35 protein-coding genes (2 of these 35 only partly in view) are annotated in these 57,671 nt (G+C 61.0%); 21 read left to right on the top strand and 14 right to left on the bottom strand.

Going from position 1 to position 57,671, the window contains the following annotated elements:
* Positions 1-67 carry the start of a GNAT family N-acetyltransferase gene (locus BLQ09_RS16735; RefSeq protein WP_092357867.1) on the bottom strand. It extends 599 nt beyond the left edge of the window, so only the first 67 of its 666 coding nucleotides appear in the window; its start codon is at positions 65-67; its stop codon lies off the left edge, out of view.
* A 56-nt stretch (positions 68-123) separates the two neighbouring features.
* Positions 124-1,008, bottom strand: a complete 885-nt coding sequence (locus BLQ09_RS16730) for a LysR family transcriptional regulator (protein WP_092357865.1) — start codon at positions 1,006-1,008, stop codon at positions 124-126.
* Between the two features lie 113 nt (positions 1,009-1,121).
* Here BLQ09_RS16730 and BLQ09_RS16725 point away from each other — a divergent pair, with 113 nt between their 5' ends.
* The 3 genes from BLQ09_RS16725 (at position 1,122) to BLQ09_RS16715 (ending at position 5,621) form a co-directional block, all read left to right on the top strand.
* Complete coding sequence (locus BLQ09_RS16725; protein ID WP_027606379.1) at positions 1,122-2,330, top strand: MFS transporter; 1,209 nt, start codon at positions 1,122-1,124, stop codon at positions 2,328-2,330.
* Positions 2,331-2,411: 81 nt separating this feature from the next.
* The gene (locus BLQ09_RS16720) at positions 2,412-3,263 is read left to right on the top strand and encodes a CAP domain-containing protein (protein ID WP_027606380.1); all 852 of its coding nucleotides are present in this window, start codon (positions 2,412-2,414) and stop codon (positions 3,261-3,263) included.
* Positions 3,264-3,434: 171 nt separating this feature from the next.
* Positions 3,435-5,621: a hybrid sensor histidine kinase/response regulator gene (locus BLQ09_RS16715; RefSeq protein WP_092357863.1), complete on the top strand. Its 2,187-nt coding sequence runs from the start codon at positions 3,435-3,437 to the stop codon at positions 5,619-5,621.
* An 8-nt stretch (positions 5,622-5,629) separates the two neighbouring features.
* On the opposite strand, the gene BLQ09_RS16710 is transcribed toward BLQ09_RS16715, so the two are convergent.
* From BLQ09_RS16710 to BLQ09_RS16695, 4 genes are all read right to left on the bottom strand, one after another.
* Positions 5,630-6,796, bottom strand: a complete 1,167-nt coding sequence (locus BLQ09_RS16710; protein WP_027606382.1) for a GGDEF domain-containing protein — start codon at positions 6,794-6,796, stop codon at positions 5,630-5,632.
* 51 nt (positions 6,797-6,847) lie between these two features.
* Entirely contained in the window at positions 6,848-9,085 is a 2,238-nt protein-coding gene (gene glgB, locus BLQ09_RS16705; protein WP_092357861.1) for a 1,4-alpha-glucan branching protein GlgB, read from the bottom strand.
* Positions 9,082-12,429, bottom strand: coding sequence for a maltose alpha-D-glucosyltransferase (gene treS, locus BLQ09_RS16700; protein ID WP_027606384.1), 3,348 nt, complete (start codon positions 12,427-12,429; stop codon positions 9,082-9,084). The genes glgB and treS overlap by 4 nt, the downstream gene beginning before the upstream one ends.
* 96 nt (positions 12,430-12,525) lie before the next feature.
* On the bottom strand, positions 12,526-14,514 hold the full coding sequence (locus BLQ09_RS16695; RefSeq protein WP_027606385.1) for an alpha-1,4-glucan--maltose-1-phosphate maltosyltransferase: 1,989 nt from the start codon (positions 14,512-14,514) through the stop codon (positions 12,526-12,528).
* Between the two features lie 204 nt (positions 14,515-14,718).
* Between BLQ09_RS16695 and BLQ09_RS31310 the strand changes: the two genes are divergently transcribed.
* Together BLQ09_RS31310 and BLQ09_RS31080 are read left to right on the top strand one after the other, a co-directional pair.
* Complete coding sequence (locus BLQ09_RS31310; RefSeq protein ID WP_166655319.1) at positions 14,719-14,877, top strand: hypothetical protein; 159 nt, start codon at positions 14,719-14,721, stop codon at positions 14,875-14,877.
* Positions 14,878-15,086: 209 nt separating this feature from the next.
* On the top strand, positions 15,087-15,779 hold the full coding sequence (locus BLQ09_RS31080; RefSeq protein WP_133822140.1) for a hypothetical protein: 693 nt from the start codon (positions 15,087-15,089) through the stop codon (positions 15,777-15,779).
* Here BLQ09_RS31080 and BLQ09_RS16685 read toward each other — a convergent pair whose 3' ends face one another.
* The gene (locus tag BLQ09_RS16685) at positions 15,780-16,277 is read right to left on the bottom strand and encodes an MgtC/SapB family protein (RefSeq protein WP_027606387.1); all 498 of its coding nucleotides are present in this window, start codon (positions 16,275-16,277) and stop codon (positions 15,780-15,782) included.
* Positions 16,278-16,395: 118 nt separating this feature from the next.
* Between BLQ09_RS16685 and BLQ09_RS16680 the strand changes: the two genes are divergently transcribed.
* The 3 genes from BLQ09_RS16680 (at position 16,396) to mapR (ending at position 19,715) form a co-directional block, all read left to right on the top strand.
* Positions 16,396-16,635 (top strand): DUF3203 family protein, encoded by a 240-nt coding sequence (locus BLQ09_RS16680; RefSeq protein WP_027606388.1) that lies wholly within the window; start codon positions 16,396-16,398, stop codon positions 16,633-16,635.
* Positions 16,636-16,819: 184 nt separating this feature from the next.
* Positions 16,820-18,229: a cytochrome c oxidase accessory protein CcoG gene (gene ccoG, locus BLQ09_RS16675; RefSeq protein ID WP_092357859.1), complete on the top strand. Its 1,410-nt coding sequence runs from the start codon at positions 16,820-16,822 to the stop codon at positions 18,227-18,229.
* A gap of 76 nt (positions 18,230-18,305) precedes the next feature.
* A complete protein-coding gene (gene mapR / locus BLQ09_RS16670; protein ID WP_027606390.1) occupies positions 18,306-19,715 on the top strand; it encodes a GntR family transcriptional regulator MpaR in 1,410 nt (469 codons plus the stop codon).
* A 121-nt stretch (positions 19,716-19,836) separates the two neighbouring features.
* Here mapR and BLQ09_RS16665 read toward each other — a convergent pair whose 3' ends face one another.
* The 7 genes from BLQ09_RS16665 to tpx all read right to left on the bottom strand — a co-directional run bounded on the left by BLQ09_RS16665 (position 19,837) and on the right by tpx (position 32,615).
* Positions 19,837-20,583 carry an SDR family oxidoreductase gene (locus tag BLQ09_RS16665; RefSeq protein ID WP_027606391.1) on the bottom strand — a complete coding sequence of 249 codons (747 nt, stop codon included), beginning with the start codon at positions 20,581-20,583 and terminating at the stop codon, positions 19,837-19,839.
* Between the two features lie 54 nt (positions 20,584-20,637).
* Positions 20,638-22,734, bottom strand: coding sequence for a putative bifunctional diguanylate cyclase/phosphodiesterase (locus BLQ09_RS16660; RefSeq protein WP_027606392.1), 2,097 nt, complete (start codon positions 22,732-22,734; stop codon positions 20,638-20,640).
* 181 nt (positions 22,735-22,915) lie between these two features.
* The gene (locus BLQ09_RS16655; protein WP_027606393.1) at positions 22,916-24,385 is read right to left on the bottom strand and encodes an efflux transporter outer membrane subunit; all 1,470 of its coding nucleotides are present in this window, start codon (positions 24,383-24,385) and stop codon (positions 22,916-22,918) included.
* A complete protein-coding gene (locus BLQ09_RS16650) occupies positions 24,382-27,489 on the bottom strand; it encodes an efflux RND transporter permease subunit (RefSeq protein ID WP_027606394.1) in 3,108 nt (1,035 codons plus the stop codon). Before BLQ09_RS16650 ends, BLQ09_RS16655 begins: the two co-directional genes overlap by 4 nt.
* A complete protein-coding gene (locus BLQ09_RS16645) occupies positions 27,486-30,587 on the bottom strand; it encodes an MdtB/MuxB family multidrug efflux RND transporter permease subunit (protein ID WP_092357857.1) in 3,102 nt (1,033 codons plus the stop codon). The genes BLQ09_RS16650 and BLQ09_RS16645 overlap by 4 nt, the downstream gene beginning before the upstream one ends.
* A complete protein-coding gene (locus BLQ09_RS16640; RefSeq protein WP_092357855.1) occupies positions 30,584-31,882 on the bottom strand; it encodes an MdtA/MuxA family multidrug efflux RND transporter periplasmic adaptor subunit in 1,299 nt (432 codons plus the stop codon). Before BLQ09_RS16640 ends, BLQ09_RS16645 begins: the two co-directional genes overlap by 4 nt.
* Before the next feature lie 232 nt (positions 31,883-32,114).
* On the bottom strand, positions 32,115-32,615 hold the full coding sequence (gene tpx, locus BLQ09_RS16635; RefSeq protein WP_027606397.1) for a thiol peroxidase: 501 nt from the start codon (positions 32,613-32,615) through the stop codon (positions 32,115-32,117).
* Between the two features lie 159 nt (positions 32,616-32,774).
* Between tpx and BLQ09_RS16630 the strand changes: the two genes are divergently transcribed.
* From BLQ09_RS16630 to BLQ09_RS16570, 13 genes are all read left to right on the top strand, one after another.
* Positions 32,775-34,064, top strand: a complete 1,290-nt coding sequence (locus tag BLQ09_RS16630; protein ID WP_027606398.1) for a glycosyltransferase — start codon at positions 32,775-32,777, stop codon at positions 34,062-34,064.
* A gap of 72 nt (positions 34,065-34,136) precedes the next feature.
* A complete protein-coding gene (locus BLQ09_RS16625; RefSeq protein WP_027606399.1) occupies positions 34,137-35,042 on the top strand; it encodes an AraC family transcriptional regulator in 906 nt (301 codons plus the stop codon).
* 153 nt (positions 35,043-35,195) lie between these two features.
* Positions 35,196-41,753: a hypothetical protein gene (locus BLQ09_RS16620; RefSeq protein WP_139202119.1), complete on the top strand. Its 6,558-nt coding sequence runs from the start codon at positions 35,196-35,198 to the stop codon at positions 41,751-41,753.
* 207 nt (positions 41,754-41,960) lie between these two features.
* Complete coding sequence (locus tag BLQ09_RS16615; protein ID WP_092357853.1) at positions 41,961-47,714, top strand: hypothetical protein; 5,754 nt, start codon at positions 41,961-41,963, stop codon at positions 47,712-47,714.
* A 575-nt stretch (positions 47,715-48,289) separates the two neighbouring features.
* Complete coding sequence (locus BLQ09_RS16610; protein WP_027606400.1) at positions 48,290-48,769, top strand: hypothetical protein; 480 nt, start codon at positions 48,290-48,292, stop codon at positions 48,767-48,769.
* 287 nt (positions 48,770-49,056) lie between these two features.
* On the top strand, positions 49,057-50,367 hold the full coding sequence (locus tag BLQ09_RS16605; RefSeq protein WP_027606401.1) for an ABC transporter substrate-binding protein: 1,311 nt from the start codon (positions 49,057-49,059) through the stop codon (positions 50,365-50,367).
* A gap of 155 nt (positions 50,368-50,522) precedes the next feature.
* Positions 50,523-51,413, top strand: coding sequence for a carbohydrate ABC transporter permease (locus BLQ09_RS16600; RefSeq protein ID WP_051429369.1), 891 nt, complete (start codon positions 50,523-50,525; stop codon positions 51,411-51,413).
* Positions 51,414-51,423: 10 nt separating this feature from the next.
* Entirely contained in the window at positions 51,424-52,254 is an 831-nt protein-coding gene (locus tag BLQ09_RS16595; RefSeq protein WP_027606403.1) for a carbohydrate ABC transporter permease, read from the top strand.
* Positions 52,255-52,277: 23 nt separating this feature from the next.
* Entirely contained in the window at positions 52,278-53,381 is a 1,104-nt protein-coding gene (locus tag BLQ09_RS16590) for an ABC transporter ATP-binding protein (protein WP_092357851.1), read from the top strand.
* A gap of 15 nt (positions 53,382-53,396) precedes the next feature.
* Positions 53,397-54,878, top strand: coding sequence for a mannitol dehydrogenase family protein (locus BLQ09_RS16585; RefSeq protein WP_092357849.1), 1,482 nt, complete (start codon positions 53,397-53,399; stop codon positions 54,876-54,878).
* A 78-nt stretch (positions 54,879-54,956) separates the two neighbouring features.
* Complete coding sequence (xylB, locus tag BLQ09_RS16580) at positions 54,957-56,438, top strand: xylulokinase (RefSeq protein ID WP_092357847.1); 1,482 nt, start codon at positions 54,957-54,959, stop codon at positions 56,436-56,438.
* A gap of 12 nt (positions 56,439-56,450) precedes the next feature.
* Positions 56,451-57,389, top strand: a complete 939-nt coding sequence (locus BLQ09_RS16575; RefSeq protein ID WP_092357845.1) for a carbohydrate kinase family protein — start codon at positions 56,451-56,453, stop codon at positions 57,387-57,389.
* A gap of 84 nt (positions 57,390-57,473) precedes the next feature.
* On the top strand, positions 57,474-57,671 hold the 5' portion of the coding sequence (locus tag BLQ09_RS16570; protein WP_092357843.1) for a DUF2790 domain-containing protein. It continues 72 nt past the right edge of the window; the window shows 198 of its 270 coding nt (coding positions 1-198); the start codon lies at positions 57,474-57,476; the stop codon falls past the right edge of the window.

Below are 57,671 nucleotides of genomic sequence, written 5' to 3'. Positions count from 1 at the left end.
CCATCTGCAGGATCTGGGCATTGATGGGCTCGGGGCACGGTGTGGTATAGCGGGTAAGGCTGAACATGCAGATTCCTGGGGTTTCGCGTCAAGGCAGCGGCGATTGTACCTGTTGCAGGCCGTTCAGTGCCCGCACACCTCACGCACGCACCCGCGCAACCAGCGGTGGGCCAGGTCGGCATCCAGCCGCGGATGCCAGAGCATCGCCACGGTGAACGGTGCCAGCGTCAACGGCAACGCAAAGCTGTAAAGGCCTTCGCGCTGATGGGCAGTGTAGCGTTCGGGCACGCTGGCAATCAGGTCGGTGTCGCGGGCCAGGGCGATGGCCGTGGCGAACCCGGCGACGACGGTGCCGATCTGCCGCGTCAAGCCCAGGGCTTCAAGCCCATCGTCGATCTGGCCGCGCTCCTGCCCGCGCCGCGAGACATAGACGTGCCGCCCCAGGGCAAACCGCTCGGCACTGATGTCGCCCTGGCTCAGGGGATGGCCGCTGCGCACCACGCCAATCAAACGGTCGCGAAACAGCGCCTGGGTCAGCACTTCGGGGCTGGCGTCGGGGTCGACCACACCGGTCTCCAGGTCGACGCTGCCTTCGCGCAGCAACGTGCTGTCCTTGTCGGTCTTGCTGACGAAACGCAGGCGTACACCAGGCGCCTCCCGTGCGATGCGCGCCAGCAACGCAGGACCGAAGTTTTCGACGAACTCTTCACTGGTGCGCAAGGTGAACGTGCGCTCCACCTGGGCCAGGTCCAGGGCGTGTGCCGGGCGCAGCACTGCGTGGGCGTCCTGCACCAGGCGGCTGACCTGCTCACGCAATGCCTGCGCCCGCGGCGTCGGCACCAGCCCGCGCCCGGCGCGGACCAACAGCGGATCGCCGGTGGTCTCACGCAAGCGCGCCAGCGCCCGGCTCATGGCCGAGGGGCTCAACTGCAAGCGCTTGGCCGCTCGGGCGACACTGCCTTCGGCCAGCAAGACATCCAGGGTGATCAGCAGATTAAAGTCGGGCATGGGCGCTCCTTAGCAGGCGTTTGACGCAGGTATTAACTGCAAACCCTGCGTCTTCCGCCATGTTAGGCGAGGTCGTAGATTTGTGACAGTTGCGTCCACCCAAGGAATCTTCCATGCATACGTCTTCACGGGGCGGCCTTGCCAGCCTGTCGCTGTCCATGTTGCTCGCCGCCCTCGGCACCAGCATCGCCAATGTCGGCCTGCCCAGCCTGGTACAGGCATTCGATGCGTCGTTTCATGCCGTGCAGTGGGTGGTGCTCGCCTACCTGATGGCGATCACGGCGGTGATTGTCATGGCCGGCCGAATGGGCGATCGCCTGGGCCGTCGCCGGCTGTTGCTCGCCGGGCTGCTGCTGTTTGCGCTGGGCAGTGGGCTGTGTGCAGGCGCGCCCTCGCTGGGCTGGCTGATTGCCGCACGCCTCCTGCAGGGCTTGGGCGCGGCGAGCATGATGGCCATGGCGCTGGGGATGGTCGGCGACACGGTGCCCAAGGAACGCACCGGCCGGGTGATGGGCCTGCTGGGCACAATGTCAGCCGTCGGTACCGCCATGGGCCCCGCCGCTGGCGGGTTATTGCTCAGTGTGTGGGGCTGGCGCGCGCTGTTTCTGGTGGGCATGCCCTTGGGGTTACTCACGGCCAGCCTCGCGTGGCGCTACTTGCCGGTTGATCGACGCCAAGCAGGCTCACCTTCCAGCGTCTGGTCACCGTTGAAGGAAGCATCATTGCGCACGAGTCTCGCGATGAGTGCGTTAGTAGCGGCGGTGATCATGGCAACCTTTGTGGTCGGCCCTTTCTACCTGTCCAAGGGGCTGGGGCTGGACCCGCAATGGATGGGCCTGGCCATGGCCGTCGGGCCCTGTGTCGCGGCGCTCAGCGGTGTACCGGCGGGGCGCCTCACCGACCGCCACGGCTGGCGCCTTATGACTTTCGCCGGGTTGGGCATCCTGGTTTGCGGCGCATTACTATTGTCGTTGGCCTCGGGATTGATCGCCTACCTTGGGGGGCTGGTGATTCTGACGACGGGCTATAGCCTGTTCCAGGCCGCCAACAATACTGCGGTGATGTGCGATGTAGACGGTGCGCGCCGAGGTACGGTCGCAGGCTTGCTCAACCTGTCACGCAATATCGGGCTGATCTTCGGTACCTCGGCTCTGGGGGCGGTGTTCGCCTGGGCGACCCCGGATGTCACCCGCGCCACCGCGCAATCCGTGACCAGTGGCCTGCATGCGACTTTCACCGTCGCCGTGGGCTTGATCCTGCTGGCCACCGCGATGACAGCGGGCCGCATCCGCGCCGTGAATGCCCCACAGAATGCCCGTTGAGGCAAAAAAACAAAAAAGGCGTTGCGCCAGACGGGGTTACATCGCGCATCATGGGCACTTTCAAGCTCAAGGGTAACGTCCATGCGCGTTCTGTCATTGATGATGGGTCTTACGACGCTGGCCGCCAGTACGGTGTTCTGCGCCAGCGCGATGGCGAATGAAGAAAGTCAGTTGGTGCAACAGATCAACGAGTACCGCAGCCAGGTGCAGCGCTGCGGCGACCAGGGTTCCCAGGAACTGCCACCGTTGGCCAACGATACACGGCTGGTGCTGCCGGCCAATAACGTCGGCGACCTGCAGCAGGCCCTGGCCCGGGCCGCGTACCCGATGGTCAATGTGCAGGCCATCAGCCTGTCCGGGCCCAAGGACGCCCAGGCAGCCATGAAAGCCGTGCGCGAGAGTTTCTGCCGGGTGGTGCTGGACCCGCAATTCGTCGACATCGGCGTGAGCAACAGCGGCCAGGACTGGCGCATCGTGCTGGCCCGCCCGTTGCTGTCCAGCGGCCTGGGCGATTGGCAAACCGAAGGCCGCAAGCTGCTCGACCTGATCAATGCCGCCCGCACGCAACCGCGCCAATGCGGCACCCAGGCGTTTACCGCGACCACGCCATTGTCGTGGAACGAGGCGTTGGCCGGGGCCGCCAACAGCCACACGCGCAACATGGCCAACGGCAATTTCTTCGACCACCTGGACCACGACGGCCGCACGCCTGGCGACCGCGCGGAACTGGCCGGGTATATCGCGAAAAACATCGGCGAAAACATCGCCGCCGGCCTGGACACCCCGCGCAAGGTGGTCGACGGCTGGCTCGCCAGCCCGGGTCATTGCGCCAACCTGATGAACCCGCAGTTTCGCGAATTGGGCGCAGCCTATGCCATGGACCCGAAGAGTGACGCGGGCATCTACTGGACCGCTTTATTCGGCACGCAATAAGGGTTGGGCAATCGCCCACCCCCCGGCCCTTCGCTCTTTCAAACGAATACAGCATCAAAATGCCATCTAGCGGATAATCGTGCTGAACTGGCAGCGACCAGACAGGTCTGTAGCTTTACGCCACATCCTTGCGGGCGCGTTGAAGATTCCGGAATACAAGGTGTTCTCCCAATGATGAATTGGCTGCAAAGCAGCAGCGACATGGCTGAGCAAGTACGTCAGCATGATTGGGCCAGTACGCCCCTAGGACCGCTGGAACAGTGGCCGGACGTGTTAAAGACCACCGTGGCGCTGTGCTTCGCCTCCAGCTTTCCCCAGGCGATTGTCTGGGGCCCGCAACTGATCACGCTCTACAACGATGCGTTTATCCCGATCCTGGGCAGCAAGCCCTACGCGTTGGGGCGCCCGTTCAACGAAGTGTGGGCCGAGGTGTGGGATGACGTCAGCCACATCGCCAACGCCGCCTTCGAGGGCCACGCCACCTATATCGAAAACTTCCCCCTGGTGATTGAACGCGGCCCGAGGCGGGAGCAGGCGTACTTCACCTTCTGCTACAGCCCGATCCGCGATCCCCAAGGCAAGGTGGTCGGCATGCTCGACACCGTCACCGAGACCACCTCCACGGTGTTCCTGGCACGCCGCCTGGCGGTGCTGGACGCCATCGGCAACGCGGTGGTCAACGCCGTCGATGCCGAAGCCATCATGACCAGCACCACCCGGTTGCTGGCCGAGCACCTGCAGGTGAGCAATTGCGCCTACGCCGACATGGACGCCGATGAAGACGGCTTTACCATTCGAGACAATTGGACCGCGCCCGGCTCGCCCAGCATCATTGGCCGCTACAGCCTGGCGGCGTTCGGCGAGATGGCCGTCAAATGCCTGCGCGCCGGCGCCCCCCTGGTGATCCACGACAATCTGCGCGAGTTGCCGCCCGCAGAGTCCGCCACCTTCCAGGCCCTGGGGGTGACGGCGACGATCTGCATGCCGCTGATCAAGAACGGTCGCCTGACCGCCCTGATGGCCGTCCATGACAAAAGCCCACGCCCCTGGTCACCCTACGACCTGGCCCTGTTGCGGGAAGTCACCGAGCGCTCCTGGGCGCATATCGAGCGCGTGCGTGCCGATGCCGATGTGCGCAAGGGCCTGGCGGCCTATGCCGAACTGAACACCACTCTCGAACAGCGCGTCGAAGAACGCACCCTGGCGCTGGCCAAGGCCGAAGCCGCGCTGCGCCAGTCGCAGAAACTCGAAGCCATCGGCCAACTCACCGGCGGCGTGGCCCATGACTTCAACAACCTGCTGACGATCATCCGCTCATCGGTGGACTTCCTGCGTCAGCCAGACCTGTCGGAGCAGCGTCGCCAGCGCTATATGGGCGCAGTGGCGGATACCGTAGAGCGGGCCAGCAAGTTGACCAGCCAATTGCTCGCCTTTGCCCGCCGCCAACCGCTGAACCCGGAAGTCTTCGACGTGGGCCAGCGCGTTCAGAACATCGGCGAGATGCTGGAGAGCGTCACAGGCGCGCGCATTCATGTACGTGTCGAGATGCCTTCGCAGCCGTGTTTTGCGCGGATCGATGCCAGCCAGTTTGAAACCGCACTGATCAACATCGCCCTCAATGCACGGGACGCAATGGAGGGCCAGGGCACCCTGACCCTGAAAGTCCTCGGGGCACAGCCGTTGCCCCATATTCGCGGCGACGCCGGGTCGGGTAAGGCGTATGTCGCCATTTCGCTCGCCGATACCGGCCCCGGCATTCCCGAAGACACCGTCGAACGCATTTTCGAGCCGTTCTTCACCACCAAGGCGGTGGGTAAAGGCACCGGCCTGGGCCTGTCGCAGGTCTTCGGCTTCGCCAAGCAGTCGGGGGGCAATATCGATGTGACCAGCACGCCCGGCCAAGGCAGCGTATTCACCTTGTATCTGCCCCAGGTCGAAGCCGAAGCAGCACTGCCACTCCCCTGCGAGGAAGCGCCGGCTTCGTCCCACGACACATCACAGTGCCGGGTGCTGATTGTGGAGGACAATCTGGAGATCGGGCGGTTTGCCAGCCAGATTCTTCAAGACCTGGGCTACCAGGCCACCTGGGTGACCGATGCCGAACAGGCCCTGACCCTTGCCGGGCACGATGGGAGGGCCTTCGATGTGATCTTCTCCGACGTGGTCATGCCCGGTATCACCGGGGTCGCCATGGCCAAGCTGTTGCGCCAGCGTCGAGCGGACCTGCCGGTGATACTGACCTCGGGCTACAGCGAAGAGCTGGCAGACAATGGCTATGACGGCTTCGAGTTCCTGCCCAAGCCTTACTCTGCCGAGCAGGTTTCGCGGGTATTGATCAAGGCCATGCACAAGGACTGAGCCGCGCCCTACTCCGCCACGGCCACCTGGTTGCGGCCCAATGCCTTGGCCCGGTACAGCGCTTTGTCGGCGCTGTTCATCAGGCCGTGCAGGTCCTCGTCCACGGCATGGGTGAACGCCACCCCAAGGCTGGCTGACAGCCCCTTGACCGGCTCGGCGGCCAAACCGGCGATAGCCTTGATCAGGTCCTCGGCAATAGTGCGCGCGGTGTCCAACGACGTATTGGGCAACAACACGGCAAACTCTTCGCCGCCCAAGCGACCATACACATCGGCCTTGCGGAACGACGCACTGATCACCCCGCCAATCTGGCGCAAGACCTGATCGCCGGCCTGGTGCCCATAGGTGTCGTTGATTTGCTTGAAGTGGTCCATGTCCATCATCAGCACGCACAGCGGCTGCTGGTTATGACGGCATTGCGCATACAGCAATTGCGCATGTTCGAAAAACGCCCGGCGGTTCATCAGGCCGGTCAGCTCATCGGTCTGTGCGGCACGGGTCGAGATGTTATGGGCCCGTTCCATTTGCCGGGTCAGGCGAAAGGCTTTCTCCAGTGCATCGGACAATTTGCGCGTGGCACTGGCCACAAACGTGGAAAACACCAGGACCGCGATGCCGATGCCCACTTGCATCGATGTGGGCTGGAACAACAGCCACAGGGTGCACGGCAGCAACACCAGGCCGATGGACACCAGGGTCATATAGCGATAGGCCGAATAACACGACACCGCACTGACCGACATCCCCACGGTGAACAGCATCACCAGCGCCTGGGACAACCGATCATCGGGGGGCATCAGCGCGAGTGCCCCAGCCCCCCAAATGCCCGCGGACAGTACCAGCGTGACCCAGTAGCGGCGCTCCCAGCGGTCCGGGGTGCGTTCGCTGTTGGGGCAGCGGAACCAGTCCAGGAACATCTTGACCCGCAGCAGCGACGACGCGCCCAACACCACCAGCCACACCAGCATCAACGTGTGATCGAAGCGCTCCCAGCACAGCCAGCAGAGCATGGCGGCTGCCATGTAGCTGCCGAAAATGGCTGCAAATGACTGGCGAAACAACTGGTGCAAACGGTCGGTTCGCACCTGTGCCTCTATAAAGCAATCCTGGTCCCGCCCATGCCCAAGGCCATTCATGAAATTCGCCTGATTCGACTGCCATGACAAAGGCGCCATTGTGGCACCCTGCCACCAGCGTGGACAACTGAATCCAGCAGGGTAGAGCCTTTAACTCCCGTCAGGCCGCAAAATCAGCACCCCCAACGGCGGCAGGTTCAACGACAGTGACACCGGTTGCCCATGGCGTGGCTCATCCTCGGTGAACACGCCACCGCCATTGCCGTAATTGGAACCCGCGTAGGTATCGGCGTCACTGTTGATCACCTCGCTCCAACGCCCACCAAACGGTACGCCCACCTTGTAGGCCTCACGGGGCACCGGGGTGAAATTGGCCACCACCAGCACCGGCTTGCCGTCCTTGCTCCAGCGCAGCCAGGCGTAGACGCTGTTGATCGCGTCGTCGCCGATCAGCCACTGGAAACCCTGAGGCGCATCATCCTGCTCGTGCAGGGCCGGCTCTTCGCGATACAGGCGATTCAAGTCACCCACCAGCTTTTGCACGCCTTTGTGCTCGGCGTACTGCAGCAAGTACCAGTCCAGTTGCTGGTCGTGGTTCCACTCGCGCCACTGGCCGAATTCGCAGCCCATGAACAGCAGCTTCTTGCCCGGATGCATCCACATGAACGCCAGGTAGGCGCGCAGGTTGGCAAACTTCTGCCAACGGTCGCCGGGCATCTTGTCGATCAGCGAGTGCTTGCCGTGCACCACTTCATCGTGGGAAATCGGCAGGATGAAGCGCTCGGACCACGCATACACCAGGCCGAAGCTCAACTCGTTATGGTGATGGGCGCGATAGACCGGATCCTGCTGGATGTAATGCAAAGAATCGTGCATCCAGCCCATGTTCCACTTGTAGTTGAAGCCCAGGCCGCCCTGTTGGGTGGGCTGGCTGACGCCGGGCCAGGCGGTGGACTCTTCGGCGATCACCAGGGCGCCGGGCGCTTCCAGTGCAACCACGTCGTTCAAATGGCGCAGGAAGTCGATGGCTTCCAGGTTCTCGCGCCCGCCATGGCGGTTGGGCACCCATTCGCCGGCCTTGCGCGAATAGTCGCGGTACAGCATCGACGCCACCGCATCCACCCGCAGCCCGTCAATGTGGAAGTGTTTGAGCCAATGCAGCGCCGAGGCCAGCATGAAGCCGTGGACCTCAGTGCGGCCCAGGTTGTAGATCAGCGTGTCCCAGTCCTGGTGGAAGCCTTCCAGCGGGTTGGCGTATTCATACAACGCAGTGCCGTCGAATTGCGCCAGGCCATGGGTGTCGGTAGGGAAATGCGCCGGCACCCAGTCGAGGATCACGCCGATATCGGCCTGATGGAGCGCGTTGATAAAATAGGCGAAGTCCTCCGGCGAGCCAAAACGCGCCGTCGGTGCGAACTGTGAAAGCGCCTGGTAACCCCACGAACCGCCGAACGGGTGTTCCATGATCGGCATCAATTCAACATGGGTGAAGCCCAGTTGCTGCACATACGGCACCAACCGCTCGGCCAGCTCGCGCCAGGTGTATTGGCGCGCCACTTCGCCGGCCTCGTCCAGCTCGCACTGCCAGGAGCCCACATGCAGCTCGTAGATCGACAGCGGCGCCGTGGCCTTCTGGCGCTCGACCCGCGCTTGCATCCACTCGTGGTCCTGCCAGTCCACCTGCAACGGCGCGGCGACTTTCGAGGCGGTATCGGGTGGCAACTGGGTCGCCAGCGCCATCGGGTCGGCCTTGAGCGGCAGAATCCCGTGGGCACCGAGGATTTCGTACTTGTAGGCGGCGCCAGGTTGCAGGCGTGGAATGAAGATCTCCCACACGCCCGACGGATGCCGCAGGCGCATCGGGTGGCGGCGGCCGTCCCAGATATTGAAGTCTCCCACCACCGAAACCCGCCGCGCATTCGGTGCCCACACGGCAAAACGCACGCCGTCTACGCCATCGACGCTGGTCACCTGGGCCCCCAGGCAACTGCTGAGGTCACGGTGGTTGCCTTCGGCGAACAGGTACAGGTCCATCTCCCCCAGCAACAGTTGCTGGAAGCTGTAAGGGTCTTCGGTGATCTGCTCGCCACCGGCCCACTGGATTTTCAGCAAGTACGCCTGGCGGGTGTTGAACTGCCCGACGAACAGGCCCGGCACCTGGGTCGCATCCAGGCTGCCGATCTGTTCACCGCCATCGCGGCTCAGCACCTGGACACTCAAGGCTTCCGGCAGGAACGCGCGGATAAATTGGCCGCCCTGCTCGTCATCGTGTGGCCCGAGAATGGAAAACGGGTCGTGGTGCTCGGCGCGCACCAGCGCTTCGACGTCCTTGGACGCCGGCATGGCTGTCAACTTCGGTTGCAGCGGTTCTTTACTCGTAAAGCTCATGACGTCTCCCCACCGCGTGCAGTGTTCGATTTAGATGTAATCCCGCTCAACAACCCGTGCAAGCCCTGCAGGGGCACCGGCAACCAGGTCGGGCGGTTTTCCGCTTCGTACGCTACCTCATACGCGGCCTTCTCCAGGCTGAACAACGTCAGCGCGGCGTCCTGGCCCTTGGCATCCTGCCAGTCATGCGCCAGTGTAGACGCAGCGGCCTGATAAGCCTGGATAAATGCCTGGCGGGCCTCTTTCAGGTAGCGATCGGTCACGCGCCTGCGCGCCTGGTCCGCTGCGGGCGAGTGATCCACCCCTTGTACGTTCAAGGCCATGGCCGCCGCGTAGTCAAAGGAGCGCAACACGCCGCTCACATCTTTATACGGGCTGTGCTTGCCGCGCCGTTCATGCAGCGGCCGCGCCGGTTCGCCTTCAAAGTCGATCAGGTAGGCATCGCCCTTCACCACCAGCACCTGGCCCAGGTGCAAGTCACCGTGGACGCGAATGCGCAGCCCGCCCAAGGTGGCTTTCGCCAGCGCCTGGACATGCGCGCCGATGGCTTTTTTCTGCGCCAGCAATTCACTGACCAGCGCCTGATCGGCAGGGTTCAATTGGCTTTGATGCAGCTTGAGCAATTGCAATGCACGGTCGATCTGCGCACCAACGTCCTTGGCCCAGGCTTGGGTATCCTTGGCGCTGGTCGGTTCGGGCTTGAAGTCCTTATTGGTCGTTTTGGCCCCCAGCACCCCGTGCATTTCACCCAGGCGCTGGCCGAGCAGCCCGGCGAAGTCCGCCAGCTCGCCCAGTGCGTTGTAATGCTGTTCCTGTTCGGAGATGGCCTCGGCCAGTTCATCGCGAATGGCACGTTCCAGGTTGTTCTGGGTCCAGCTCCATGCGTCACCCTGGTTGCTCAAGTAGCCCTGAGCGATCATCAGCAGGTTGTCCTGGCCGGCGCCATCATGGCGAATCACCGAGCCCATCAGCGGCGAGATATTCGGATAACCCGCCTGCGTCAGGTAGGCGCTCATTTCCAGCTCGGGGTGCACCCCGGCGCTGACTTTGCGGATCAGCTTGAGCACCAGGCTCTCGCCCACCACCACCGAGCTGTTGGACTGCTCGGCAGACAAGTAACGCACCGGCGACTCGTCCGTCAGTTGCAGCGTGTCCAAGTGTGGCGTGGCTTCAAAACGCAGGTCGCCGTCGCTGCCGTTCAACACGGTACCGGCCTGCAGACCTTGGATCACCGCGCGGATAAAGTGCTCCAGGCTGAAGGCGTCCGTCACCAGGCCGACCTGACGCACTCGCCGGACGCGGGCCAGGGCCAACTGTTGCGGCAAGGCGCTGGTGAACTGGTCTTCGCCAAGAAAACCGAACGGCAGCTGATACCGACTGACCTGGCCACCGGCGGTCACTTCCAGCTCGCTGAGCAAGACCGGGTGCTGCGGGTCGCCAAAGCGCACACCGTAGGCGATGCGTACGCTGTCGATGGCGGTGTCCTTGCCGGCAAACCAACGGCGCTTGGGCAGCCAGGCGGGCAGCGAGGTCTGTTCGAGGGTGGTGCGGCACGGTTCGTCGAGCAGCTCTTCCATGCGTTTTTTCAGCACCAGGGTGGTGAAGTCCGGCATGCTTTGCGCCGGCTCCACGTGCCAGCTGGGCATCTGGTTTTCCGCCGCCAGCACGAACCAATAGAAGCCATACGGCGCCAGGGTCAGCAGGAAATTCAGTTGGCCGATGGGCGGGAACGCATTGCCGCCGAGCATCTCCACCGGAACCATGCCGGCAAAAGCCGACAGGTCCAGCTCGGCCGCCTGGGCGCTGCGCGAGACGTTGGCCACACACAGGATGATCTCGGTGCGCCCGTCTTCGCCGGTGAATTCGCGGGTATACGCCAGGATGCGGCGATTGCTTGGGGAGAGCATCTTCAGGCTGCCACGCCCAAACGCCTTGGACTGCTTGCGCACCGCCAGCATGCGGCGGGTCCAGTTCAACAGTGAGTGCGGGTCCTGGGCCTGGGTTTCGACGTTGACCGACAGGTAGCCATATTGCGGATCCATGATCGGTGGCAGCACCAGGCTGGCCGGGTCGGCGCGGGAGAAACCGCCGTTGCGGTCGATGGACCATTGCATCGGCGTGCGCACGCCATCGCGGTCGCCGAGGTAGATATTGTCGCCCATGCCGATTTCGTCGCCGTAATACAGGGTCGGGGTGCCGGGCATCGACAGCAGCAGGCTGTTGAGCAACTCCACACGGCGGCGGTCGCGCTCCATCAGGGGCGCCAGGCGCCGGCGAATGCCCAGGTTGATGCGTGCGCGACGGTCAGCGGCGTAGTAGTTCCACAGGTAGTCGCGCTCTTTATCGGTGACCATTTCCAGGGTCAGCTCATCGTGGTTGCGCAGGAAGATCGCCCATTGGCAATTGGCGGGGATCTCCGGGGTCTGGCGCAGGATATCGGTGATCGGGAAGCGATCCTCCTGGGCCAGCGCCATGTACATGCGCGGCATCAGCGGGAAGTGGAACGCCATGTGGCATTCATCGCCGTCATCGCCCTTGCGGTCGCCGAAATACAGCTGCGTGTCTTCCGGCCACTGGTTGGCCTCGGCGAGCAGCATGCGGTCGGGGTAATGGGCGTCGATCTCGGCGCGGATCTGCTTGAGGACGTCGTGGGTTTCCGGCAGGTTTTCGTTGTTGGTGCCATCGCGCTCGATCAGGTAGGGGATGGCGTCCAGGCGCAGGCCGTCGATGCCCATGTCCAGCCAGTAGCGCATCACCGACAGCACGGCTTTCATCACCTGCGGGTTGTCGAAATTGAGGTCCGGCTGGTGGGAATAGAAGCGGTGCCAGAAGTACTGGCCGGCGACCGGGTCCCAGGTCCAGTTGGACTTTTCGGTGTCGAGGAAAATGATGCGGGTGCCGTCGTATTTCTGATCGTCATCGGACCACACGTAGAAGTCCCGCGCCGCCGAGCCCGGCTTGGCCTTGCGTGCCCTCTGGAACCACGGGTGCTGATCGGAGGTGTGGTTGATCACCAGCTCAGTGATGACCCGCAACCCGCGCTTGTGGGCTTCGGCGATAAAGCGCCGGGCATCGGCCATGGTTCCGTAGTCGCTGTGCACGCCCCGGTATTCGGCAATGTCATAGCCGTCATCGCGGCGTGGCGAGGGGTAGAACGGCAGCAGCCAGATGGTGTTGACACCCAGGTCGGCGATGTAGTCGAGCTTGGCGATCAGGCCGGGAAAGTCACCGATGCCGTCGTTGTTGGAGTCGAAATAGGATTTGACGTGAACCTGGTAGATCACCGCGTCCTTGTACCAGAGCGGGTCTTTGATGAAGGTGGCAGCCTTGGGTTTCTTCGCCATTGGAAACTCCTGAAATACTCGAAAAATCGTGCAGACTGAACCTGGTCAATGTGGTAGGGGGCTTGCCCCCCTCCCACATGTTGCTCCTCACCAGGCTCAAGAGGTGCTGATGCGCCAGATCCCGAACGGCATCTGCGGCTCCAGCCGCGTCCACTGGGTCTTGCCATACCAGGTCCAGCGATGGCCGTTCATCAGGTCTTCACCCTGGGTGTGCGCATCGTCCGGCAGGCCCAATTCCCACAACGGCAACTCGAAGTGGGCCTCCTGGGCATTGAACGGATCGAGGTTGACCGCTACGAGAATGAAGTTGCTGCCATCCTCGCTGCGCTTGCCGAAGTACAGGATATTGTCGTTCCAGGCGTTGTAGAGCTTCAGCCCCAGGTGGGTCTGCAAGGCCGGGTTTTGGCGGCGGATGCGGTTGAGCTGGGCGATCTCGGCGATGATATTGCCGGGTGCGGTGAAGTCCCGAGGACGAATCTCGTATTTCTCCGAGTCCAGGTATTCCTCTTTGCCCGGCACCGGTGCCGCTTCACACAGCTCAAACCCCGAATACATGCCCCACAGGCCCGAACCCATGGTGGCCAGCGCGGCGCGGATCAAAAAGCCCGGACGCCCGGATTCATGCAGGAAACCTGGATTGATATCCGGTGTGTTGACGAAAAAATTCGGCCGGTAGCATTCGCGCCACGGCGACTCGTTCAATTGCGCCAGGTATTCGGCCAGTTCGGCCTTGGTATTGCGCCAAGTGAAGTAGGTATAGCTCTGGGAGTAACCGACCTTGCCCAGGCGCGCCATCATCGCCGGGGTGGTGAAGGCTTCGGCGAGGAAGATCACCTCGGGATACTTTGCCCGTACATCGGCGATCAGCCACTGCCAAAAGGGCAGCGGCTTGGTGTGGGGATTGTCGACGCGAAAGGTCTTCACGCCCTCTTCCACCCAGCCCACCACGATGTCACGCAGCTCGGTCCACAGGCCCGGGATCGCATCCGCGGCATAGAAGTCGACGTTGACGATGTCCTGGTACTTCTTCGGCGGGTTCTCGGCATATTTGATCGTGCCGTCCGGGCGCCAGTTGAACCAGCCCGGGTGCTCTTTGAGCCACGGGTGGTCCTGGGAGCACTGGATGGCGAAATCCAGGGCGATCTCCAGGCCATGCTCGGCGGCGGCCTTGACCAGGCGCCGGAAGTCATCACGGCTGCCCAACTGCGGGTGGATGGCCTCGTGGCCGCCCTCCTCGCTGCCGATGGCATAGGGGCTGCCCGGATCGTCGGGGCCTGCGGTCAGGGAATTGTTCTTGCCTTTGCGGTGGCTGCGCCCGATCGGGTGGATCGGCGGGAAGTACAGCACGTCGAACCCCATGTCATGGATCATCGACAAGCGCGAGTGCACGTCGTTGAAGGTACCGTGGCGGGCCGGATCGTCGGTGATCGAACGGGGAAACAGCTCGTACCAACTGGCAAACTGCGCCGCCTCGCGCTCCACATCAATCGGGTAGACGGTGCTGATGCTCAAGTAGGCGCGGTGGTCGGCCTGGGTCATCAGGTGTGCACTGTCTTCGTGCAAAAACAGCGCGACCTGCTCGGTTTCCAGCAAACCGGAGAGTTCGTGGTGCAACAGCATCAGGCGGTCGCGTAGTTCGTTGTCGCTGCGCTCCGCGGCCTGCAGCACCAGGCTGCGGCCTTCCTGCAACTCCAGGCTGACCGGCACGCCGGCTTCATGTTTTTTGCGCAGTTCATAGCAGAAGCTGGCGAAGGTATCGATCCAGGCCTCGATGCAGTATTCGTGAGGGCCCTGGACGGTGACGGTAAACGCCCCTTCCCAGCCATTGTTGCCCACGTCGTTCATGACCACGCTGTGCCAGCTTTCGTCATGCAGCGGGCGCCAACGGATCAATACGGCCAGCTTGTCGTGGCCATCGGCGAATACCTTGCTGGTGACGTTGACCCGCTGGCCCACCACGGCCTTCACGGCAAATTCGCCGCCGTCGATCACGGGTGAAGTGCTTTCAATCGCGATCCTGGGCAGCAACAGCGCCTGGGACAGCGGCAATATGGAGTCTTCTGGAGCCAGTGTTTCAGCAGTCATCGAGCATCTTCCCCTTACGCCCTGTGGACGCTCTTTGCTTGATCCGAATTCCGATACGGCAGCGCTCTCCCTGAGCAGGGCCGCTATAGGTCCGAGCCTGGGCCAAGGTTAAAAGTTCAGCTGGATGTTCCGCCATTGGGCGGGGAATCAATTGGCCCCGGTGGATGTCCACCGCTAGAGCAAAGCACAAAGGAGGCCACACCGATGAATATCCCGATCCCGGCTGAAACCCCGGACCCGAATATCGACAACCCGACCCTGCCGCCTACAGAACCGCAACCCATTCCCGAGAAGGAACCGCCGGAAAATGAACCGCCCCCCGTGGAAGAACCGCCGACGACCATGCCACCGGTAATTGTCTGAAAGACTCGATGAGGCTTGAGGTTCGCTCGACAAAAAAAGCTGTCCCCCCGCGAGCGGACCACAAACAAAACAGAAGCTTCCTGCACAATCTGGAAACTACGGCTGAAAGAACGTTACTCCATTGGTTTTTATACTCACCTCGCGTAAACGCTTCGTCCGATATCCAGGGACGTAGCGTTACGACAATTCATCTGATCGCGAGGATACTTATGTCAATCATCTCCCCCCAGCACACTTCGCCTCTTTCTCAACTTCCTCAACCAGACCGCGCCCCACAAGCGTCGTCTTACCCGGCAAGTGCATCCACCCCCCTGGCACCCTCACTGGACGCAACACAGGCGCACAGCAGCCTGAACGACGTTAACGCCTTACTGACCCCCACCAACCTCAATCGGATCATGCGCAACCCCCACTCTAAGGAATCCCGTGAAATTATTGATCTGACCCGTTCGACATTGAGCCCAGCCAATCTCCGCTCAATGTTGCAGGGCGCTAACGCTCAAGCTAACGCACAAGTCCTTGAAACCATCGGGCATAAACTCGGAAAAGACCAACTTGCCCCAAGCCTGAGCTCGGCCAAGAACGCGGTAACAAAGCACCAGATAAATCTATTGGAACTGCAGGCCCTGAATAATTTGACAAGATTAATTGACGCCGATGGAAGCGATGGTGTGCTGAACACCCTCCTCGCAAACGACATCGCCCTGGACAACCTCCAGCAAAAGTTTTCCAACATTGACTCAACAGCCAAGTCCTTCTCTGATCTCGGCGGCTTGTTGACGAAGAATAACCTCGACGCCCTACGTTCGCCCTCAGGCATTGGTCACGCCTCCCGGGGACCTGACACCGCCAATCCCAACGCGGGTAATTCGTCCACTCAAGTAGCGAAGATTTCCTTTTAATCAGGGCTCCTTTTCCAATGATTTGACAATCCTGGGCATCACGCTGAACACCGCCAATGCCAACAGCGTACTCAACACCGCCGTCGACTCGCGGCCCATTCCCGCCGCCACCCCAATGGCGGCGGTCATCCATAACCCGGCAGCGGTGGTCAGGCCTTTGACGTGCTGGCCCTCTTCGTCTTCCTTGCCCTTGAGGATCGTCCCTGCGCCGAGGAAACCAATCCCCGCGATCACCCCCTGGACCACACGACTCATGGCATCCGCCTGATTGCCAGACATCTGCGGTACCAGCACAAACAATGCGGCGCCCATTGCCACCAGCATATGGGTGCGCACACCGGCAGCCTTGCCCTTGTGCTCGCGCTCAAACCCGAGGATGCCGCCCAACAGCGCTGCGATCAGCAGGCGAACAGTGATTTGAGTGAGCTGTTTCGCGTCGCCAAGGTCGGCGAATTCGGCCTGCAGGGTTTGCCACACTTCGTGCCACCAGGCGTCCATGGATGCTGTCCTTTATTTATGGATAAAGGATGGACAGCGGCGACCGCCAGTCAGTTGCCTTGAACCCACACACCTTGCTGCCCCCTAACCTTCATACCCCATGAAAAAGGAGACCGGCATGCCCCTGCGTATCGAAAACCAACTGTGCTACTTCATGCTCGATGACAATGGCCAGGAACAGAGCGTGCCGGCGACCCGCGTCCATATCGTTACCGACACCGACAAATCCATGTCGTACGTGGAACTGGCGGCCGAGCGGATCTATATCACCGAGGCCGAGGCCGACGCCCTGACGGTGGCAGGTGCCCATGATGGGCGCCAACATGTAAAGGCTGAAGAACCTGGTTCGCTGATTTAATTGATCTGTATCAGCACGCGTCAGTTTTGCCTGCACCTCACGCGCCATGGGGTGCAGCACATTGACGCAGGCCCCTGGCCAGAGCCCATCTGATCCGCTTTTTATCGCCATACCTGAGTCTGTTACGCAAACAGACCGGCGCGCATAGTTCATCGGCCTGATGGAGGCTGATGAGCGAACGACCATGAGCGAACGAATCCCAACCGTGGAAACCTTTGAGCCGATGCACCCAAAGAAGGTGAAGGCCAAATCCAGCGATAACCTGATCCATACCCGCAGTTTCACCGGCCTGTTCCGCACCTTGCGCGTGGTTGGCGCGGGCTTTCTGTTCCTGGCGTTCTTCGGCACGGTGTGGCTGAACTGGGGTGGGCGGCAAGCCGTGCTGTGGGACTTGGCCGAAAGCAAATTCCATATTTTCGGCGCCACCTTCTGGCCCCAGGATTTCATCCTGTTATCGGCTTTGCTGATCATCTGTGCCTTCGGCCTGTTTGCGATTACGGTGTTCGCCGGCCGCGTGTGGTGTGGCTACACCTGTCCGCAAAGCTCGTTTACCTGGCTGTTCATGTGGTGCGAAAAGGTCACCGAGGGCGAGCGCAACCAGCGTATCAAGCTGCAAGCGGCGCCCTGGAGCCTGAACAAACTCGCGCGACGCTCGGCCAAACACACGTTGTGGCTGGGCATCAGCGTGCTCACCGGGCTGACCTTTGTCGGCTACTTCACGCCGATCCGCCCCCTGGCCGCCGAACTGCTGACCTGGCAAATGGGCGGCGTGAGTCTGTTCTGGGTGCTGTTTTTTACCGCAGCCACCTACATCAACGCCGGCTGGCTGCGTGAAGCGGTGTGCATGCACATGTGTCCGTATGCGCGGTTCCAGAGCGTGATGTTCGATAAAGACACCCTGACCATTTCCTACGATAGCGCCCGTGGCGAGCATCGCGGCCCGCGTAAACGCGAGGTCACGCCGGCCGCTGTCGGCCTGGGCGACTGTATTGACTGCCAGCTGTGCGTGCAGGTCTGCCCCACCGGCATCGACATCCGCGACGGCCTGCAAATGGAATGCATCGGCTGTGCGGCGTGCATCGACGCCTGCGATTCGATCATGGACAAGATGGGCTATGCGCGGGGCTTGGTGAGCTACACCTCCGAGCATCAACTGCAAGGCGGCAAGACCCACCTGCTCAGGCCGCGCCTGATCGGCTACAGTGCGGTGCTGCTGGTGATGATTGCGGCGTTGGTGGTGGCACTGCTGGAGCGGCCGATGGTATCGCTGGACGTGACCAAGGACCGTGGCATGTTCCGCGAGAACGCCCAGGGCCAGATCGAAAACATCTACAGCCTCAAGGTCATCAACAAGACACAGCAGCGCCAGGAATATCGGGTGGAGCTGCTGGATGCGCAGGGTTTCCAACTGCAAGGCAAGACCGAGATCAGCCTGGCACCGGGGGAAATCGTCGATGTGCCGGTGTCGGTGGCGTTGCTGGCCGACAAGCCGGCGAGCAGCTCGCAGACAGTGCGCTTCAAGGTTTCGGATGTGGACGAGCCGTGGATCTACAGCGCCGCCGACAGTCGCTTTGTGGCACCACTGAACCGCTGAGACCTCGCTGTCGAAAATGATGCAGATCAAATGTGAGAGGGGCTGCACTCATATTACCTATTTGTTTAAGGCCAACATGAAACGCTACGAAAAATTCGCCGACGACATCGCAGAACTGATCCGCTCCGGCGTGCTCGGCCCCGGCCAGCGTGTGCCGTCGGTGCGCTATGCCAGCCAGACCTATGGCGTCAGCCCGTCCACGGTGTTCCAGGCCTACTACCTGTTGGAGCGTCGCGGGCTGATCCGGGCACGGCCGCGCTCCGGCTATTTCGTCAACACCCATGCACCCAGCCCGTTCTCCGAACCGGTGGTGAGCGAGCAGGTGCATGAGTCCACCGAAGTCGATGTCAGCGAACTGGTGTTCTCGGTACTCGATTCGATCAAAGACCCCAACACCGTGCCCTTCGGCTCGGCCTTCCCCAGCCCCATGCTGTTCCCGCTGCCGCGCCTGGCCCGCTCCCTGGCCAGCGCCAGCCGCGAGATGGACCCGCGCCTGGTGGTCACCGACATGTCGCCGGGCAACCCGCAACTGCGTCGGCAGATTGCCCTGCGCTATATGGTCGGCGGCCTGATGCTGCCCATGGAGGAGCTGCTGATCACCAACGGCGCCCTGGAAGCGTTGAACCTGTGCCTGCAGGCGGTCACCGAACCGGGCGACCTGGTGGCGATCGAGGCCCCGGCGTTCTACGCCTGCCTGCAAGTGCTGGAACGCCTGAAGCTCAAGGCGGTGGAAATCCCCGTGCACCCGCGCGACGGCATCGACCTGGGTGCCCTGGCGCAAACCCTGGAGCGCTACCCGATCAAGGCCTGCTGGACCATGACCAGCTTCCAGAACCCCATGGGCGCGACATTGCCGGAAGCAAAGAAGCAGGCGCTGGTCGAGTTATTGCGCAGCCATCAGGTGCCGTTGATCGAGGACGACGTGTACGCCGAGTTGTACTACGGGCAGCAGGCACCCAAGCCGGCCAAGGCCTTCGACACCGAAGGCCTGGTGATGCACTGCGGCTCCTTCGCCAAGAGCCTGGCGCCGGGCTATCGCGTCGGCTGGGTGGCGGCCGGGCGCTACGCCCAGAAGGTCGAGCGCTTGAAGCTGATGACCTCGCTGTGCCCCTCGATGCCGGCGCAAGCGGCGATTGCCGACTACCTGCAACACGGCGGCTATGACCGGCATTTACGCAAACTGCGTTATGCCCTGGAAGAACAGCAAAGCGCCATGCTGGCGGCGATCGCCCGCTACTTCCCGGCGCAGACACGGGTGAGCCAGCCGGCCGGCGGGTATTTCCTGTGGTTGGAATTGCCGGAGCAGACCGATTCGTTGAAGTTGTTCCAGATGGCCCTGGCGCAAGGCATCAGCATTGCGCCGGGGCCGATCTTTTCGGCGACCCAGCGCTTTCGCAACTGTATTCGCCTGAACTACGGCAGCCCGTGGACCGAGGCCTCGGAGAAGGCGATGGAGACGTTGGGGCGGATTGTGCGGTCGTTTTGAGTGATGGCGTTGCGCTTTCTGACGCCATCGGGGGCAAGCCCACTCCCACATTTTGGGCTGTGAATACGCTCAGTGTGGGAGGGGGCTTACCCCCGATGGCGCCGGTGCAGGCACTGCATCACTAGCGACCGCCACCCAAATCCAGAAAAGTCCCCGTGGCATACGAAGCCTTGTCCGACAGCAGCCAGATAATCGCTTCCGCCACTTCATCCGGCCGCCCGCCACGGGCCATGGGAATACCGGATTCGAGCTTGCTGACCCGGTCCGGGTCGCCGCTCAGGGCATGGAAGTCGGTGAAGATGTAGCCGGGGCGCACCGCATTGACGCGGATGCCCTCGCCCGCCACTTCTTTGGACAGGCCCAGGGTGAAGGTGTCGAGTGCGCCCTTGGATGCGGCGTAGTCGACGTATTCACCCGGCGAACCCAGGCGTGCGGCCACCGACGACACGTTGACGATACTGCCTCCCTGCCCGCCATGCTTGGGCGACATCCGCAGCACCGCGTGCTTGGCACACAGGATCGGACCGAGCACATTGGTCTTGAGAATGTTCAGGATGCGGAACTCGGACATCTCATCCACCCGCGACTTGTGACCCACGGTGCCGGCATTGTTCACCAACGCGGTGACCCGGCCCAGTTCGGCGTCCACACGATGAAACAGCGCAATCACTTCATCTTCGATACTGACATCCGCGCGCACCGCAATCGCCTGGGCACCGAGGCCGCGAACCTGCTCGAGCACGCTGTGGGCGGCTTTTTCATCGGAGTGATAGTTGATGCAGAGGCGATAGCCCTCGCGGGCAGCCAGCAATGCCGTCTCGGCGCCGATACCACGGCTGCCCCCGGTGATGATGAGGACTTTGTCCATGCGTGCGGTCTCCTGATCCAACCTGGTGTTTAGGGTTGGATCCGATACTAACCGTCACGCACGGCTTTTGTCAGGCGCCGCTGCGTCTTCACCGCGCTGGATATGGTCCATGAAACCGTCCGCCGGCAACGGGTGGCCGAGCAGGTAGCCTTGCAGGGAGTTGCACCCCAACCGTGTGAGAAAACTCTGCTGCACATCGGTTTCCACACCTTCGGCGACGATTCGCAGCCCCAGCGCCTGGCCCAAGGCAACAATGGCAGACACGATGGCGGCGTCGTCGCTGTCATGCTCCAGGTCACGCACAAAACCACGGTCGATCTTCAACTCGTTGGCCGGCAGGCGCTTGAGGTACATCAGGCTGGAGTAGCCCGTGCCGAAATCGTCGATGGACAGGTCCACGCCCATGTCCGACAGCTGCTGCAACACCGTCATGCTCGCATCGGCATCGCTCATCGCGGTGGTTTCGGTGATTTCCAGGGTCAGGCTGTTGGCCGGCAACCGGTGCCGCGCCAGGGCGCCGGCCACGCTGTTGACCAGCCCGGCGTGGCAAAACTGCAACGCCGACAAGTTCACCGCAATGCGCCAGTGCTCATAACCCTGGGCGTACCACAGGCTCATTTGGCGACAGGCTTCATTGAGCACCCATTCGCCGATGGGGATGATCAGGCCGGTTTTTTCCGCCAGTTCGATAAAGGTCGCCGGCAACAACAAGCCTTGTTGCGGATGCTCCCAGCGCACCAGCGCTTCGGCGCCCACCGGGATCCCACTGATCGCATCAAACTTGGGCTGGTAATACAGCCGGAACTGCTCGTGCTCAAGGGCATTGCGCAGGTCTTGCAGCAGCTGCAATTGCTTGCGCGCATTGGTGTTCATCGACACATCAAAGAAGCTGTAGCCGTTCTTGCCCATGCCCTTGGCATGGTACATGGCGGCGTCGGCGTTCATCAGCAGTTCCTGGGGGGTGTTGCCATTGCCCGGGAACATGGCGATGCCGACGCTGGCGGAAATCTTCAGCTCATGCTCGGCCACCTGGAACGCGCGGTTGATCAGCACCACCTGGCGTTCGGCAAGGCCGAGGGCATCGTCGGGCTGGGTCAACTGCACCAGCAATACAAACTCATCGCCGCCGATGCGCGCCAGGGTGTCGTGACTGCGCAGGTCTTCGCGCAGGCGCAGGCCGACTTCGCGCAACAACTGGTCGCCCATGTGATGGCCAAAAGCATCGTTGACCGGCTTGAAGCCATCCAGGTCGATGAACATCAGGGCAAAGCAACCGCCCTGCTCCTTTACCGCCTCGATGGCCTGTTGAATACGATCGGCCAGCAAGGTGCGATTGGGCAGGCCGGTGAGCATATCGTGCAGGGCCAGGTGGGTCAGTTCCTGGTTGGCTTGGGTCAGTGAGTCGGCGAGCACCGCAGTGCGGGCTTCCAGGCGCGCGTCGAGCAACGACGTCAGCAACGCGATGGCCAGTACCGCCAGGGTCGTCACCAACACCAGGTTATCCAGGCCCTTGCCACTCAAACCGTCCAGCACGGCGGCGCAGTAGCTTTCATCGGCAAAGCGTGCGGCCGCCATGCCGGTGTAATGCATGCCGACGATTGCAAAGCCCATCACCACCGCCGCACCACCACGGGCCAGGCGTACGTAAGGCGTGTTGCGGCGCAGGTTGAACGCAATCAACAGCGCGGCGCCGGACGCCACCACCGCGATCAGCAACGATAGGCCAAATAGCGTGGGGTCATAGTCGATGCCCGGCGTCATGCGCATCGCGGCCATGCCGGTGTAGTGCATGGTGGCAATACCGCTGCCCATGACCAGCGCGCCAAACGCCAGTTGCCAGGCAGGCAAACGCGCTTGGCTGACCAGCCATAATGCAAAGCCGCAGGACAATACCGCGATCAACAACGACAGCGCGGTGATACCGATATCAAAGCCCAAGGCAAACGGCAGGCGCAACGCCAGCAAGCCGATAAAGTGCATGGACCAGACGCCTACCCCCATCGCCATGGCCCCGCCGGCTATCCATAAATACACAGCGCGCCCCTTGGCGGTCGCGATGCGGCCGGTAAGGTCCAGGGCGGTGTAGGAAGCGAGGATCGCGACAAACAGCGAGATCGCGACCAGCGAAGGGGAATAGCTACCGATAAGCATGGGACTTCTCGTGGGCAACGGACCCGAAACGCCCGTGCCAAGTGGCAAAGCGGGCGATTGTAGCGAGAATAATTCTTGGACAGTTGATTAATTATCAGAGGGCCATTAGTGGCAATTTGACGCCAATCTACTGACTGAAATTACCCGCACACTGCGTTCCCACGCACATGGTAACGATCGATCAATCCTTCTCGGCAATCGGCGTCTGCCCATCCCAGCCACCGCCCAGCGCGGCGATCAATTGCACGCTGGCCACCAGGCGGCTCTGCAACAGGGTCAACACGGTGCGCTCGTTGCTCAGCGCCGTGGCCTGGACAGTCACCACATCCAGATAGGCAATCAGCCCGGCCTTGTACTGGTTCTGGGTCAAGCGCAGCGATTCTCGGGCGGCCTCGAGGGCTTCGTTGCTGACCACCGCCTCGTCTTCCAGCAGCTTGAGCTGGACCATGTAGTTTTCCACTTCACGGAAGCCGTCGAGCACGGTCTGGCGGTACTTGGCCACGGTTTCGTCGTAGGACGCCACGGTGCGGTCGACTTCCGCCGAGCGCTGGCCGCCGTCGAACAGGGTCATGGCCAGTTTCGGCCCGACCGACCAGAAGCGGTTCGGCAGGCTGATCCAGTCGGCATAGGTGCTGCTGGAATAGCCGCCGGCCAGGCTCAGCGTCAGGTCCGGGTAATAGGCGGCCTTGGCTACGCCGATATTGGCGTTGGCGGCGATCACCGAGCGTTCGGCCGAGGCGATGTCCGGGCGCCGTTCAAGCAATTGCGACGGCAGGCTGACCGGAATCTGCGGCAGGGCCGGGATGTCCTTGCTCACCGCCAGGTTGAAGTTGGCCGGTGCCTCGCCGATCAACACGGCGATGGCGTTTTCCAGTTGGGCGCGTTGCCAGATCAGGTCGATCAGGCTGGCCTGGGTGGTCTTGAGCTGGGTTTGCGCCTGGGCCACCGCGTCCTTGCCGGAGACACCGGCGCGGTACTGGTTTTCGGTCATTTGCAGGGAGCGCTGGTAGGTGTCCAGCGTGGCTTGCAGCAGGCGGGTCTGCTCGTCCATGACCCGCAGTTGCAGGTAGCTTTGCACCAGTTCCGATTGTTGGCTCAGGCGCATCGCGGCCAAGTCTGCCGAGCTGGCTTCGGCGCTGGCCTCGTTGGCCTCCAGGCCACGGCGCAATTTGCCCCAGATATCGGCTTCCCAGCTCACGCCGAGCTGCGCGTTGAGGGTGTCACGGATCCCGCTGCTGGAACTGCTGAGGCTGGCGCTGCTGCTGCCGGTGCCCTGGCTGGCGCGGGTTTTACCCGCGCTCAGGTCGACGCTGGGGTAAAACGCCCCGCGTGAGCTGCGCACCAGGGCCTGGGCCTGGCGAAAACGCGCTTCGGCCTGGGCCACGGTCTGGTTGGAATTATTCAGGCGCAGCACCAGGTCGTTGAGTTGGCGATCGCCGTACAGCTCCCACCAGGCGCCACGGGCCAGGGAATCACTCGGCGCGGCCTGGCGCCAGCCCTGGGCCTCCTTGAACTGCGCGGGTTCAGTGACTTCCGGGCGATGGTAATCGGGGCCGACGGCGCAAGCGCTGAGCAGTGCGCCGCAAAGCACCAGGCTCGCAACACGGGAACCCCGGGTCATGGCCAATTTGGCGAAGGTTGAATCGGTCATAGCGCAGTGTCCAGGGCAGCATCGGTACGCACACCGCGCCAGGCGTTGAAGCGGTGGCGCGCGCGGTCGAGATAGAGGTAAACCACCGGGGTGGTGTAGAGGGTCAGGACCTGGCTGAAAATCAGGCCGCCAATGATGGTCAGGCCCAGGGGATGGCGCATTTCCGCGCCATCGCCGGTGCCCAGCAGCAACGGCAAGGCGCCGAGGATGGCCGCCAGGGTGGTCATCAGGATCGGCCGCAGACGCAACAGGCAGGCGCTGCGAATCGATTCCAGCGGGCCCAGGCCATCGTTGCGTTCCAGCTGCAACGCCAGGTCGATCATCAGGATCGCGTTCTTCTTCACCACCCCGATCAACAGGAACAGGCCGAGCAGGGAAATCAGGCTGAACTCCCCTCCCGTCAGGTAGATGGCAAGCATCGCGCCGACGCCGGCCGACGGCAGGGTCGAGAGGATCGTCAGCGGATGAATGTAGCTCTCATACAGAATGCCGAGCACCAGGTACACCGCCACCAGCGCGCCGAGGATCATGAACGGCTGGCCCTTCTGCGTGGCCGCAAAGGCATCGGCGGTGCCGGCCATCTTGGCGATCACATCTTCCGGCAGGCCGACCTTGGCAATCGCCCGCTCGATGGCCGCCGTGCCCTGCTCCACCGTGACCCCGGGGGCCATGTCGAAGGCGATGTTTTCCGAGGCGAACTGGCCTTCGTGGCTGACGCGGTCGTCCGCCAGGCTGTTCTCGTAATGGGCAATGGTCGACAACGGCACCCGCGCGCCGCTGGAGGTGATCACCTGCATCTGGTTGAGGGTGATCGGGTCCTGGGCATATTTGGGGTTGACCTCCATCACCACCTGGTACTGGTTGAGGCTGTCGTAGATGGTGGAAATCTGCCGCTGGCTGTAGGCGTTGTTGAGCACCGCAGTGACCATGTCCATGTCGATGCCCAGGCGCTTGGCCTGGTCACGGTCGACAATCAGCGTGACCTGGGCCGCGCCCCGGCCTTCGCGGGCGTCGATGGCGGTCAGCTCCGGCAGCTCACGCAGCGCCGCGACCACTTTCGGGTACCACAGGCGCAGCGCGGCCAGGTCGCCGCTTTGCAGGATGTAGGAATACTGCGCGCTGGTCTGGTCACGGCTGCCGCCGAATTGCAGGTCCTGGTCGGCCATCAGGAACAGGCGCCCGCCCGGCACCAGCGGCACATCCTTGCGCAGGCGCTCGATCACCGCCTGGGCGGACACCTTGCGTTCGCTGATGGGCTTGAGGCGGACCAGCATCACCGCGTTGTTGGTACCGTTGTTGCCGCCGATAAAGCCGGCCACGCTGAGCACCGCCGGGTCGTTGAGCACCGCCTTGCGGAAGATTTCCATCTTCGGTTGCATGACGCTGAACGACAGGCCGTCGTCCCCGCGCACAAAGCCGATCAATTGGCCGGTGTCCTGTTGCGGCATAAAGGTTTTCGGGACCACCACGTACAGCGCCACGTTCACGCCAATGGTCAGCAGCAGGCTGAGCAAGGTCAGGCGGCGATGGCGCAGCACCCAGTCCAGGCTGGTGGCGTAGCCGGCCACCATGCGGTCGTTGATCTTCTGGCTCCAGCGCTGCAGGCCGGTCATCTGCCCTTTCACGTGGGGCTTGAGCCAACGGGCGCAGAGCATCGGCGTCAACGTCAGCGACACGATCAGCGACACGATGATCGCCGCCGACAAGGTGATGGAAAACTCGCGGAACAGGTTGGTGACGATCCCGCCCATGAACAGGATCGAGAGGAACACCGCCACCAGCGATACGTTCATCGACAGCAAGGTAAAACCGACTTCCTCGGCGCCCAGGTAAGCGGCCTTCATCGGCGGCACGCCCGCGTCGATATGCCGGGAAATGTTCTCCAGCACCACGATGGCATCGTCCACCACCAGGCCGGTGGCCAGGATCAGCGCCATCAGCGAGAAGTTGTTCAGTGAGAACCCGTACAGGTACATGATCGCGAACGTGCCCACCAGCGACACCGGCACCGCCAGGGTTGGAATCAGCGAGGCGCGGAAGTTGCCGAGGAACAGGTACACCACCAGGATCACCAGCCCCACCGCAATCAGCAGGGTCATCTCGGCTTCATGCAGGGTCGCGGTGATCACCGGCGAGCGGTCCATGGCCAGGCTGAGCTTGACGCTGGACGGCAGCACCGCCTGCAACGCCGGCAGTTGCGCCTTGATCTGCCTGACGGTCTCGATGATGTTGGCGCCGGACTGGCGGTTGATCACCAGCAGCACCGCCGAATCATTGTTGAAGAAGCCACTGTTGTAGCGGTCTTCCACGCCGTCGCTGATCTTCGCCACATCCTTGAGTCGCAGGGCGGCGCCGTCCTGGTAGCGAATCAGCAGCGGCTCGTAGTCCTTGGCCTTTTCCAGCTGGTCGTTGGCCTGGATCTGCCAGTTGCGCTCACTGTCTTCCAGGGAGCCCTTGGGCCGACGCTGGTTGGCAGCGGCGATGGTGTTGCGCACGTCGTCCAGGGCCACGCCGTACTGGTCGAGGGCCTTGGGCTCCAGCTCGATGCGCACCGCCGGCAGGGAGCTGCCGCCGATCTGCACCTCGCCCACGCCCGGCACCTGGGACAGGCTTTGGGAGAGGATGGTCGAGGCCAGGTCGTACAACTGGCCCTTCTGCAACACGTCCGAGGTCAGCGACAGCACCATGATCGGTGCCTGGGACGGGTTGATCTTCTTGTAGGTGGGCATGCTGCGCATGCCGCTGGGCAGCAGGTTGCGCGAGGCGTTGATCGCCGCCTGCACTTCCCGCGCGGCACCGTTGATATCACGGTCGGAGTCGAACGCCAGGATCACCCGGGTGGAGCCCTGGCTCGACGAGCTGCTCATGGTGGTGATGCCGGCAATCGCGCCGAAGGAACGCTCCAGCGGCGTGGCCACCGTGGAGGCCATCACCTCGGGGCTGGCGCCGGGCAGGCTGGCCGAGACCACGATCACCGGGAAATCGATCTGTGGCAGCGGCGACACCGGCAGCAGGTTGAAGCTGACCCCGCCCAGCAACATGATCGCCAGGCTCAGCAGCAGGGTCGCTACCGGCCGGCGAATGAAAGGTCCGGACAGGTTCATGACTCAACCGGCTCCAGGCTTTGCGGCTCTTTGCGCCAGCGGCGGCCGAGGCGATCGAAATACAGGTAGATCACCGGCGTGGTGAACAGCGTCAACACCTGGCTCACCAGCAGGCCGCCGACCATCACCAGGCCCAGGGGCTGGCGCAGTTCGGCACCGGAGCCGGTGGCGAGCATCAACGGCACTGCACCGAACAGGGCGGCCAGGGTAGTCATCAGGATCGGCCGGAAGCGCAGCAGCGCCGCCTGGTAGATCGCGGTCTGCGGGTCCAGGCCCTGGTTGCGTTCGGCGTCGAGGGCGAAGTCGATCATCATGATCGCGTTCTTCTTGACGATACCGATCAGCAGGATGATGCCGATGATCGCGATCATGCCCAGGTCGTTGCCACTGAGCAGCAAGGCCAGCAAGGCCCCCACCGCGGCCGAGGGCAAGGTCGAGAGAATGGTGATCGGGTGGATATAGCTCTCGTAGAGCACACCCAGCACGATGTACATGGTGACCACCGCCGCCAGGATCAGCAGCAAGGTGCTCGACAGCGACGCTTCGAACGCCTGGGCCGCGCCCTGGAACTGGGTCTGCACGCCCACCGGCATGCCAATGTCCTTCTGCGCCTGGTTGATCAGCTCCACGCCTTTGCCCAGGGCAACGCCGGGGGCCAGGTTGAACGACATCATCACCGCCGGGAACTGGCCGATGTGCGCAATCGCCAACTGCGCCTGGCGCTGTTCCACATGGGCCAGGCTGGACAGGCGCACCTGGCCGCCGTCGGTGGTCTTCACATGGATCTGGTTCAGCGCCGCCGGGCCCAGGGTTTCCCCCGACTGGGCCTGCAAGACCACGCGGTACTGGCTGGCCTGGGTGTAGATGGTGGAAATCTGCCGCTGGCCGAACGCGTCATACAGTGCGTCGGTGATGGTCGACACACTGACGCCCAGGCGCGAGGCCGCATCGCGGTCGATCACCAGGTACACCTGCAGGCCCTTGTCCTGCAGGTCGCTGGCGACGTCGGTGAGTTCCGGCATCTGGCTCAGTGCGTGCACCAGCTTGCCGCTCCACAGGGCCAGCAGGTCGGCGTCCGGCGAGGACATGCTGAATTGATACTGGGTGCGGCTCACACGGTCTTCGATGGTCAGGTCCTGCACCGGCTGCATGAACAGGCGGATGCCCACCAGCTTGTCGATTAGCGGTTGCAGGCGCGTGATCACCTGGGCCGCGCTCAAGTCGCGCTGGCCGTGGGGCTTGAGGTTGATCAGCAAGCGGCCGCTGTTGAGGGTGGCGTTATCGCCATCCACGCCGATATAGGACGACAGGCTTTGCACCGCCGGGTCGGTGAGGATGATCTGCGCCAGTTCCTGCTGGCGCTGGCTCATGGCGGCGAATGAAATCGACTGCGGCGCTTCGGAAATACCCTGGATCACCCCGGTGTCCTGCACCGGGAAAAAGCCCTTGGGCACCACCAGGTACAGCACCACCGTAAGGCCCAGGGTCGCGATGGCCACCAACAGGGTCAACGGCTGGTGCCTGAGCACCCATTGCAACTTGCGCCCGTAGGCTTCGATCAGCCAATCGATCCAGGCGCCGCTGGCCTTGTAGAAACGGCTCTGCTCTTCTTCCTTGGGTTCGCGCTTGAGCAAACGCGCGCACATCATCGGCGTGAGCGTCAGGGACACCACCAGGGAAATCAGGATCGCCACCGCCAGGGTGATGGCAAATTCGCGGAACAGCCGTCCCACCACGTCAGCCATGAACAGCAGCGGGATCAATACGGCGATCAGTGACAGGGTCAGGGAAATCAGGGTGAAGCCGATTTGCCTGGCGCCCTTGAGCGCAGCAGCCAGCGGCGTCTCGCCTTCCTCGATATAGCGGGAAATGTTCTCCAGCATCACGATGGCATCGTCCACCACGAAACCGGTGGCAATGGTCAGGGCCATCAGCGTCAGGTTATTGATGGAGAACCCGGCCAGGTACATCACCCCGAAGGTGCCCACCAGCGACAGCGGCACGGCAATCGACGGAATGATCGTGGCGCTGACCCGCCGCAGGAACAGGAACGTCACCATCACCACCAGGGCGATGGCGATCAGCAATTCGTGCTGCACATCGGTGACCGAGGCGCGGATGGTCTGGGTGCGATCGGTCAGCACCGTCACGTCGAGGCCGGCCGGCAGGTTGTCGGTGATGCTCGGCAGCAGCGCCTTGATGCGGTCGACCACCTCGATCACGTTGGCGCCCGGCTGGCGCTGGATATTGAGGAGTACGGCCTGGTTTTCATTGGCCCAGGCGGCAAGGCGTTCGTTTTCGGCTCCGTCGACGATCTGCGCCACATCCTTGAGGCGCAAAGGCGCGCCATTGTTGTAGGCCAGGATCAGCTCGGCGTATTGCTGGGGCGACACCAACTGGTCGTTGGCATCGAGCATCGACACCCGCGTGGGGCCGTCGAAGTTACCCTTGGGCTGGTTGACGTTGGACGCGGCGATCAGGGTGCGCACATCGGAGAGGTTCAAGCCGTTGGCCGCCAGGGCTTCGGGGTTGACCTTGATGCGCACGGCCTGGCGCTGGCCACCGGCGATGCTGACCATGCCGACGCCGCTGATCTGCGCGATTTTCTGCGCCATGCGTGTGTCGACCAGGTCATTGAGCTTGGGCAGCAGCATGGTCTTGGAGGTGATGGCCAGGGTCAGCACCGGGGTATCCGCGGGGTTGACCTTGTTGTACACCGGCGGCGCCGGCAAATCCTTGGGCAGCAGGTTGGTGGCGGCGTTGATCGCGGCCTGCACCTGTTGCTCGGCGACATCCATATTGATGTCGAGGTTGAAACGCAGGGTCAGCACCGAGGCGCCGCCGGAACTGGTGGACGCCATCTGGGTCAGGCCGGGCATCTGCCCGAACTGGCGCTCAAGGGGCGCGGTGACCGCGCTGGTCATCACATCGGGGCTGGCACCGGGGTACAGGGTCATCACCCGGATGGTCGGGTAATCCACCTGGGGCAGCGCCGAGACCGGCAACAAGCGGTAGGAAATAATGCCGGCCAAAACAATCGCCAGCATGCTCAGCGTGGTGGCGACCGGGCGAAGGATAAACAGCCGCGACAGGTTCATGAACCGACCTTTTGCGCCTTGCCGGCGGTGGTGCCGGTCTCCCCTTTAGCCGCCGGCTTGCCTTGCAGGTGTTCGGTGGGCGTCGTCGGCACTTCGCCGCTGTCGTTGACCACTTCGATCTCGCTGCCGTCCTTGAGGCGGTCGGTGCCTTCCAGCACCACACGGTCGCCGGCGACCAGGCCTTCCTTGATAACAGTGTTGTCGCCATCGGTGTCACCCACCACCAGCGGCTGGACCTTGACCTTCTTGTCGCCATCGAGCTTGTAGACAAAGGTACCGGTGTTGCCGAACTGAATCGCGGCGGACGGCGCCAGCACCACGTTGTGCAAGGTATCGGCGAGCAAATGCACGTTGACGAACTGGTTGGGGAACAGCGCCTGGTCCTTGTTATCGAAACGCGCCTTGAATTTCAGGGTGCCGGTGGTGACGTCGATCTGGTTGTCCAGGCTTTGCAGCACACCAGTGGCCTGGCGCTTGACGTCGCCACGGTCCCAGGCTTCCACGGGCAGCTTGTTGCCGGCGTGATAACGGGCGAGCACGGTTTCCAGGGTGTTTTCCGGCAGGGTGAAGGCCACGCTGATCGGTTGGGTCTGGGTGATCACCGCAAGGAAGGTGGTGTCGTTGGCCGCCACCAGGTTGCCCACATCGACCTGGCGCAAGCCGACGCGACCACTGATAGGCGCGCGGATCTTGGTGAACTCGAGGTTGAGCTTGGCGTCGTCCACCGCGCCCTGGTTGGTCTTGACCGTGCCCTGGTATTGCAGGACCAGCGCTTCGGCGGTGTCCAGGGTCTGCTTGGCGATACTGTCCTGGGCGTACAGGTCGCGATAACGCTGCACGTCGACCTGGGCGTTTTTCAACTGGGCCTGGTTCTGCATCAGCGTGCCCTGGGCCTGGAGCAAGGCATTCTGGTAGCTGCGCGGGTCGATCTCGGCCAGCAGGTCGCCGGCCTTGACCATCTGCCCTTCTTCAAAGGCGATCTTGACCAGCTCGCCACCCACCCGGCTGCGCACATTGATGGTATTGAGCGCGGTGACCGTGCCCAAGGCCTTGTAGTACACCGGGAACTCCCCCAGCACCGCCGGCGCTACACGCACCGGCACCGGGCCGGTGGACCCGCCGAACCCCGGGCGCGCCATGCCGGTTTTACCGGTATGCCCGGCCGGTGCGTCTTTGTGGGCGCCGCCGCCTGGCCAGAATTTCCAGCACAGGCCGGCGATAACCAGCAGCACGAGCAGGCCGAACAGCCAGCGGCGGGAGTTGCGGGGGGAGGATTGCATGGAGTGATCAACCATTGGGCGCGAGAGCTTCTTCTTCGGGAGGCTGAAAGATAAGCACTGGAGCGCGTTAAGAAAAGCGCCTTTACCGGCTATTTACCTTGGGCTTACAACTTTTAACTTCTGCGGCTTAGTCTGCGGGCTATTTCGCTAAACGTCTGAGCCACAAATGAAAACGGCCTGGACTAGGCCAGGCCGCAATCATGTCTTACGGGTGTTACTGCAAAACGACAGTAACGCGCCGAAACAGTTACTTCAAAACAGCCAGGGCCGCTTCGTAGTTCGGCTCCTGGCCGATTTCCGAAACCAGTTCGCTGTGCAGCACGGTGTTGTTTTCGTCCAGCACCACGACCGCACGGGCGGTCAGGCCTTTGAGCGGGCCATCGGCAATCGCTACGCCGTAATCGACGGCAAAACCAGGGTCACGGAAGTCCGACAGGTTCTTCACGTTTTCCAGGCCTTCGGCGCCGCAGAAACGCGCCTGGGCGAATGGCAGGTCGGTGGAGATACACAGTACGACGGCGTTGTTCAGTTCGTTGGCCTGGGCGTTGAACTTGCGTACCGACGTGGCGCAGGTCGGGGTGTCGACGCTTGGGAAGATATTCAGCACTTTGCGCTTGCCGGCAAAGGTAGCCAGGGTTGCATCCGACAGATCGCCGGCGGTCAGGGTGAAGTCGGCTGCTTCAGAGCCGACTTTCGGCAATTCGCCTTCAACCTGGACAGGGTTACCGCGAAGAGTGACTTGAGCCATGAACAGAATCCTTATGCTGGGTTTTGGTTAAACGAATTCGAGAGGCGGAAGTTAACCACAAAGTACCGTGGCTACCTACCGCCAGACACAAATTGTCATGCCACGCGGTTGTGGTTTAATTGCGCGCTTTGCGCCTGCCCTCCAAGGAAACCGTTGTTAATGAATCAGCCCGCCACCAAAGTCCTGGTCATTGGTTATGTCTGGCCGGAGCCCCGTTCCTCGGCCGCGGGCGGGCATATGATACAGATCCTCGAAACTTTTCTTACGCAAGGTTGGGATATTACCTTCAGCAGCCCGGCAGCACTGGGCGAGCACAAGGCCGACCTGCTGGCGCTGGGCATCGCCGAATGCGCGATTGAGCTCAATAACAGCAGTTTCGACGATTTTATCCGCGAACTGGCCCCGGATATCGTGCTGTTCGACCGTTTCATGATGGAAGAACAGTTTGGCTGGCGCGTGGAGAAGTGTTGCCCCGACGCCCTGCGCGTGCTGGAGACCTCCGACCTGCAAAGCCTGCGCGACGCCCGTCAGCAGCGCCTCAAGGCGCACCTCAAGGCCCACCCGGGCAGCGACGACTTCAGCGCGCTGTTCGCCCCGGCCCTGGAGGAGGCGTTCCAACTGATGGCCGACACCGACCTGGCCAAGCGCGAAATCGCCGCGATTTACCGCTGCGACATCAGCCTGATGATCTCCGACGTGGAAATCCGCCTGCTCACCGAACAGTTCAAGCTGCCCGCCGCCCTGCTCCACTGGTGCCCGCTGATGATGACGCCGCCAACCGAGGCCTTCGTACCGTTCGAAGAGCGTGCACACTTCCTCAGCATCGGTAACTTCCGCCATGCGCCGAACTGGGACGCCGTACTGTGGATGAAGAACAGCGTCTGGCCATTGATTCGCCAGCAATTGCCCGGTGCCCAGCTGCATATCTACGGCGCCTACACCCCGCCCAAGGCCACCGCCCTGCACAACCCGGCGCAGGGCTTTCATGTGATGAACTGGGCCGAAGATGCCCTGCAAGTGATGAGCGCCGCGCGCATCTGCCTGGCGCCCCTGCGCTTTGGCGCGGGTATCAAGGGCAAGCTGGCCGATGCGATGCTCTGCGGCACCCCCAATATCACCACCCCCATCGGCGCCGAGGCCATGGGCGACGAGCGGCCATGGCCCGGCGCCATCGAGCAATGCGCCGAAGCCCTGGCGGCGGCGGCCGTGGCGCTTTATCAGGATCGCGAACGCTGGACCCAGGCCCAGCAGGATGGGCGCCAACTGATTGCCGGCCGTTATGACCGCACTGTCCACGGGCCTGCACTGGTGGAGTGCCTGCAACACTGCCGCAGCCACCTCGCCGCCCATCGCCGCAGCAACTTCACCGGCAGCATGCTGCGCCACCATGCCCATAAAAGTACGCAGTACATGTCCCAGTGGATCGAGGCGAAAAACCGTAGCCTGTGAACCGCGGCGCTGGCGAGGTCGTGCGCGAGGGGGCATTATCCCCAGCAGCAACCACAATAAAGCGACGGCAGCATGACCCGAGCAACGCGTATCACTGACCCTTCCTACGAGCTGATGGACGATCACAACGGCCTGTCCATCATCTATCGCCAGCATGGTTTCCCCTGCCCGCTGGTGCGCTGGCATTTCCACAAGGAATACGAACTGCACCTGATCGTCGCCAGTTCCGGCAAGGTGTTTATCGGCGACTATATCGGCAACTTCTATCCGGAAAGCCTGTTCCTCACAGGGCCCAACCTGCCCCACAACTGGATCAGCCAGGTGGAGGAAGACGAAGTGGTGCCCAAGCGCGACATGCTGGTGAACTTCACCGATGAGCTGTTCGAGCAGGGCAGCCATATTTTCGCCGAGCTCAAGACCTTGACACCCATGCTGGAGCGCGCGCAGTCCGGCATCGAGTTTCGCTGCAAGAAAACCATCGCCCAGGCCATGACCCTGATGCAGCGTATCGAAGATGCCCGGGGCATGGCGCGCCTGGGGCACTTCTTTATCCTGCTGGAAGTGTTGAGCAGCTGTGAGGACTACCAGTTGCTGTCCGGCGTGACCACGCCGCAACTGGCGGATGAACACAGTATCGACCGCACCAACCGCGCGGTGGACTACATTTTCGCCCACTACGCGCGCGAGTTGCCCCTGGAGGAAGTGGCGGAGCACCTGGGGATGAAGCCGACGTACTTTTCCCGGGTGTTCAAGCAGGCGACCGGGCGCACGTTTATCGAGTTTGTAAATCGGCTGCGCATCAGCAAGTCCTGCGAGCTGCTGGCCGATGGCGACAAGGCCGTGACGGATGTGTGTTTCGAGTCGGGTTTCAACAACATTTCCAACTTCAACCGGCGCTTTCAGCAGCTCAAGGGCATGACCCCCTCTCACTACCGCCGTTTGGCAGTTCAGCGTCTGACGGAACAAAACCTGGCCTGACCCAGCACCTAACTAAACAGGTACTTACAAAGCGTGTCGGCAATTCCCACCCCAAACAGGAACGTGGAACAAGCCCCAGGCCACTTAGCGAAGTGCCTCTCTCGTTTAACCAGCAAGAGGGGAACTCAATCTACGCAGGCATAGGGTAGTTCCATGATCAATGTTCGGCCGTCGCACACGCCAGGTTTCTTCATTCCAAAGGAACTGAATCTGCCCACAAAACCTGCCGGGTCAGTGACACCCCAAGTCATCGAGCTGTTTCTTAAACGCTTGAACGGCGCTCAACCCATGCGGGCGAGCGCCCAAGCGAGTGATATACCGTTGCCAGACCGCACGCGCATCGAGCAGTTGCTCAGGTTTGCGGTCACCAAAGAACAGTCCAGCCTGGACGAACAAATCAGCCAGTTGATCAAGAACACACGTGAACCGCTGACGGATGTAGCGCTGCACAACGAGGTGGGACAGCGACTCAACCAGTCCAGCGCAATCAATCCGCAAAAAACCTATGCCCAGCTTATTCAGGAAATACTGGATGGCGCCTCGCCCAGTGCACCAAACACTTACCCTGCCCCGCCGCGCCTGAGCCGAAAGCGCCGTGATATTTCATCAACCTCCGCCCCACGCATTGCACCCGTTCGCCAGTTCGCCGAAGCCTTGGTTGAAAACGGTGACCGACAATTGGCCATAGGCGTCGCCAATAGCTTGATGCGCCAACGGCTTGCCGTCGAGAAAGGTCACTCCGGCGATGCCGAGGACAAGGTGACCATCCCGGCCGACTCCACCTTCGGCCACGCCTGGACGGAACTGGCTGACGCGCTGCACTCGGAACCGTTCAAATCGTTTGCCGAGGCCAGGAAGCTCGATCTCTCCCAACTGACCATGACTCCCGAAGGCCGCCTGATCGAAACAGGCAAGGAGCCGCCTGCCGACTTCTCCCTGGGTAACGACGCCCGCTGGGCAGCCGCGTCAGGGGCGGTATTGGCCGCAGTCAAAAGGATCGCCGGGGACACCTCGCTGGCCGTTGATTTCCATGGGCGCAATCAAGCGTCGGCCTTCAACGTCGCCGCTTTCTACGGCTTGCAACTGGGCCAAATCGAAAGCGATCACACCTTGCTTGCCATCGGACAACTGCTGAGCGAGGGCAACTTCCACGCGTTCAACACTACCGATCCGAACTACGCCACGGTTTACGCGCCGGTCAAACAGCGACAGCGAGAAGCCGGCCAACGGATCATGGATTTGCCGCCGGATCAATTGAAACTGCGCCTCGAGCAGTTCAAACCCTCAAGCGTGGAGCAAAAGGTCCAGGAAGCCGATCGAGCCCTGGCACAACAGTGCAGCCAGGCCATGCTGAAACTCACACCTCAATTGCGAATCGAAGGCGACGATTTCCCACCGGTGCTCAAAGAGGTTCCGAAGTATTCGACGTTCAACCAGGTGCGCAAAAACCTCCTGGATGCGTTGACCGGCAGTGCCTTTACCACCTTTGCCCAAGAAAACAACGTTGAGGCCCGCAGCGTTCGTATCCACCCCGTCACCGGTGAGCTGACAGGCAAGGTGAATGGCAAGGACACCCTCTTTAAGCCGAACGATCTTTCGGGCTGGGGTGGCGTCTGGGCAGAAATAGCCGATGCAATCCGGCAGATGGCGGCTGGAGCGGAACGCCCCGTTCGATACCCCTCCCCACCCTCCGCATCACTGTATGAGGTCATGTGGTTTTACAAGGAAGAGATACCTCGTCAACAAAACGGCCTACCCGCCCTGGTCTCGCTTCTCGACCGAAGTATCGAGATGACCGGTAACAACGGTTTCAAGGCATTCACAGCCCCCCACGCGGACAGCACCTGGTATACGGCTGTACGTGAGCGCCAATACGCCATCACCCAACAGCTTGCCGACACGCCCACTACCGGCTCTGAACTTGAAACCCTGGCGGCCGCTGTGGAGTCGGGGCTCAGCGCGACGGTGGAGAGCGCACCCTCCCCGCAAGACGCCCTGGCCAGCGCCGAAAGCGCACTGGCCACCGCCACGTATCGCGCAATGCACGGGCTGAAAAACAATCCCGCCCAAGCCTCGACGAGGATGATCGGACCGATCCCTGCTGACAGCCTGCTCGGCCAATGGTGCAGCTACCTGGACAAAGCCATCAAGGCGCGTGGTTTCACCGAGTGGGCCGAGAAACACAAGGTTGATTTGACCTCCCTGCGCTTTGACCCCGATGGCGAGGCGCTGATCGGCAAAATCGACGGCGTTGACCGGCGCTTTGCCGTCGCCGACTTTGCGAAAAACCACCCCGAGCATTTCGACGTGCTGGCGCCGGTGCTCAGCGCCGCCAGGGTATTTGCGACGCCTGGAAGGCCGATCACACTGTCTCAAGCCAGCAGCAACACCGTGCCGCTGGACTGGGTAGGCCGCTTTTATGGCATCACTACGCAGCCCGGCAGCCAGGCATTCGACACCAGCATGACGCAGCTGGACAGTATGAAGATGTTCCCAAGGAGCCCCGACCACCCGGAACAAATGGTGAATTGGCTGAACCAGCAAAAAACCGCATTGGGTGACAGCAACGATCGGTATGCACTGATCAATCAGCTCAAGCAGGGCAACCTCTCTAACGACGACACCACGCGCTTCATTGTCGACCCGGATTCGTCCCATCGGCCTAAAGGCGAGACGACCGTGCAGAAATTCCTGGCGGATCAGGGCTGGTTTGGAGCCACGTCGGCAGCGCAGGTCGATAACCTGTTACTGGCACTGCAGACACCTACGCCGCAAGCTCCTACATTGGGCAACAACTGGGGTTTTCTGGCCACGGACCTTCCGCTGAGCACGGCCCAACGCGAAGCCGTGAGTAGGTTCGTGAAACAATCCATCGTCCCCCATCCCAACCTCTTCAGCTACCTGAGTGCCCAACCCCTTCAGCTCAGCAGCAGCCCTGCACAAGCGCTGGACCAACTGCTGTCCAGCGACAGCGCCCTGGAACTGGCCACGAATCTGCAAACCGAGATGAAGGGTGCAGTCACTTCGACCAGTCTCAAGCAGTGGCTACTGACCGCGTGGGTACTGGAGCTTGATCCAGCGGCCGGCACGCAGCGCAATCATGTGGCGGGTTATGACTTCATGCAGGCGCAAAACTGGGGCAGGCCTGCGCATGAAATACGCCAAGGCCTTGCACTCCACCTTGATCATCCCGGCGCCGGCAACGTGCCAACCCCGCAGGCAATGATTGCGGCGCATTTGCTGATGTCGGGCGCCGCACCGCAGTTTCTGGTCAAGGATCTGCCCCCGTCCCTTGTTCAGGGCACACCCCAATGGGCGATGTTTCATACGGCTGTAAACCGGATCGAACAAATAGCGCCCGGCGCCACGCGGCATATGAATTTCAAGCAAGTGATGGACTACCACAAGGTCAAGCCTCTCTCCGCCCATGAACAGCTGCAATTGCTCAGGGCGCAAATGAACCCTCTGATTGATTGGGGGATCATCAATGGCGTTATCGGCAGGAATGCCAATGACGAGTACACGCCAGAGCTGCTGCAAGCGTGTATCAAGGCACTGGGTGAACAAACCACTGCTGTGGCAGAGGCCAAACGCTATATCAAGGATAACCCTGTGCCCACCCGACGCGCCCTGGCACTTGAGTACCTCGAGCAGAAATTTGGCAAGGGAATCCCCTATGAACAACGCAGCCTCTGGAGAGAGAGCGATCAGTTGTACGGCACCCTGGCGAGCGTGGTCGAAGCCTATGAAGCCGAACAATTGGGGGATACCTACAAGCCAACAAACCTGATCGATAGTTTGACAAGTGGCTCGACCACTCCTGCCTGGGAAGCCAGGGATGCGCGTATCCCTATCCAGGCAATGCATGATCAGGCGAACCAATTGCCCGACGTCAATACACAGTACGACGCAGCGATCGAAAGCGATTTCGTCCCTCGTCGCGCGCACTCGATCGTGATTATCAAGGACCTGCTGTCCAGGCTCCCGGCCGAGGTCCGCAACCATCTGGCCAACGGCAGGATTGAGTACTACAGCGTTCGGGAATCAGACACCAGTGCGTGGCAACACCTCAGCGCCAAAACCGGTAAAAAAGGCAGCCACGGCCTACTGCTTCGTGCGACCGGACACAACGGCAACATCACTGACGTAGCCGTCTTCCCCGATGCCGGCACGGTAAAAACAATATCGAATCTGCCGAACCCCATGCCCCTGGGCGGTACGAACAAGAATTTCGGCAAGATTTATGACGGCGCCGATGAAGGCCCCCATGAATTGCCATTGGACTTCGCCGCCTTCAATTCGGCGGCGGCGCCACGAGACGGAAAGACCTCCAAGGTCATTGTCGACCGCATCACACCGAGCACGCTGGTGAATGGGGAGCTGGTAAATGACGGTCGGGCCACATTCCGCGACACCCGCTCAAACGCGGCGCCCGCGTTCTTTAATGAGCAACTCGGGAAAATCGCCACTATCTGCGTCGATTCGCACTTCCTGCGCAAAGACGAGTACAAGGCGATCAACCACGGTTATAACGCCCTGGAAACCAAAGGCCCCACGTTTCTTCAACGGCTCAGTTCCCTGGCGCGCATGGTCCCTGGCGTCAGCAGCGTCGAAGACCTTTACCAAGGCAACTATGCCGAGGCCGGCCAGGACCTCTTAGTTGATGCGCTGAGCATTGTCGTCCCTGGTGCATTAGGAAAGGTTTGGTCAGTCGCCGCGGAGGCTTTCGAAGGTGCAGCCGTCAAATTTGGAGAAACTGTCGTTGAATCTGCAGCCGAAAAAGGCGTCGCCTCAATGGCGGTCAAAGACGTGACGGCCGTCAGCACCGTGAAGTCGTTCGGCTCAGTCAGTCGTATGCAGGGCAGCCCTCTTGTGGACCAAGCAGCCGGCGAATGGGGCGCGGCGGCCGACAGGGCCGACGGTGCACTTATTCAATCCGGCAGCGCTCAGCAGATCAGGCTCACCGCGGTGCGGCAAGATGGCGAATGGTACGCCTACGACGCCAAGACCATGACAGCTTACGGGCCAGCCCTGGAAGGGTTCGTCTCTGATACGTCTTCAGTCGTGAGACAAGAGACCTTTTCGGACGGTACTCAAGCACTGGTCACGGAAAAACCACTGGCCGCCGATGCCTATACCCTGCCCCGCAGCCATGGCTTTGATCTGGTCAATGAGGGCAAGGTCTACCGTTACGACACCCGCACCCCTGGCGTGCTGAGCGATCTGGAATCAGCCGATCACTTTAAGCCCCTGGAGGGCTTTGAAGCGATCTGTCCAGCCCCTCCGGTTGCACAGGGCAAGGTCAGGCGCGGGGCCAGTGATACGTGCTTTTCCAAGGAAATAGAGATCGTTGCCGAAACATCGCGTCGGGAACTTCAAGCCCTTGAACACCAGCGCCTGTTCCCCTCGACGCCAGGTTTGTTGAGGCGTGATCAATTTGTCATTTTCGAGCGCCGTCGATACAAAATGGTCGATGGCGATATGGGCCCCCAACTGGTCCCGATGCCTCAGAACAAACCCATCGTCTACAAATCGCAGATCAGCGGCAGCCTGAAACACGATCCCAATTTTGGTTTTTCCGGCGCACACGCCAGTGATTCGTTTGCGAAGGAAACCCGTGTGGTCACGCTCAACAAAATCAGCGATGACTGCAATGACAAGCGTGAACTTCGAGGCGTGATTGTGGAGAGGGGAGCAAGTAAAACCAAATACCTGGTGATAGAGGCTGATACCGCAGAGTTTTACTACACCAAGCTGAATGACACCTCCACCGGCGAACTGACGTTCAATAAATGCACGCCCCACGACTTTTCTCTGGTCGAGGGTTACCGCAACGCATTCAGTACACGGCAAGGTGTCACTGAGATGCCGTTTGATGCCAACTTCATTGCGTTGCCCAAACTGGATTCCGCCTTTAAAGAGCTGGAGCGTTCCGGTTTCCAGAAAGAAGACATCGATCAATTAAAAGCGTCGTGTAAAGGCCTTACTCACGAACAACAGCGTGAAGTGATCTACCAATTGCAGCGGACCAGGGCGATAGGCAAACCGGATATAGCGTTGCGGCCGAATCAAGTTACCAAGGTCGACCCACCCGACAATTTCGCCGATTGGACACAAGGACAAAAAAACGAGTTCTATGCAGTACAGGCAAAAAACAGCGTGGATCGCATCATGAAGGCAACCGGGCTGGGGCCCGGCAATATGGTCCGCTCAAAAGCGGACATGGCACGCGCAGAGGCGGCAAACATGACCAATGAATGGTTACGCAGAACCGTGCCGGAACATGCCTTGAACCGCCCGAACCTGATCTTGAAAGCCGGCGCCGGCAACTGCGGAGAAATGGCCCTGCTGTCCAAGGACATCATTGAAAAAAACGGTGGCAGCGCTTACGAATGGCACGCTTCGGATGCACATGCGTTCACCTTCGTCGGAGGCCCCTCCACGCTCCCCCAAGCCACAGTAGACTTCTCGGAACCTGCTTGGGCGGATGCCTGGATTGTCGATGCATGGGCAGATATCGTCTGCCCAGCCAGCCAGTACACACAGAAGTTGAGCGAAGTCATGAAGCGCTTGAGCCGCGAAAACGTGAAGATTTTGGAGGGAGGCAAATCCATTGACCCGCTGGACCCAACATGGCTGGAGAAGCTTATCGTAAAACCGAAGACCCCCTATTCTCATGGGTATATCGGCGGGTTGGCCGCGCAGGGATAGGGACCCCTCGTACGCCTGGCGTTTGGCAGCGCAGCGTTTCACGCAACAAAACCTGCGCTGACCAATCCAGGCAAAGACTTACAATCACTCAACGTTCTCACAGCCCTGAACAGGAACGCCCATCAGTCCCTTGGCCACGTATTGAAGTACCTCTCTGTATCTGTCGAGAGGCCATTCTTATAAATACGTCGGTAAAAGGACAGTCCCATGATCAGCTTTAATCCGCCACACACTGTCAGCACCACGATTCCAAGCGAGCTGAATCGGCCCACGCCCCCCATAGGCTCAGTAACCTCTAAAGTCATCGAGTTTTTTCATAAACGCCTCAAGGATATTCAAACGTTCCCCGCGTCCGCTCAATCGAGTGATGGACTGGCGCCGGCCGGTAAACGTATCGAGCAATTGCTCAGGTTCGCCGTGACAAAGGAACAACCCAGCGTAGCCGAGCGCATCAGCCAGTTGGTTAAAAGCAGTCATGAGCCACTGACGGACACAGCGCTGCGCAATCAGGTGGAGCAACACCTGAACCAGCCAAGCGCCCTCGACTCGCAAAAAACTTACGCTCAACTGATCCAGGAAATACTTGACGGCTCAACACCTGACACGCCCCGCACTCGCCCTGTGCCGTCGCGGTTACGCCGAGATCTGCATACACCTGAACCGGCCTCCCCAACACGCACTGCGGCGCTGCGCCAATTCACCAATGCCCTGGTCGACAGTGGTGACCGGCAGTTGGCCATAGGTGTGGCCAATAGCTTGATGCGCCAACGGCTTGCCGTCGAGAAAGGTCACTCCAGCGATGCCGAGGACAAGGTGACCATCCCGGCCGACTCAACCTTCGGCCAAGCCTGGGCCGAACTGGCCGATGCGCTGCACTCGGAACCGTTCAAATCGTTTGCCGAAGCCAGGAAGATCGATGTTTCTGGATTGACGATCAACTCCAGGGGACAACTGACCGAAATGCGCGACAACGTCCCGGTCAACCTCTACCTGCATCGGGACGCGGACTGGAAAGCTGCGGCGGCCAAAGTGGTAGGCGCAGTCAGAAAAGTCCTCGCGGGGAAACAAGGCGCTGTCATTTTCCACGATAGGGAACACGCATCGGCTTACAACATAGCCTCGTTTTACGGCACGCAACTGGGCAGAATTCAAACCGACGACATCCTGCTCAGCATCAGACAATTGCAGCGCGAGGGCACCTTCAGCGCCTTCAGCAACACCGACCCGCACTTCGCGGCCGTTTACGCACCGGTCAAACAGCGACAGCGAGAAGCCAGCCAACGGATCATGGATTTGCCGCCGGATCAGTTGAAACTGCGACTTGAGCAGTTCACACCTTTGACTGCGGAGCAAAAGGTCCAGGAAGCCGATCAAACCCTGGCGCAGCAGTGCAGCCAGGCCCTGATGAGGTTCGTACCTCAAGCCCGAATCGAAGGCGACAAATTCCCGCCAGTGCTCACAAATATCCCGGAATATTCGACCTTCAACCAGGTGCGCAAAAACCTCCTGGGTGCGCTGACCGGCAGTGCCTTTACCACCTTTGTACAAGAGCACAACGTTGAGCCCCGCAGCGTGCGTATCCACCCCGTCACCGGTGACCTGACAGGCAAGGTGAATGGCAAGGACACCCTCTTTAAGCCGAACGATCTTTCGGGCTGGGGTGTCGTCTGGGAAGAAATAAAAGATGCAGTCCAGCAGATGGACGCTGGACAGGAGCGTCTTGTTCAATACCCGACTCCGCCCTCTGCATCGCTGTATGATGTCCTGCGCTTTTACAACGAAGAGATCCCGCGTCAACAAAACGGCCAACAAGCCGACTGGCGGCAACGCGAGCTGATCTCGCTTCTCGATAAAAGTATCGAGATGTCCCGTAACAACGGTTTCAAGGCACTCACTGCCCCCCGCGCGGACAGCACTTCGTCTACGGCTGTAGGTGAGCTTCAGTACGCAATCACTCAACAGCTTACCAAAACACCCATTACCGGCTCTGAACTTGAAACCCTGGCGGCCGCTGCGGAGTCGGGTCTCGGCGCGACGGTGGAGCGCGCACCGTCCCCGCAAGACGCCCTGGCCAGCGCCGAGAGCGCACTGGCCACCGCCACGTATCGCGCAATGCGCGGGCTGAAAAACAATCCCGCCCAAGCCTCGACGAGGATGGTCGGACCGATCCCGACTGACAGCTTGTTCGGCCAATGGCTCGGTTACCTGCACAAAGCCATCAAGGCGCGTGGTTTTACCGACTGGGCGCAGAAATACAACGTTGATTTGACCTCTCTGCGCTTTGCCTCCGATGGCGAAGCGCTGATCGGTAAAATCAACGGCGTTGACCGGCGCTTCAGCGCCGCCGACTTTGCGAAAAACTACCCCGAGCATTTCGACGTACTGGCCCCGGTACTCCACGCCGCCAAGGTATTTACGACGCCTATGATGCAGATCACGCTGTCTCAAGCCGGCAGCAACGCCGTGCCGCTGGGCTGGATAGGCCGTTTTTATGGCATCGATACGGCCCCCCGCAGCCCGGCATTCGAACGCAGCATGACGCATCTGGGCAGCACGAAGAAGTTCCCAAGGAAACCCGACCACCCGGAACGAATAGTGAATGGGCTGAACCAGCAAAAAACCGCATTGGGTAACAGCAACGATCGGTATGCGCTGATCAATCAGCTCAAGCAGGGCAACATCGATAACGACGACACCACGCGCTTCATTGTCGACCCGGATTCGTCCCATCAGCCTAAAGGCGTGACAACCGTGCAGAAATTTCTCGCGGATCGGGGTTGGTACGAGGCGAAATCGGCCGAACAGATCGGTAACCTGTTACAGGCTCTGCAGACTCCCCTGCCGCAAGCGCCGACACTGGGTAATAACTGGGGGTTTCTGGCCACGGCCCTCCCGCTGAACAAGGCCCAACGCGAGGCCGTGAGTACCTTCGTAAAACAATCCATCGGCACCCATCCCAACCTCCTGAGCTACCTGAATGCCCAAGTGCCCAAGCTCAGCAACAGCCCTGTCCAAGCGCTGGACCAACTGCTGTCCAGCGACAGCGCCCTGGAACTGGCAACGAATCTGCAAACCGAGATGAAGGGTGCAGTCACTTCGACCAGTCTCAAGCAGTGGCTACTGACCGCGTTGGTACTGGAGCTTGATCCCGAGGCCGACACCTCACGCAATAGCCTCGCAGGCTTTGATCTGATGCATACGGATATGTGGGGATTGGGCACGGACAAGATTCGTGAGCGGTTCAACAACCACTTGACCAAAAATGGAAAGATCCCGGCAAACCTTGCGCCCGTCGCCGCGCACCTGTTGATGACGGGGGGGGCGCCCCATCTGCTGGTTAAAGATGTGCCACCGGCCTTGACACTGGGCTCGACCGAATGGGTCAGCTTTATGACCGCCGTCAATCGGATCGAACTGAATGCTCCTGGTGCCGCCTCGGGTATGACCTTCGGGCAAGTCATGGACCTTCATCGGATCAGCCCCATTTCCGAACGTGAATCCCAACTGCACTCTGTCGCCCAGATGAACCCGGTGTTGGATTGGGCCATCGTGAATGGCCATATCGTGAGAAATGACAAGGACGAATACACCCTTGAACAGCTCGCCAGCAGCCAGGAGAAGCTCAAAAAACAAAATGATGATATCTCCAGGGCCAGGCACTACTTGAGTAATTTCGACCCACCAAGCAGAAGGGAAATGGCCCTGTTAGAGCTGAGGGAAAAATGGGGTGCCGATATCCCCTATAAGCGTCCGTACCTCACTGAAATGGCTGGCCCGTTAGGAATGTTTTCCAATACTCGGGCAAGTATTGTCGAGGTCTATGAATCCGGCCGCCTGAATGAAGGCTGGCGCTGGGAGTCAGAGAGGGGGCCCGACTTCGATGCCCTTCGCGCACGCGCCACGCTGGTTGATATCAACAAGGAATTCAATCGGGAATTTGAAAAAGACTTCGCCCTACGCAGGACCCACACCATTTCCCTGTTCAAAAACATGTTCAGCCAGCTCCCGCTGGCGGACCGAGACATCGTCAACAATGGCTCCGCGACAATCCTGCAAGTGAAAGGCACCGGTAGTGGCATCCTGATGCAGTTCACCCATAAGGAGCAGTCCAGAACGTTCGCGATCTATCCAGCCTATGGAAAAATAGTGCCGGTCCCCAATATCGAACAGAGAGCACCTTACGGCCAAACCACCGAAGAAACCGTCGATACAGCCGCGTTTCAAACCAACGCCGAACCAAAACCGAACATCAAATCCGAGGTCCTCATAACACGCCTTGATCAAGGCAGCCTCGTCGACCCGGATCACTTTGCACACGGCAGGCGACCCTTATATGCGGAGAACGACAAAACTGACCTTTCCAGCTATGACGGAACGAGAATACAGCACCTCTCCGAGGTGCTGGTTGACAGCGTGTACTTGAACAAGGCGGCTGTACTCGCTACACAACGTGGGCTGAACAACGCTGTTGAAAACGGTTTGGAGCTCAGTGACTACTTCCAAAAAGGTTTGCGCTTCTTCCCGGGAGGCTCGAGCCTCGTGGACATCTACAACGGTGAATATGCGGACGCGGTAAAAGACCTGGGCGTTGATATCGCGATCTACGTATTTACCGAGGGCGTCGGCAAACTCTGGAATGTGGCCAAATCCGGCGCGGCCTGGGCGGCGGCCAAGGCCTCGGCGAAATTCGTCGAAAGGTTTGGGATCGAGGAAACAGAAAGCATTGTGCTCCAAGACCTGACTGCCACCGGCACCGAGGAGGCGTTCAGCTCCGTGAGCAGAATGCAGGGCGGCCAATATACAAGGCCAACTGGAGAGGCGTTTGTGCCGACTGCGGACATGGCTGATGGCACGGTGAGAAGTGGCGATAACTCTGCACTTGTCAAGCTCACGGCCATGTTCCAGGACGGCGAGTGGTATGCCTATAACCCCAAGACAATGGCGGCTGATGGACCTGCGCTAAAAGGATTCGTGCCCGAAAGTAACCAACGCAACGTCAATGGCCTGTTTGACTTTTTTTCCAATGCCGAACCCGATCCGGATATGCCCGCCAGATTCGAGATGAACGTCGTGAACTCGCAGCTAAGAGATGAGGAAGCCTTTAAAACCGGCTACAACAGCTTGAAACCGGAAACTATACCGGGCTACAGCAGCGACATGGGCAAAGACCGAATCAAACAACTGATTGCAGACAGCCAGCTAAGCGCCGAACAAGTGGGAAGCCTGGTTCGGCAACGGGAAAAACTCATCATTGCCGATTCCCGCATCAGCATGGAGACGTTCAATCGAGAAGTAGAGGGTGCGGGCGGAACCAGTCGTGGAATGTCCCAAGCCTTTTATCTTGCCCTGACACAACCAGGCTCAGACGGTGAATGTGCTGCCCTGTCCAATACGATGGCGCTCGCGCTCTCGGAGGGCACCGAAAACACGGTGATCGATAACGTGAATATGGCCATGGCCAACCCGAAGTCCGCTGGCGGTTCCAAATTCATCTCAGAGTTGTCAGCGTTGCAAGCTAACGTAGACAGACAAAGCACCTTTCAAACCGGGACCTCAGGCGTCCTCACGCCCTACAAGGATATTGGCACAACACTGGGTAACGCCGAGACTTCGAAGACCTTGCTGATCGCCACGAAAGATCATGGCATGCTCGCGGGGGTTAGGATCGACCCCGCCGACGCCAGCAAAAAAAACTGGTTTTATTACGATCCCAACTATGGGTTGGCGACATTCAATTCAGAAACATCAATGAAAGCCGGGCTGGAAAAAACACTGAACAGTGGCGAAGTCGGCAAAGGACTCAACCATTTTGGCAACTTATTCACGGGACCAAAATATAACGTCGGTGCCTTTGATATCAATGCAATGGCACAGCGCAGATTTGATATTGCCCGGGTTAGAGATCTGACCCGACCAATCAGCCTTGACACAACGCAAGCCGTCACCCAACAAACTGTATAGCCGAATCAGGATGGAGACCCAATGGAAACGGTCAGGCCACTTGATGAAGAAATCCAGAGAGTCATCGATACCTGTCTAGGCCTGAAATAGGTTTGCACCTGTTTCATCCTAGACATTCACAAAAGTCATGAACCCATGGGAGCTCGACAATATGCAAATAATGATGGGAACCGGTCCTATAATTCCGACAGATAGTGCCTGGATAAATGGGTTTACCGCACTCCCCAAGCCCCGCCTATAGGATAGGCAACTGAGGCTCCGGGCAAAAACGACTGCGACTGAAGGCAGCGCTTTTGCCCGAACCTCCGTGAACAGACGCCCTCACCCGTGCAAAAGCAGCAGTCCACGTGTAGCCAAGGACTTGTCACATCTCATCTGAAGACCGTCATCATTGCCCTGCCCCTGGCGCAACAAATCGCGGACGCCAACAGCATTGCACGCCTGGGGCACTTTACCGTTAACCCCGTCGGTCGGAACTGGTAGTTCTCACAGTATCGCCATCGGACGCCCCCTCCTTAAATGAGCGTGCACATCATTCCTGAATGACCGCGTTCACTTAATTCGAGGATCGAGAAATGAGCCCAACAACACGTCAACCCCGTAAAAAAAAATCCATCATCCACCATCGTGTCGTATTTGCTGACGAGGGCGAGAAACATGGATGGACAGGCGGCGGCAATATCATTCTTGACGATGTAAGTGGCAGAACAGTCTGGCTTGTCCAGAAGGCAAGCAGGATTTTCAGCGAAATCCTTCCTCCTCGCAGTCAGCTGACCGTGCTTATTTATTGTCGTGTGCGCTTAACGGGCAGTTACTTGAAGGTAACGCATGCGGGGGGCTCATATACTTCCCCCAACATTATGAGCCACTCCGAAATGAGCACTTATTGGGTAAGAAACGCCACAACCAATGGGGAAGGAAAGTTCTGGATAGACTTCGAAACCAGCAACGGCCAAGCCCTGCGAATCCATCAGGTGGAAGTCATGGGACCCGCCACCCACAAGGATACCGATAAGCCGCCGGTGATGAAGCTGCTGAAAGACGCGGCCCCCTGAAGAAAGATGAACGCCATGCAAAGGGTGCCAACACCATCACTTCATGGCGTCGTTCAACACCTGCCTGAGCAGCGCACCTGCAGATTTCCCTGGGCCTGAATATCGCGAGGGTCAAAAAGCAGCCCTCACCCGAGTGCAAAAAAGTATCAGTCCAAGTGCTCCCAAGGATTTGTCACAACCCCATTTGAAGGCTGTAATCAACGCACACTCTTCCTGACTCCCCGTAGGAAGACACAACAACAATAACTGTCCTTCCGTAGCCCCTGGGCGCGGAAATGGAGTGCGCGATGAAGTTCACAGCAAAAGCTCTGCTTGCCTGTACCTGTATGACCCTCAGCGCCGTCAGCCTTGGCGCGCAAACCCTGACCATTGCCACCGTCAACAACAGCGACATGATCCGCATGCAGAAGCTCTCGAAAACCTTCGAGGCCGAGCATCCGGAAATCAAGCTGAACTGGGTGGTGCTGGAAGAAAACGTGCTGCGCCAACGCCTGACCACCGACATCGCCACCCAGGGCGGGCAGTTCGATGTGTTGACCATCGGCATGTACGAAGCCGCACTCTGGGGCGCCAAGGGTTGGCTGGAGCCGATGAAGGACCTGCCGGCGTCCTACGACCTCGACGACGTATTCCCTTCCGTGCGTGACGGTTTGTCCGTCAAGGGTTCGCTGTACGCCCTGCCGTTCTATGCGGAAAGCTCGATCACCTATTACCGCACCGACCTGTTCAAGGACGCCGGGCTGAGCATGCCCGAACATCCGACCTGGAGCCAGATCGGCGAATTCGCGGCCAAACTCACCGACAAGAGCAAAGAGCAATACGGCCTGTGCCTGCGCGGCAAAGCCGGCTGGGGCGAGAACATGGCGCTGATCACCACCCTGGCCAACGGCTACGGTGCGCGCTGGTTCGATGAAAAGTGGCAGCCTGAATTCAACGGCCCCGAGTGGAAGGACGCGCTGAACTTCTACGTCGACAACATGAAGAAATCCGGCCCGCCGGGTGCTTCCAGCAACGGTTTCAACGAAAACCTGGCGCTGTTCAACAGCGGCAAGTGCGCGATCTGGGTCGATGCCAGCGTCGCCGGCTCGTTCGTCACCGACAAGACCCAAAGCAAAGTGGCCGACCATGTGGGCTTCACCTTTGCCCCCCACGAAAAAACCGACAAGGGCACGTCGTGGCTGTATTCCTGGAGCCTGGCGATCCCGACCAGCTCCAAGGCCAAGGACGCCGCCAAGGTGTTCACCAGTTGGGCCACCTCCAAGGAATACGGTGCCTTGGTCGCCAAGACCGACGGCGTTGCCAACGTGCCGCCAGGTACGCGCAAGTCGACCTACAGCGACGAATACATGAAGGCTGCACCGTTCGCCAAGGTGACCCTGGAATCGCTGAAAGTCGCCGACCCGACCAAACCGACCCTCAAGCCGGTGCCGTATATCGGTATCCAGCTGGTGACCATTCCCGAGTTCCAGGCGATTGGGACCCAGGTCGGCAAGTTCTTCTCCGGCGCGCTGACCGGTCAGCAAACGGTCGATGCTGCACTGACCGCCGCGCAGACCACCACCGAGCGGGAAATGAAGCGGGCCGGTTACCCCAAGTAACCTGAGCGTCACCACCGTCAAATGTGGGAGGGGGCTTGCCCCCGATGGCAGTGGATCAGCCAACTGATTCATCGACTGACACTCCGCCATCGGGGGCAAGCCCCCTCCCACACTGACCGCACTCCGATCCTTGCTCCGCACTGGCCTTGATTATCATGAATACATCCGCCAAAAACCGCCTGGCCAACCCCGGCTGGTTCCTCGTCACGCCCTCGGTCGCCCTGCTGCTGCTGTGGATGATCGTGCCGCTGGGCATGACCCTGTACTTTTCGCTGATCCGCTACAACCTGCTCTACCCCGGCGAGAACCAATTCGTGGGGCTGGAGAATTTCACCTACTTCATCACCGACTCGGGTTTCCTGCCCGGCGCCACCAATACGTTGTTGCTGGTGGGCAGCGTGCTGTTGATCAGCGTGGTGTTCGGCGTGTTGATCAGTGCGCTGCTGGAGGCCAGTGAGTTCCTCGGGCGTGGCATCGTCCGGGTGTTGTTGATTTCGCCGTTCTTCATCATGCCCACCGTCGGTGCGCTGATCTGGAAGAACCTGATTTTCCACCCGGTGTCGGGGATTCTCGCCGCCGTGTGGAAGTTCTTCGGCGCCGAGCCGGTGGACTGGCTGGCGCACTATCCGCTGCTGTCGATCATCATCATTGTGTCGTGGCAATGGCTGCCGTTCGCCATCCTGCTGCTGATGACTGCCATGCAGTCCCTCGACCAGGAACAAAAGGAAGCTGCGCGCCTGGACGGTGCCGGCGCCATCGCGATTTTCTGGCACCTGACCCTGCCCCACCTGGCCCGCCCGATTGCCGTGGTGGTGATGATCGAGACCATCTTCCTGCTCTCGGTATTCGCCGAAATCTTCACCACCACCAACGGTGGCCCCGGCTACGCCTCGACCAACCTCGCCTACCTGATCTACAACCAGGCATTGGTGCAGTTCGACGTGGGCATGGCCTCGGCCGGCGGCTTGATCGCCGTGGTCATCGCCAATATCGCGGCGATCATCCTGGTGCGGATGATCGGCAAAAACCTGACTGACAAGCCTTGAGGGCCGCGCCATGACGCTTCAACAATCCCGCCGCCTGCAAAGCCTGTTGCTCGGCACCCTGGCCTGGGCCATCGCGATCCTGATCTTCTTCCCGATCTTCTGGATGGTGCTGACCAGCTTCAAGACCGAAATCGACGCGTTCGCCACGCCGCCGCAATTCATCTTCACGCCGACCCTGGAGAACTACCTGCACATCAACGAGCGCAGCAACTACTTCAGCTATGCCTGGAACTCGGTGCTGATTTCATTCAGCGCCACCGCCCTGTGCCTGCTGATTTCGGTGCCGGCCGCCTACTCCATGGCGTTCTACGAAACCAAACGCACCAAGAGCACGCTGCTGTGGATGCTCTCCACCAAGATGCTGCCGCCCGTGGGCGTGCTGATGCCGATCTACCTGCTGGCCAAGAGCTTTGGCCTGCTGGACACGCGCATTGCGCTGATCATCATCTACACCCTGATCAACCTGCCGATCGTGGTCTGGATGGTTTACACCTACTTCAAGGACATCCCCAAGGACATCCTCGAAGCCGCGCGCCTGGACGGCGCCACCCTGTGGCAGGAAATGGTCCGGGTGCTGCTGCCGATCGCCAAGGGCGGCCTGGCCTCCACGGTGTTGCTGTCGCTGATCCTGTGCTGGAACGAGGCCTTCTGGTCGCTGAACCTGACCTCGTCCAACGCCGCGCCCTTGACCGCACTGATCGCCTCCTACTCCAGCCCCGAAGGCTTGTTCTGGGCCAAATTGTCTGCCGTCTCGACCCTGGCCTGTGCGCCGATCCTGATCTTTGGCTGGATCAGCCAGAAACAGCTGGTGCGCGGTTTGTCCTTCGGCGCAGTTAAATAATAATTTCTAGCGGAGGGCCCATCATGGCCAACCTCAAAATCAAGAATCTGCAAAAAGGCTTCGAAGGTTTCTCGATCATCAAGGGCATCGACCTGGAAGTGAACGACAAGGAATTCGTAGTCTTCGTCGGCCCCTCGGGCTGCGGTAAATCCACCCTGCTGCGCCTGATCGCCGGCCTCGAAGAGGTGAGCGAAGGCACCATCGAACTGGATGGCCGCGACATCACCGAAGTGACCCCGGCCAAGCGCGACCTGGCGATGGTGTTCCAGACCTACGCGCTGTACCCGCACATGAGCGTGCGCAAGAACATGTCGTTTGCCCTGGACCTGGCCGGCGTCGACAAGCAGCTGGTGGAGAGCAAGGTCAACGAAGCCGCACGCATTCTCGAGTTGGGCCCGCTGCTGGAACGCAAGCCCAAGCAACTCTCCGGTGGCCAGCGCCAGCGCGTGGCGATCGGCCGTGCCATCGTGCGCAACCCGAAGATTTTCCTGTTCGACGAACCGCTGTCCAACCTCGACGCCGCCCTGCGCGTGCAGATGCGCCTGGAGCTGTCGCGCCTGCACAAAGAGCTGCAAGCGACCATGATCTACGTGACCCACGACCAGGTCGAAGCCATGACCCTGGCCGACAAGGTGGTCGTGTTGAACAGCGGGCGTATCGAGCAGGTCGGCTCGCCGCTGGAGCTGTACCACCAGCCGGCCAACCTGTTTGTGGCGGGCTTTCTCGGCACGCCGAAAATGGGCTTCCTCAAAGGCAAGGTCACCCGCGTCGACGGCCAGGGCTGTGAGGTGCAGCTGGACGCCGGCACCCTGATCAGCCTGCCGCTGAGCGGCGCCAGCCTGAGCGTGGGCAGTGCGGTGACCCTGGGCATTCGTCCGGAGCACCTGGAAATCGCGTCGCCTGGGCAAACCGCCCTGACCGTCACCGCCGACGTCGGCGAGCGCCTGGGCAGCGACACCTTCTGCCACGTCATCACCTCGAACGGCGAGCCGCTGACCATGCGGATTCGCGGCGACATGGCCAGCCAGTATGGCGAAACGCTGCACCTGCACCTGGACCCGGCGCACTGCCATCTGTTCGACACCGACGGTGTTGCCGTGGCCCGTCCACTGCGCGCTGCCGCCTGATTTGCGAGATTTGTGATGAAACTGAATAAACAGAACCTCACCCAGCTGGCGCCGGAAGTCAAACTGCCGGCCTATGCCATTGCGAGTACCTCCCAAGGTATCGCCCATATCGGCGTCGGCGGCTTCCACCGCGCGCACCAGGCGTATTACACCGATGCGCTGATGAATACCGGCGAAGGCCTGGACTGGAGCATCTGCGGCGTCGGCCTGCGCAGCGAGGACCGCAAGGCCCGCGACGACCTGGCCGGCCAGGACTACCTGTTCACCCTGTACGAACTGGGCGACACCGACGACACCGAAGTGCGTGTGATCGGCGCGATCAGCGACATGCTGCTGGCCGAAGACGGCGCCCAGGCATTGATCGACAAACTGGCCAGTCCCGAGATTCGCATCGTCTCGCTGACCATCACCGAAGGCGGCTACTGCATCGACGACAGCAACGGCGAGTTCATGGCCCACCTGCCGCAGATCCAGCATGACCTGGCTCATCCGTCGTCGCCAAAAACCGTGTTCGGTTTTATCTGCGCGGCATTGACCCAGCGCCGCGCGGCCGGCGTCCCGGCGTTTACCGTGATGTCCTGCGATAACCTGCCCCACAATGGCGCTGTCACGCGCAAGGCACTGCTGGCGTTCGCCGCCCTGCACGATGCCGAGCTGCATGACTGGATCAAGGCCCATGTGAGCTTCCCGAACGCCATGGTCGACCGCATCACGCCGATGACCAGCACCGCCCACCGCCTGCAACTGCACGATGAACACGGCATCGACGATGCCTGGCCGGTGGTCTGCGAACCCTTTGTGCAGTGGGTGCTGGAAGACAAATTCGTCAACGGCCGCCCGGCATGGGAAAAGGTCGGCGTGCAGTTCACCGACGATGTGACGCCCTATGAAGAGATGAAGATCGGCTTGCTCAACGGCAGCCACCTGGCCCTGACCTACCTGGGGTTTCTCAAGGGTTATCGGTTTGTGCACGAGACCATGAACGACCCGCTGTTCGTGGCTTACATGCGCGCCTACATGGACCTCGACGTCACGCCGAACCTGGCGCCGGTACCGGGCATCGACCTGAGCGACTACAAGCAGACCCTGGTGGACCGCTTCTCCAACCAGGCGATTGCCGACCAGTTGGAACGGGTGTGTTCGGACGGCTCGTCGAAGTTTCCCAAGTTCACCGTGCCGACCATCAACCGCCTGATAGTCGATGGGCGCGAGACCGAGCGTGCGGCGCTGGTGGTCGCGGCCTGGGCCTTGTATTTGAAGGGTGTGGATGAGAATGGCGTGAGCTACACGATCCCCGATCCGCGCGCAGCATTCTGCCAGGGGCTGGTGAGCGATGAGGGGTTGATCAGCCAGCGGTTGCTGGCAGTGGAAGAGATTTTCGGTACGGCTATTCCCAACTCGCCTGGGTTTGTGGCAGCGTTCGAGCGGTGCTATGGGAGCCTGCGTGACAAAGGCGTAACCGCTACCCTGAAGCACCTCCTGAAGAAACCGATTTAAGTGTGGGAGGGGCCAAGCCCCCTCCCACACTGGACCGGGTTGCCAATCCAAAAAAATAACACTGCTGAGCACACCCTCATGACCCAGCAAAACCTGTTCCTCGGCATCGACTGCGGCACCCAAGGCACCAAGGCCATCGTCCTCGACGCGTCCAGCGGCAAGGTACTGGGCCTGGGCGCCGCCGCGCACACCCTGATCAGCGGCGCCAATGGCCGTCGCGAGCAGCACACCCAGGAATGGCTGGACGCCTTTACCGAAGCCACCCACCGCGCCTTGCAACAGGCCGGCGTGGACGGCCAGGACATCCTCGGCATCGGCGTATCCGGCCAGCAACACGGCCTGGTGTTGCTGGATGAAAGCGGCCAGGTGCTGCGCCCGGCCAAGCTGTGGTGCGACACCGAAACCGCGCCGGAGAACGAGCGCCTGCTGGCCTACCTGGGCGGCGAGAGTGGCTCGCTGGAGCGCCTGGGCGTGGCGATTGCGCCGGGCTACACCGTGTCGAAACTGCTGTGGACCCGCGAGCAGCACCCGGATGTGTTCGCGCGCATCGCCCATGTGCTGCTGCCCCACGACTACCTCAACTACTGGCTCACCGGCCGCGCGGTCGCGGAATACGGCGATGCCTCGGGCACCGGTTACTTCAACGTGCGCACCCGCACCTGGGATATGGCGCTGCTCAAGCACATCGACCCCAGCGGCCGCCTTGAAGCTGCGCTGCCGACATTGATCGAAGCCGATCAAAGCGTAGGCACGATCCTGCCGGCCATCGCCGAACGCCTGGGTATCAACCCCAATGCCAGGGTGTCCAGTGGCGGCGGCGACAACATGATGGGTGCCATCGGCACGGGCAATATCGCCTCCGGCGTGATCACCATGAGCCTGGGCTCATCCGGCACCGTGTATGCCTTCGCCGACCAGCCCAATGTCAGCCCCCAGGCGTCGGTCGCCACCTTCTGCTCGTCCAGCGGCGGCTGGCTGCCGTTGATCTGCACCATGAACCTGACCAACGCTACCGGGGTGATCCGCGAGTTGTTCGAGCTGGACCTCAACGCTTTCAACGCACTGGTCGAGCAAGCCCCGATTGGCGCCGATGGCGTCAGCATGCTGCCGTTCCTCAACGGCGAACGCGTACCCGCCCTGCCCCACGCCACTGGCAGCCTGCATGGGCTGACCATGACCAACCTAACCCGTGCCAACCTGTGCCGCGCGGTGGTCGAAGGCACCACCTTCGGCCTGCGCTACGGCCTCGATCTGCTACGCCACACCGGCCTGCAAAGCCAGAGCATCCGCCTGATCGGCGGCGGCTCGAAAAGCCCGGTGTGGCGGCAGATGGTCGCCGATATCATGAACACCGAAGTGATCTGCACCGAACAAAGCGAAGCCGCCGCCCTGGGCGCGGCGATCCAGGCGGCGTGGAGCCAGTCCGGCGAGTCCCTGGCCAGCCTGTGCGACAAATGCGTGAGCGTCGACCCCGCCAGCCGTACCCTGCCGGTGGCGGCCAATGTCAGCGCCTACCAACTGGCTTACGAACGCTATCAACAGCACGTGGCAACCCTTTAAGAGCGAACGACTATGTATCTGGTGTGTGGTGAAGCGCTGTTTGATTTTTTCAGCGAGGAAGATGCCAGCGGGCAGGCCTCCAAGGTCACTTACAAGGCGATTGCCGGTGGTTCACCGTTCAACGTCGCGGTGGGTTTGCGCCGCCTGGGCATCGAGGCCGGGTTGTTCGGCGGCCTGTCCAACGACTTCCTCGGGCGCCGGCTGTTGCACGTGCTCAGGGATGAAGGCGTCAGCGAGCGGTTCCTGGTGGAGTTTGCCGCGCCGACCACCTTGTCGATGGTCGCCGTGGGCGCCGACGGTTCACCGCAGTACAACTTCCGGGGTGAAGGCTGCGCCGACCGACTGCTGGAAGTCGCGCATTTGCCGGTCCTCGGCGATGAGGTGCGCGGCCTGCATGTCGGCTCGTTCTCCCTGGTGGTGCAACCGATCGGCGACACCCTGCTGAACCTGGTCAAGCGCGAAAGCGGCAAGCGCCTGATCAGCCTCGACCCCAACGTGCGCCTTAATCCGCAGCCGGATATCCAACTGTGGCGCGACCGCGTCGCCGAGTTGGCCAAGCATGCCGACCTGATCAAGGTCAGCGACGAAGACCTGCACCTGCTCTACCCCGGCCAGTCGCCGGAAAGCGTGCTGCAGGGCTGGCTGCAACACCGTTGCCAGCTGGTGTTCCTCACCCGTGGCGGCGATGGCGCCAGTGTGTTCAGCCGTCAGCATGGCACCTGGTCGCAACCGGCACAGCGCGTGGTGATGGCGGATACCGTGGGTGCCGGGGATACCTTCCAGGCCGCGTTGATTGCCTGGCTGACCGAGCACCAGTTGGACTCGGTGCAAGGCCTGCAACAACTGACCCGCGCGCAGATCGACGCCATGCTCGGCTTCGCCATCCGCGCTGCGGCACTGACGTGCGGCAAGACCGGGCCGGACTTGCCGTATCGCCCGCAGCTTGGATGAAGGTTTTGTCAGCCAGGGCAAAATTAATCGATGGTTAATCCCGCAAGTCGAGAGTGAAATTCCACTCACTTGCGGAGCACCACCATGAAACTGCACACCTTAATGCTCGGCGGCGCCCTGGCGCTGGCGGCAGTGTCGGGCCTGGCCCAGGCTGACGATCAAACCCAGGCGGTCAAACCCGTGCCTTATCATTACGGCATGCCGATGAACATTGCCAAGGTCCTGGCCATGAACGAAACCCCAACCGGCGACTGCAAAGTCATTGATGCGGATATCAAGTTC

This window comes from Pseudomonas sp. NFACC25 (assembly GCF_900100935.1).
GTDB classification, from domain to species: domain Bacteria; phylum Pseudomonadota; class Gammaproteobacteria; order Pseudomonadales; family Pseudomonadaceae; genus Aquipseudomonas; species Aquipseudomonas marginalis.
This window is presented reverse-complemented; position numbering and strand designations above follow the sequence as displayed.

Coding starts and splice junctions, on each gene's coding strand:
- BLQ09_RS16730 (WP_092357865.1), bottom strand. CDS start 1,008: ATGCCCGACTTTAATCTGCTGATCACCCTGGATGTCTTGCTGGCCGAA.
- BLQ09_RS16725 (WP_027606379.1), top strand. CDS start 1,122: ATGCATACGTCTTCACGGGGCGGCCTTGCCAGCCTGTCGCTGTCCATG.
- BLQ09_RS16720 (WP_027606380.1), top strand. CDS start 2,412: ATGCGCGTTCTGTCATTGATGATGGGTCTTACGACGCTGGCCGCCAGT.
- BLQ09_RS16715 (WP_092357863.1), top strand. CDS start 3,435: ATGATGAATTGGCTGCAAAGCAGCAGCGACATGGCTGAGCAAGTACGT.
- BLQ09_RS16710 (WP_027606382.1), bottom strand. CDS start 6,796: ATGGCGCCTTTGTCATGGCAGTCGAATCAGGCGAATTTCATGAATGGC.
- glgB (WP_092357861.1), bottom strand. CDS start 9,085: ATGAGCTTTACGAGTAAAGAACCGCTGCAACCGAAGTTGACAGCCATG.
- treS (WP_027606384.1), bottom strand. CDS start 12,429: ATGGCGAAGAAACCCAAGGCTGCCACCTTCATCAAAGACCCGCTCTGG.
- BLQ09_RS16695 (WP_027606385.1), bottom strand. CDS start 14,514: ATGACTGCTGAAACACTGGCTCCAGAAGACTCCATATTGCCGCTGTCC.
- BLQ09_RS31310 (WP_166655319.1), top strand. CDS start 14,719: ATGAATATCCCGATCCCGGCTGAAACCCCGGACCCGAATATCGACAAC.
- BLQ09_RS31080 (WP_133822140.1), top strand. CDS start 15,087: ATGTCAATCATCTCCCCCCAGCACACTTCGCCTCTTTCTCAACTTCCT.
- BLQ09_RS16685 (WP_027606387.1), bottom strand. CDS start 16,277: ATGGACGCCTGGTGGCACGAAGTGTGGCAAACCCTGCAGGCCGAATTC.
- BLQ09_RS16680 (WP_027606388.1), top strand. CDS start 16,396: ATGCCCCTGCGTATCGAAAACCAACTGTGCTACTTCATGCTCGATGAC.
- ccoG (WP_092357859.1), top strand. CDS start 16,820: ATGAGCGAACGAATCCCAACCGTGGAAACCTTTGAGCCGATGCACCCA.
- mapR (WP_027606390.1), top strand. CDS start 18,306: ATGAAACGCTACGAAAAATTCGCCGACGACATCGCAGAACTGATCCGC.
- BLQ09_RS16665 (WP_027606391.1), bottom strand. CDS start 20,583: ATGGACAAAGTCCTCATCATCACCGGGGGCAGCCGTGGTATCGGCGCC.
- BLQ09_RS16660 (WP_027606392.1), bottom strand. CDS start 22,734: ATGCTTATCGGTAGCTATTCCCCTTCGCTGGTCGCGATCTCGCTGTTT.
- BLQ09_RS16655 (WP_027606393.1), bottom strand. CDS start 24,385: ATGACCGATTCAACCTTCGCCAAATTGGCCATGACCCGGGGTTCCCGT.
- BLQ09_RS16650 (WP_027606394.1), bottom strand. CDS start 27,489: ATGAACCTGTCCGGACCTTTCATTCGCCGGCCGGTAGCGACCCTGCTG.
- BLQ09_RS16645 (WP_092357857.1), bottom strand. CDS start 30,587: ATGAACCTGTCGCGGCTGTTTATCCTTCGCCCGGTCGCCACCACGCTG.
- BLQ09_RS16640 (WP_092357855.1), bottom strand. CDS start 31,882: ATGGTTGATCACTCCATGCAATCCTCCCCCCGCAACTCCCGCCGCTGG.
- tpx (WP_027606397.1), bottom strand. CDS start 32,615: ATGGCTCAAGTCACTCTTCGCGGTAACCCTGTCCAGGTTGAAGGCGAA.
- BLQ09_RS16630 (WP_027606398.1), top strand. CDS start 32,775: ATGAATCAGCCCGCCACCAAAGTCCTGGTCATTGGTTATGTCTGGCCG.
- BLQ09_RS16625 (WP_027606399.1), top strand. CDS start 34,137: ATGACCCGAGCAACGCGTATCACTGACCCTTCCTACGAGCTGATGGAC.
- BLQ09_RS16620 (WP_139202119.1), top strand. CDS start 35,196: ATGATCAATGTTCGGCCGTCGCACACGCCAGGTTTCTTCATTCCAAAG.
- BLQ09_RS16615 (WP_092357853.1), top strand. CDS start 41,961: ATGATCAGCTTTAATCCGCCACACACTGTCAGCACCACGATTCCAAGC.
- BLQ09_RS16610 (WP_027606400.1), top strand. CDS start 48,290: ATGAGCCCAACAACACGTCAACCCCGTAAAAAAAAATCCATCATCCAC.
- BLQ09_RS16605 (WP_027606401.1), top strand. CDS start 49,057: ATGAAGTTCACAGCAAAAGCTCTGCTTGCCTGTACCTGTATGACCCTC.
- BLQ09_RS16600 (WP_051429369.1), top strand. CDS start 50,523: ATGAATACATCCGCCAAAAACCGCCTGGCCAACCCCGGCTGGTTCCTC.
- BLQ09_RS16595 (WP_027606403.1), top strand. CDS start 51,424: ATGACGCTTCAACAATCCCGCCGCCTGCAAAGCCTGTTGCTCGGCACC.
- BLQ09_RS16590 (WP_092357851.1), top strand. CDS start 52,278: ATGGCCAACCTCAAAATCAAGAATCTGCAAAAAGGCTTCGAAGGTTTC.
- BLQ09_RS16585 (WP_092357849.1), top strand. CDS start 53,397: ATGAAACTGAATAAACAGAACCTCACCCAGCTGGCGCCGGAAGTCAAA.
- xylB (WP_092357847.1), top strand. CDS start 54,957: ATGACCCAGCAAAACCTGTTCCTCGGCATCGACTGCGGCACCCAAGGC.
- BLQ09_RS16575 (WP_092357845.1), top strand. CDS start 56,451: ATGTATCTGGTGTGTGGTGAAGCGCTGTTTGATTTTTTCAGCGAGGAA.